A 55,389-nucleotide genomic window follows, 5' to 3' on the forward strand; every position below is an offset into this window, starting at 1 on the left:
GTTGGTCCTTCGGAGGACCGCTCCGATGGAGGTCATCCGGCTGTCGCCCTTGACGGTCTGCTGAATGCCGCTCGGATCACAATCTTCGGCGCGCATCGAGCGGAACTTGAAGACCACGATCTTTCGGCCGTTCAGGCCCCAGCGGATCTGCCGAAAAAATACCGGACCGCCATCGTCGAGTTTGATGAAGAGCGCGATCGCCAGAAAAAATGGCGCCAGCACGGTGAGGGCGCTGACTGAGGCGACGATGTCGAACAGCCGCTTGACGCCCAGTCGCGTAGCCATCTTTCTGTCGACAGGCGAAAAGCTGTCCGGCTGGCGAATGTTGGAATTCGCGACAACCAGGGACCTGATTTTGTCCTGACGCTGAGACGGATCGAAGCGTGAATTCGTCTTCGAAGTATAAGCATTCATTACGCAAGGCCCACAAGTTTAGATGCGATACTGAACTGTAGGGAGACAGATACATCGTCATGTATCGTTTGTCATCGGTATAAATAAGAATCCCGTAATCATAAAGTAGCCAAAAATGGGAGTATTACGCCATTAACCTTAGCGCCTTAGTTGAAATGGTGGGAAATTTATACTTTGAAAGGAGTAGCCCGATTGGATGGGTTGGATGTCAGGCGGTTGCCGAGGTCGATCGCCGGTCTCTCCAGCAGGTGGTAGCTGAGGCTGGCGACGAGAAGGACCAGTGTGGCCGCCAGTCCGCAGGACTGCAGCCAGCCGGTGACGACATTTTCCGTGGACACGCCGAACGAGCCGGGGTCGAGCCTCTGGATCGATATCAGGATGATCTCCTGCCAGATATAGATGCCGAAGGAGATCTTGGCGATGTAGCGGACGGGCGCATTGTCGAGCAGCCTGCCCAGGTGCTGTGAATGACAGAGCGAAACCAGCGCCGTTGCGATCGCCAGGGGAAAGACCGGAAAGCCATAGGGCATGCCGAGCCAGCCGTAAGCTTCAGGGGTGCCGCCGGGCGATATGGCGAGGCGGTAGCCGGCAACGGCAAGGGCCAGCAGTGCTGCAGCATCGAACCAGAAGGTGGACCGTCTTCTCAGCATGCCCTCGACGCCGGCGGCGAACGCGCCGAGGGCGAAGATGGAAAAGAAGCCGATCGGATTAAATCTCGGCATCCACTCCTTCGCCCCGCCCTGGAGGCCGTAATCCCAGCCGCGTCCGATGTCGTCCAGCGGAAAGACGGTGAGGATCAGCAGATGGACGAGGAGTACGCCTGCGATGACGCAAAGCCAGGCGACGCGGGCAAGCAGTGGATGCCGCCTGAGAAGAGGCAAACGAAACAGCAGGAGAAAACAGATCGGCAGGAGCACATAGCTGGTGACCTCGAAGGGAATGGACCACAGCGGCCCGTCGGCTTCGACGGGAAACAATGTGCGCCAATGCCACTGGCTCATGAACATCAGCCCGGAGACGTAGCGAAGTGTCAACTCCGGCGTCAGCGGTAGGGCAAGCAGCGTCAGGCTGAGGGCGAAGCTGACGGTTGCGGCCACCCAGAAGCCCGGTGCGATGCGCGCCGCTCTGCGGATCGTGTAATGGCCAAGGCTCGGCATGTTGCCGCCCGCGTCGAGCGCGCGCCAGAAGGGATGGGCAAGAAGAAAGCCGCTGAGCACGAAGAAGATGGCGACGCCAAAATTGCCGAAGCGGAGGATGTTTGCGGCCGGCCCCAATTCGTCGGGAATTCTGCGCATATCCAGCCGGAGCGTCAGATGATGGGCAAGCACCAGAAGACAGGCCGTTGCGCGCAGAAAGTCGGCTCCGGCCAGTCGCTCCTGTTGTCGCATCTTGTCCTCGCCTTACAGCGCCGCGCGGTCCTAGAGCGGTTCAAGTTCTCACGGAAGCGCCGAACCGCTCTACCCTTTGTTTTTACGCAATCCCGGACGGAAAACCACGTCGCGCTTTTCCTGGGATTGCTCTAGCGATGCGCAAAGGCGCTGTAACACTTTGAATGCTGCATCATTTTTCTTATACCGATTCCGATTTAAGAAATCATGCAGTGCCCGAGGACTTTGCCGTGGAACGCCGCGGCGGGCAAGGTCGGGGCTGAGCTCAGTCCAGCAGTTCGTTGGTATAAAAGGTCGAAAAGTCCGGCTTGTCCTTGAGTGCGGCGCCATTCGCATCGACCAGAATGCCGTTCTCGACCAGGAAGCCGCCGATCGCATCGGCCTTTGTCGGATCGAGGGCGCCGATCACACCGGCCTCGGACTTCAAAAAGTGTCCTTCGATCAGTGCCGTCTGCGAAGCTTTCACCAATTCGGTATTCATCAGCGCGCCGTTGCTCTCTGATATCAGCAGCGCGCAGGCTTCGTCGGGATGATCGATGGAATAGGCATAACCTTTTCGCGTCGCCTGAATGAAGGCGCGGGCATTGTCCCGATTGGCCGAGAGATAGGTATCGCTGGAAACGATGACCGTGGTCTGCTCGTCTGGAATGCCATAGTCGGAATAGTGGAACCGGGCAATCTTCCGGTTTTCCAATTCGGCAGCAACGCCTTCCCAGGTATAGATCTCCAGGGTGAAGTCGATCGAGCCGTTGTCCAGCGCCTCGTAAGCGGAGGTGCCGAGGGTGACAGTCTTGACCTCGCCTTTGCCGCCATCATTGCGGATCATCGCAGAGACCAACGCGCTTTCCCACGTGCCGCCGAAGCCGCCATAGGTCTTGCCGTCGAGGTCCCTGGGGCTCTTGATGTCGTCGCGTCCGCCCTTGAAGATCAGCCGCGCTGTTTCGGTCTGGACGACGCCGTAGACCATTTTCACGTCGCCGCCGGCGGCGCGCTGCGTGATCGCCTCGATCTCGCTGCTGATACCGAAATCAGCGACACCGTTCGATACCAGCGTTCCGGCGCTGGTATCGGCAAAGGGAAGAATTTCGACATCGAGGCCAGCCGCGGCATAAAAGCCCTTCGCCTTGGCGACATAGATGCCGATATGGTTGGTGTTGGGCGTCCAGTCGAGTGCGATGCGAGCCTTTGCGGGCGCCGACTGGGCGAAGGCAGGCCGGCCGACAAGGCTTGCCGCGATGGCGGCGAAGATCGTCTGGCGACGGGTGAGAAGCAGCATTGTGACCTCCTCAGGTCTCTCGAGCATGGTGCCGAAATGCGTGAGCTGTTTTCGGCATCATGCTCTAACTCTTTAAATTCGAACAGGATTCCGATTTTAGGCCGATCGGCCTAAAATCATCCTGTTCCAGCGGATGAAGCAGGGTTTGCAGGATTTCGGTTTCGATCGCCTGGGCCGCCGGCGAGCCGAGATCGGCAAGGCTTCTCGGGCGGGGCAGGGGAACGCGGAATTCACGGATGATACGCGCCGGGCGGGCCGAAAGCATGTAGATGCGGTCCGAGAGGAACACGGCCTCGCGAACATCATGGGTGATCAGCAGCGCCGTCCAGCGGTGTTCCGTCCACATGCCCTGCAGCCATTCCTGGATCTGCGTGCGCGTCAGCGCGTCGAGCGCGCCGAACGGTTCGTCGAGCAGCAGCATGTCCTGGGTCTGGACGACGGTGCGCAGCAGGGCGGCGCGCTGGCGCATGCCGCCTGACAGTTCGGAGGGATAATGGTGTTCGAAGCCGGCAAGACCGAAGCTTTCGAACAGGGGCGCCACAGCATTGCGGGCAGCCCGTCGGCCCATGCCCCGCACCTCGAGGCCAAGTGCCGCATTGTCGATGATCCGGCGCCAGGGCATCAGCGCATCGCGCTGTGGCATGAAGGCGAAGGCATGGGGTGCCTGTTCCAGTGGCGTGCCGTTGAAAAGCAGTGCGCCGGAATCGGGACGAAGTGCCTGCGTCAGCAGTCGCAGCACCGTCGATTTTCCGGAGCCGGACGGGCCGACGATCGAGACGAATTCGCCGTCTGCGACGTTGAGCGAAATATCGCCCAGCACCTGCATGCCGTCGAAGGATTTCGAGATATTGCGCAGTTCAACCATTCTGTCGCTCATCGGCGCCGCTCCCCGGATGGTTGCCAGGGCATCAGCAGGCGCTGGATCAATAGCGTCAGCCCGAACAGGCAGAGGGTGAGCACCGCGCTGACGAGGACGGCGGCGAGCACGAGATCGGGACGGAAATTGTTCTTGGCGTTGAGAATGTAGATGCCGAGGCCGCGGGCGGCGCCGGCATATTCGGCAAATATCGCGCCGACGACGGCATAGGTGATCGAGATCCTCAGGCCGGCGAAGAAATAGGGCAGCGCGGAGGGAAGCCGTGCCAGGCGGAAAATGCGCCAGCGGCTCGCCTTCATCGAATGCAGCAATTCGGCGATGTCGCGGTCGGTCGATTCATAGCCCTGCAGCAGGGCGACGAGCAGCGGGAAGAAGGTAACGAGCGCCACCAGCAGAATCTTCGGTAGGAGGCCGAAACCGAACCAGAGGACGACGAGCGGTGCGATCGCCACTAGCGGCAGGGTCTGGCTGGCGATGAAGATCGGCAGCAATGCCCGGCGCATGAAGGGCATGAAATCCATCAGGATCGATGCGACGAAGGCGAAGGCCAGCGACAGCGCGAAGCCGCCGAGTGTGGCGCCGAGCGTCGGCCAGGTATTTGCGATCAACGCCTCGCGGTTCAGCCAGCCCTGGGTGACGATGCGCGAAGGCGCCGGCAGGATGGACGGTTTGATCCCGGAAAGATCGACATAGAGTTCCCATGCCGCCAAAAAGGCGCAGCCTGCGAGCAAGGCGGGTATGCCCCGGGTGAGAGCGGCGCCGAGCGCGGCGAGGCGGGAAGGTTGCGACGGTGTCATCAGCGCTCGATTTCAGGATATATGGTCGGTCTCGATGCGCAGCCGGTCGCGATAGGGATCGGGCGCCGTGACGGCATCGCGGATGATGCCGACGAAATTGCCGGACATCGGATAGAGTGACACTTGTGCGCCTGAGACCATCTGAACCTCGCTCCGCTGGCATTACCCAGATCAGCTTTGAAGGGTCCAGAGGTTTGCGCCTCACATCTCAGCCCCGGCGATACGGAGCTCCCCTGTTATTTCGGCGGAAACTATCACCCGGCTTTTCTTCCGGCAACCGCAAAATTGCCAACCGGTCCGCGTGGTCGGAAGGGACCCAATGTCAGGGAAACACCCGAGCGGGATCCCGCTCGGGTGGTCCTCGGCGGTCCCGTACCTGCCGGGAACGGGACGACAGCTTGCTGCCTCAGGCGGCAATATCGGCATAAGGTGCGAGCGCCCGATTGGGCTTTACGATTGCTGGAGCAAGAGATATAAAACCTCAACCAATATTGAGGTCAAGAGGCAATGGATAGGATTCCTGCAACTCCGCTCGGCAAGCTGCTGACGGTCGGCGAGGTGGCGGAACGCAGCGGCATTGCGGTCTCGGCGCTGCATTTTTACGAGACCAGGGGGTTGGTCTCGAGCATTCGCACCCGCGGCAACCAGCGCCGTTATGGGCGTGATGTGCTTCGCCGGCTCGGGATCATCAAGGTGGCGCAGCGGGTTGGCATTCCGCTTGCCGAAATCCAGGCGGCGTTCGAATCTCTGCCGCAGGGGCGCACGCCGACGGCCGCCGATTGGCAGACGCTGTCGGCGCGCTGGAAGGACGATCTCGACGCGCGAATCAGCCGGCTCAGCCTGCTGCGCGACCGCCTGACCGGCTGCATCGGCTGCGGTTGCCTGTCGGTCGATAGCTGTCCGCTGCGCAATCCCGGCGACCGGCTCGGCAAGGAAGGGCCGGGGGCGCGGCTGCTGGAGACCGAAAGCTAAGCAAGGGGTTTAGACGAGCTCCCGCGGAAAGATCGATACGCTCCTTTCTTTCGGCCGGCGCGCTCATATGTTAAGGGCGAGTGCTGCAACCGGCGGCACTGGCCGCTAGAACAGGATGATTTTAGGCCGTGTCGGCCTCAAATCTGAATCCTGTTCCAAATTCTAGAGCCAGAGCATGACGTCGTCCGAAAACCGCTCACACTTTTCGGCGTCATGCTCTAAGAGGACGGCTTCGTGTTTCATCCCAGACTGTTCGAAAATCGCAATGTCGTCGTCACCGGCGCCGGCCGCGGCATCGGCCTCGAAGTCGCTCGGCAGTTCCTGGATTGCGGCGCCAAGGTGATCGTCCATACCGGGCGCAAGCCGGGGCGGGACCTGCCGGATTTCCTGCTGACGGCTGAATCGGAAAGACGGGCGCTGCTGCTGCATGCCGATTTCTCCGCCGCCGGCGGGGCGGCGCAATTTGCCGAAGATGTTCTCGGTTTCTTCGACAGGGTCGATGTGCTCGTCAACAATGCCGGCACCATGCTTGGCCGTTTTCCCGCTGCCACGCTGACCGACGCGGAGTACGAGGCGGTCATACGGTTGAACCAGACGTCGGTGGTGGCGCTGACGCGCGCATTGCTGCCGGCATTGAAGGCGGCCGAGGGTGCTGCCGTCGTCAACACCGTATCGATCTCGGCGCTGACCGGCGGCAGCCCCGGCTCCTCGATCTATTCGGCCTCGAAAGCCTTCGTTGCGACCTATTCCAAGGCGCTTGCCCGCGAGCTTGCCCCGGATGGCATCCGCGTCAACTGCGTCTCGCCGGGAACGATCGAGACGGATTTCCACGAGCGCTATTCCTCCCGAGAAAAGCTGGAGCAAACCCGGAAATCCATCCCCCTGCAGCGGCTCGGCACGGCGGAGGATTGCGCTCCCGCCTATCTGTTCCTGGCGGCTCCCTTACTATCGGGATACATTACCGGCCAGGTGATCGAGATCAATGGCGGACAGCTTATCTGCTGATTTGTTTGGACCTTTTTTGGCATTTCATCACTATTGACCAATTCGCTTGTGCGAATATGCTATTGTGCTGATTGACTACACTTTCTCCCTTCCGAGATATCGAATGCCGTTGCCTAAACCGGAGCCGGGGATGACCGGCCAGGACTTGCACATACTCGCTGGAAAAGCCCATGAAGCGAGCGATCTGCTGAAGGCTTTGGCGCATCACACCCGCCTTCTGATCCTCTGCATACTGGCGAAACAGGAGCGGACGGTCGGTGAAATCGAAAATATTCTCGGCATACAGCAGGCGATGGTTTCGCAGCAGCTTGCGCGTTTGAGGCTCGAAGGCCTGGTCAATACGCGCCGCCAGGGCAGGCTGGTTTATTACAGTATCGGCAATGTCAGCGTGCTTGCCTTCCTCGAATCACTGTTCGAGCTTTTTCCGATTGTCGAAAGCTATTGAAACCCGCCGCGCAAAAGTGAGCGGCGGTTTTGAGATAACGACACGCGAAAAAACATTTAAAAGTGCGACAAGCGAATCTGAAAGATCGCGACGCGCTTCAGCGACCGCCCTTGCGGAGCACGGCTGCTACGTCGAAGATGAGGCCGGACGCGAAATGTCGCGGGAGACCGGATGATCGACAAGCTGGAATTCTTCATCACCCTCGCCAATGAAAAGCATTTCGGCCGCGCCGCCGAGGAGTGCGGGATCTCGCAACCAACGCTGTCGGCCGCCATCCGGCAGCTCGAAGATCAATTGGGGGTCATGCTGGTGCAGCGCGGCTCGCGGTTCCAGGGGCTGACGCCGGAGGGGCAGCGCGTGCTGGAATGGGCCCGGCGCATCGTCGGCGATGCCCGAACCATGCGCGAGGAGATGCGCGCCGCCCGCCGCGGCCTTTCCGGCCACATTCGCCTTGCCGCCATTCCGACGGCGCTCGCCATGCTTTCGCGCATCACCACGCCCTTTCAGGAACGGCATCCCGGCGTCACCTTTTCGATCGTCTCGCGCAATTCGCTGCAGGTGCTGAGCATGCTGGAAAACCTCGAAATCGATGCCGGCATCACCTATCTCGAAAACGAGCCGCTCGGCCGTGTCACCAGCGTTCCGCTCTATGCCGAGCGCTATCATCTGATCACCGCTGCAGGCAGCCCGCTGTCCGATCGCGACAATGTGACCTGGAAGGAAGTCGGTGATCTTCGGCTTTGTCTATTGACCGCCGACATGCAGAACCGCCGCATCATCAACCGGCATCTGACGGAAGCGGGCGCCACGGTCCATCCGACGCTCGAGTCCAATTCGATGATCGTGCTGTTTTCGCATGTCAGGACCGGACGCTGGGCGAGCATCATGCCGCGCAACGTCGCGAAATCCTTTGGTTTTCCGGTGGAAATCCGGATGATCCCGATCGTCGAGCCGGAGGCGCATCATCTGGTCGGCCTTGTCGCGCCTTATCGCGAGCCCTTCACTCCGCTCGTCTCGGCCTTGCTGCATGAAGCCAGAGTGCTCGTTCGAGATGAAGAACTTTGATAGGAAAAACCTATCAACCGACGTGATAGCGTTATTGATCGCTAGCGGCTTCCCTGAGATGCTGCCCACGGAATAGCACTTGGGCTGGGGAGGCCGCCATTCCGCAACGAGCAAGCCGTCGGGAGGGCTGCCTTATGACCATTCATATCGCCGAAGGCGATATCACAGCGCGCACTCGTGCCATCATCGCCGATCTTCGCTTCCGCGAAGGGCCGCTGCTTCCCATTCTGCACGAAGTTCAGGAAGAATTCGGCTATGTGCCGCCGGAAGCTCTCCCTGTGATTGCCGAAGAATTGAACCTCTCCCGCGCCGAGGTCCATGGCGTGGTGACTTTCTATCACGATTACCGCGACCACCCGCCCGGCCGGCATGTGCTGAAGCTCTGTCGTGCCGAGGCCTGCCAGTCGATGGGCGGCGATGCGGTGGCCGAGCGCGTCAAGGCGCTGCTCGGCATCGACTTTCACCAGACGACGCTCGACGGCAGCGTGACGCTGGAGCCGGTCTACTGTCTCGGGCTCTGCGCCTGCGCTCCGTCGGCGATGCTCGACGGCGAGGTCTATGGCCGGATCGACGAGCAGCTGGCGGCCGAACTCGTTACGGAGGCCCGCCGATGACAGTCAGGATTTATGTTCCGCGCGATGCCGCTGCGCTGGCGCTCGGGGCCGAAAAGGTGGCAAAGGCGATTACCCAGGAGATCGCCGCCCGCGGCCTCGATGCCGAGATCGTGCGCAACGGCTCGCGCGGAATGTTCTGGCTGGAACCGCTGGTCGAAATCGAGGTGGCCAGCAAGCGCATCGGCTACGGACCGGTGAAAGCCAAGGATGTAGCTGCGCTGTTCGAGGCAGGATTGATGAGCGGCGGGGAACACCCACTCTGTCTCGGGGAGGTTGAAGACCTCCCGTTCCTGAAAGAACAGACCCGCCTGACTTTCGCCCGCTGCGGCGTCATCGATCCGCTCTCGCTGGCCGATTACGAAGCGCATGGCGGCCTTGCCGGCCTTCGCCGCGCCGTTTCGATGACATCTGCCGAAGTGGTCAAGGAAGTCACCGATTCCGGCTTGCGCGGCCGCGGCGGTGCGGGCTTCCCCACAGGCATCAAGTGGAAGACCGTTCTCGATGCCGGCGGCGACCGCAAATATATCGTTTGCAATGCCGATGAGGGCGACAGCGGCACCTTTGCCGACCGGATGATCATGGAGGGCGATCCCTTCGTGCTGATCGAGGGCATGGCGATCGCGGGCCTCGCCACCGGCGCCACGAAGGGTTTCGTCTATACGCGCTCGGAATATCCGCATGCGATCGCTGTAATGACCGAAGCCGTCGGCATCGCTCGGCAGGCCGGCATCCTCGGCCTGTCGGTGCTCGGCTCCGGCCGCGCCTTCGATATCGAGGTGCGCACCGGCGCCGGCGCCTATGTCTGCGGCGAGGAAACGGCTCTGCTGAACAGCCTAGAAGGCAAGCGCGGCGTCGTGCGCGCCAAGCCGCCGCTGCCGGCGCATAAGGGACTGTTCGACTGTCCGACCGTCATCAACAACGTGATCTCGCTTGCCTCCGTCCCGGTGATCATGGAGAAAGGCGCCGCCTTCTACCGCGATTTCGGCATGGGCCGCTCGCGCGGCACCATTCCGCTGCAGATCGCCGGCAATGTCCGATATGGGGGGCTTTACGAAACAGCCTTCGGTCTTTCGCTCGGCGATATCGTCGACAGGATCGGCGGCGGCACGGCGACGGGACGGCCTGTCAAGGCCGTGCAAGTCGGCGGGCCGCTCGGCGCCTATTTCCCGAGAGCGCTGTTCGATACGCCGTTCGATTATGAAGCTTTCGCGGCGAAGGATGGACTCATCGGTCACGCCGGCATCGTCGTCTTCGACGACACCGCCGATATGCTGAAGCAGGCGCGTTTCGCCATGGAATTCTGCGCCGTCGAAAGCTGCGGCAAGTGCACGCCCTGCCGCATCGGCTCGACACGCGGCGTCGAGACAGCTGACAAGATCGCCCATGGCATCGAGCCGGAGAAAAACCGGGCGCTGCTCACCGATCTCTGCAACACGATGAAGTTCGGATCGCTCTGCGCGCTCGGCGGCTTCACGCCCTATCCGGTCATGAGCGCCATGACGCATTTCCCGGAAGATTTTTCGCCGGCACCGATCGCGGAGGCGGCGGAATGATGACTTTCTACGTGCCAGCCCCCCTCTGGCCTGCCGGCCATCTCCCCCACAGGTGGGGAGATTGGCTGGGCGCGCTGGTTTCCCCAAACAATTCCCGTAGCGCGGTGAAACGCCAAAACTGGAGGTGTGAGCCGCTTGTGATCTCCCCACTTGTGGGGGACCTCGAACGCCGCCCTGACTTGTTCAATTCTATTTCCATACAGGAGGCCGACCATGTCTCTCATCCATGAAATCGACTACGGCACTCCCGCTTCGACATCCGAAACCATGGTGACGCTCACCATCGATGGGCAACAGATCAGCGTGCCGGAAGGCACGTCGATCATGCGCGCCTCGATGGAGGCCGGCATCACGGTGCCGAAGCTCTGCGCCAGCGACATGATCGACGCCTTCGGCTCCTGCCGACTCTGCCTTGTCGAGATCGAGGGCCGCAATGGTACGCCGGCCTCCTGCACGACGCCGGTGGCGGCCAATATGGTGGTGCACACGCAGACGGGACGGCTGAAAGATATCCGCCGCGGCGTGATGGAACTCTATATTTCCGACCATCCGCTCGACTGTCTGACCTGTGCCGCCAATGGCGATTGCGAATTGCAGGATATGGCGGGCGCCGTCGGTCTGCGCGATGTGCGCTACGGCTATGATGGCGATAACCACGTCAGGGCGCGCAACAACGGCGACATCAATTTGCAATGGATGCCGAAGGACGAGTCCAATCCCTATTTCACCTTTGATTCTTCCAAGTGCATCGTCTGTTCGCGCTGTGTGCGGGCCTGCGAGGAAGTCCAGGGCACTTTCGCGCTGACGATCGAGGGGCGTGGTTTCGGCTCTCGCGTTTCAGCGGGTGCGCACGAAAGTTTCATCGATTCCGAATGTGTCTCCTGCGGCGCCTGCGTCCAGGCTTGCCCGACGGCGACGCTGACGGAGAAGTCGGTGATAGAGATCGGCCAGCCCGAGCACTCGGCCGTTACCACCTGCGCCTATTGCGGCGTCGGCTGTTCCTTCAAGGCGGAAATGCGTGGCGAGGAGCTGGTGCGTATGGTGCCTTGGAAGGACGGCCAGGCCAATCGCGGCCATTCCTGCGTCAAGGGCCGCTTTGCTTACGGTTACTCCACCCACAAGGACCGCATTCTCAACCCGATGATCCGTGAAAAGGTCAGCGATCCCTGGCGCGAGGTGAGCTGGGACGAGGCCTTCGCACATGTTGCATCGGAGTTTCGTCGCATCCAGTATCAATATGGCCGCGAGGCGGTCGGCGGCATCACCTCGTCGCGCTGCACCAACGAAGAAACCTACCTGGTGCAGAAGCTGGTCCGTGCCGGCTTCGGCAACAACAATGTCGATACCTGCGCCCGCGTCTGTCATTCGCCGACCGGCTATGGCCTCGGCCAGACGTTCGGCACCTCGGCCGGCACGCAGAATTTCGACAGCGTCGAACAATCCGATGTCGTCGTCATCATCGGCGCCAATCCGACCGACGGGCATCCGGTGTTCGCCTCGCGGCTGAAGAAGCGGCTGCGTCAGGGCGCCAAACTCATCGTCATCGATCCGCGCCGCACCGATATCGTCCGGTCGCCGCATATCGAGGCCTCCTACCACCTGCCGCTGAAGCCCGGCACCAACGTCGCCGTCATGACGGCGCTGGCGCATGTGCTTGTCACCGAAGGGCTCTATGACGAGCGCTTCATCCGTGAGCGCTGCGACTGGTCGGAATTCGAGGATTGGGCCGCCTTCGTCGCCGAACCGGCGCACAGTCCGGAGCAGACCGAGGTATTCACCGGCGTGCCGGCGGCGGATCTGCGCGGCGCGGCACGGCTTTATGCCAAGGGCGGCAACGGCGCGATTTACTACGGCCTCGGCGTCACCGAACACAGCCAGGGCTCGACCACGGTCATCGCGATCGCTAATCTGGCGATGGCGACCGGCAATATAGGTCGTCCGGGCGTCGGCGTGAACCCGTTGCGCGGCCAGAACAATGTGCAGGGCTCCTGCGACATGGGATCCTTCCCGCACGAGCTGCCAGGCTACCGGCACATTTCCGACGATGCGACTCGTGACATCTTCGAAAGGCTCTGGGGCGTGAAGCTCGACAACGAGCCGGGCCTGCGCATTCCGAACATGCTGGATGCGGCGGTCGACGGCTCCTTCAAGGGTCTCTACGTCCAGGGTGAGGACATTCTCCAGTCCGACCCCGATACCAAACATGTCGCGGCCGGGCTGGCGGCGATGGAATGCGTCGTCGTGCAGGACCTGTTCCTCAACGAGACCGCCAATTACGCCCATGTCTTCCTGCCGGGCTCGACCTTCCTCGAGAAGGACGGCACCTTCACCAATGCCGAACGCCGTATCAACCGCGTGCGCAAGGTCATGTCGCCGCGCAACGGCTATGGTGACTGGGAGGTGACGCAGAAGCTTGCCCAGGCGATGGGGCTTAATTGGAATTATGCCCATCCGTCGGAGATCATGGACGAGATCGCCATGACGACGCCAAGTTTCGCGCTTGTTTCCTACGACTATCTCGACCAGATTGGCTCGGTGCAGTGGCCCTGCAACGAAAAGAACCCGCTCGGCTCGCCGATCATGCATGTCAACGGTTTCGTGCGCGGCAAGGGCAAGTTCATCCGGACCGAATATGTGGCGACCGACGAGCGCACCGGCCCGCGCTTTCCTCTGCTGCTCACCACCGGCCGAATCCTCAGCCAGTACAATGTCGGGGCGCAGACGCGCCGGACCGAGAATGTCGCCTGGCATGCGGAGGACCGGCTGGAAATCCATGCGCACGACGCCGAACAGCGCGGCATTCGCGACGGCGACTGGGTGAAGCTCGTCAGCCGCTCCGGCGACACGACGCTGAGGGCGCTGATCACCGATCGCGTGGCGCCGGGCGTCGTTTACACGACCTTCCATCATCCGAATACGCAGGCGAACGTCATCACCACCGACTTTTCCGACTGGGCGACGAACTGCCCGGAATACAAGGTGACGGCGGTGCAGGTCTCGCCTTCCAACGGGCCGAGCGACTGGCAGATGGAATATGACGAGCAGGCACGACAATCGCGCCGCATCGCCGGCAAACTCGAAGCAGCGGAGTGAGGATGGGGAAACGGTCCGGCTTTGTCGACGAGGCCTCCCCTTCTCCCCTTCGGCCCCCCGCTGGGGAGAGGGGGGAGCGCGCATTCATCACCACCGCCCGTGCCCCCGAAACCGCCCGCCGCAACGGCCTCATGCACAGCGGCTCTCGTATCGTGCCGGAGGAAGTGCCGATCGCCTTTTCTTATGGCGGCAGTTCGCATGCGGTGATGATGGCGACGCCCGCCGATCTCGAGGATTTTGCCGTCGGCTTCAGTCTGACCGAAGGCATCATCACCGGGCGGGCGGAGATATCAGGCATTGAGATCCTCGAGGGTGAGCAGGGCATCGACGTGCAGGTCAGTCTCGTCGATGACGTCGCCGACCGGCTGCGGGCGCGCCGCCGCAGCATGGCGGGGCCGGTCGGTTGCGGGCTTTGCGGCATCGAATCGATCGAACAGGCGGTCCGGCCCGTGCCGGATGTCTCGGCATCGCCGCTGGGGCTATCGCACGCGGATATCGTTCGGGCCGTTTCGCTTCTGAACGAGGCGCAGCCGCTGCATCGCGAGACGCGGGCGGTGCATGGCGCCGCCTTTTATCTTCCCGGCAGGGAACTGTTTGCCGTGCGCGAAGATGTCGGCCGGCACAATGCGCTGGACAAGCTCTGCGGCGCCGTCATTGGCGCCGGCGAAAGCGGCGGACATGGCGCCGTCGTCGTTACCAGTCGGTTGTCTGTCGAGATGGTGCAGAAGACGGCGATCCTTGGCAGCCCGGTGCTGATCGCCATTTCAGCGCCGACGGCTCTGGCCATCCGCACGGCCGAAGCGGCCGGCATGACGCTCGTCGCGCTGGTGCGCGGCGAGGATTTCGAGATTTTCACCCACCCGCACCGCATCTTGCCTGGAAGCATCGCCGATGTCGCATGATACCAAGTCCAAGCTCGTCTATATGGCAAACCAGATCGCCACTTTCTTCAAAAGCCAGCCGGCAAGCGAGGCCGTGGAGGGGGTTGCCAATCATATCAATAAATTCTGGGAGCCGCGCATGCGGCGGCAATTGTTCGAAATCCTCGAGACGGAGGAAAACGGCCTGGATGCGCTCGTGCTCCAGGCCGCTCCCATGATCCGCAAACCTGCGGCGGAGGCTAACCAAGTCCGGTAATTACGATCGACGCATGCGGGAGGAGGCGGCAGTTCGCTGCCTGCGCTAGTTCGTCGGCGCCGTCCACGGCCGGCTGCTGACGGCTTGGGCAACGGCCGGCATCGTCGGACCTGTCGTCGTCAACTATACCCGCGAAGCACAGATTGCCGCCGGCGTTGTGCCCGGACCGAGCCTCTACACCGGCACGATGTATATCCTCGCTGGAATGTTGGCCCTCGGGCTGGTTGCCAACGCGCTGATCAGGCCGTTATCGGACAAGTGGTTCATGTCCGATGACGAGGTCGCCGCGCTGCAGGCAAAGTCGGCGGCCGCCAATGCCGGACCGACGGGTTCCTTCGGCATCGGCACCGGCGGGCTGGACGCCAAGGCGGTGCTTGCCTGGGCCGTCGTCGGCATTCCGTACGTTGAAGGCGACCTTCGCGCTGTTCGGCTGACATATAGAAAGCGCGCCGCATGAACCTCATGCGGCGCGCCTATCCCTGTTTTGTGCCTGTTGTTATTTTAAAACGCTGTCGGCTTTATGCCGGGAACGGAGGACAGGGTCAGAACTCCTCCCAGCTTTTGGCGCCAGCTGCGGTCGCGCCATGCGCCCTTGCCACCCGCGAAACGAGATGCAGCGCCGGCGAGCCCTGTTTTACGTCGTGCCTGCCAGGGCTCTGGACTTCGCCCGGAAGGCGGAACCGCGACAGGAGGACACGCAACGTTTCGGCTTCCGTCGCAAGCTTGTGACTGGCGGCGGTACTTTCCTCGACCATTGCGGCATTCTGCTGGGTTGCCTGATCCAGCGAATTGACCGCCTGGTTGATCTCCTTGAGGCCGGTTGCCTGTTCCCTCGATGCTTCGACGATCGCGACGACATTGCCGTTGATATCGCCAACCTGAGCGACAATCTCCTCGAGTGCCTTGCCGGTCTGGCCGACGAGGCCGACGCCGTTCTTGACGAGCTCACTCGAGGTGTTGATCAGCGCCTTGATCTCCTTGGCGGCCTTGGCGGAGCGCTGAGCGAGTTCGCGAACCTCCTGGGCGACGACCGCGAAGCCCTTGCCGGCTTCACCGGCGCGCGCCGCCTCGACGCCGGCATTCAGCGCCAGCAGGTTGGTCTGGAAGGCAATGTCGTCGATGACGCCGATGATGTTGGTGATTTCGCGTGAAGATTGTTCGATCTGATCCATGGCCGCGACGGCATTGCGGACGACCGTGCCGGATTGTTCGGCACCTTGTTTGGTCTTGGCGACAAGGCGGCCTGCTTCGTCGGCGCGACGGCTGGAATCGTTGACCGTGGTGGTGATCTCTTCCAGCGCTGCTGCCGTCTCCTCCACGGATGCAGCCTGTTGTTCCGTTCGCTTGGAGAAGGAGTCGGCCGATGCACCGATCTCGCGCGAGCCGGCGGCGATCGCGCCGCCATTCTCGCCGATCGTCTTCATCGTCTCAGCAAGGCCTTGAATGGTAGTGTTGAAATCGTGGCGCAACTGCTCCATCGAGGGGACGAAGGGGGTATCTACCGTCTTCGTCAGATCGCCCTCCGAGAGAAGGCGCAGCGCACCGCCGAGTTGGGAAATTGCGCTCATCCGCTGGGTGACGTCGGTCGCAAACTTGACGACCTTGTAGACCTTGCCGTCGGCATCGACGATCGGATTATAAGCTGCCTGGATCCAGATTTCGCGCCCGCCCTTGCCGAAACGGACAAATTCGTTGGCGATGAATTCACCATCGGCAAGACGGCGCCAGAAGTTGCCGTATTCCTCGGTGCGGATATGGGCCGGGTCGCAGAAGATGCTGTGATGTTTGCCGGCGATTTCGGCCAGCGAATATCCCATGGCCTGGCAGAAATTCTCGTTCGCTGTCAGGATTTCACCCTTCGGAGTGAATTCGATCACCGCCTGCGAGCGCGAGATCGCCTCCAGCTTGCCCGCATCTTCGACCGCCTGCTTCTTCGCCGCCGTGATATCGGCGGCGAATTTCACCACCTTGAATGGCTTTCCACCTTTTGTAACGGGGTTGTAGGACGCCTGGATCCATATTTCCCTGCTGCCCTTGGCAAGACGCTTATAGGCGCCGGCATCATATTCGCCGCGTCCGAGCCGCGCCCAGAAGGCGCGATATTCAGGCGTTGCCGTATAGGCCGGCTCGCAGAACATACTGTGGTGCTTGCCGATGATCTCGTTCAAGCGATAACCAAGCGCGTTGCAGAAATTCTCGTTCGCCGTGAGAATATTGCCGCTGAGATCGAATTCGATGATCGCCTGCGATTTGGAGATGGCGTCGAGAATATATTTCGAATCGGAGGTGAGACCAAGCATTTCTGTCCCTTTGAGATGCACAGCGTCTGCTGTTTGGCTGGAGAAGCGAGAGGGCGGACGAGGTATGCCGGTGCCGGGAAGAAACAATATTCGCTTATCGTTCCGTCTGCGCCGGATTTGCCATCCGTATGCTTCCTGACGATGCTGAGGGAGCGTGGTTAATATTACGTATAAAAGCTAATGCTAATAATATGGTAGTGATACAGCAAGTTTGGCGAAGACGGCAATAAAAAACCGCCCCGGTAGGGCGGCTTTCAAGTTACGAATGATAACGGCCTTTCAGGCCGCCAGTTCATCCGTCTCGTTTTCCTTGAACATCTTGGCGAGGTTCAGGAAGCAGATCATGCCATTTTCCGATGCGATGATGCCTTCGCAATAGGCGCGATCGAAGGAGGCGGTCACTTCGGGCACCGGCTGGACCTGGCTGGACGAAATGGTGAGAATATCCGAAACGCGGTCGACGAGCATGCCGATGACCATGCTGTGCACTTCGGCGACGACAATGGCGCTGCGTTCATTGGCGACCGTGCTCTTCATGCCGAGCTTATAGGCAAGGTCGATAATCGGGATGACCGAGCCGCGCAGGTTCATGACGCCGATAACATCGGCCGGCGCATGCGGGATCGGCGTCGACGGCGCCCAGCCGCGGATTTCGCGGATGGTCGTCGTCTTGACGCAGAATTCCTGATCATGCAGGCGGAAGGCAATGATCTCGAGCGTATCGCCGCTGAAGCTAGTGGAATTGATCGTGGTCATAGAATTCTTCCCAACTGTCGTAAGCCAGGGCAGAAGCGGGCGCGCCACCATTGGCGCGGACGAGCTTTGCCTTCACACCACGCGATGGCTTTGCGCTCGGCCAAGCATCGTTACGGTTATCGACGACATTAACGGAAGAGTGTTGCCCAAATCTAAATCGGCAACCGGATTTGCGAAGGTTTGGTCCTCGATTGACCTCAGCTTATGGTCTTTTCGATCTGAGAGACCGCCCAATCGACCTGCTCCCTCGTGATCACCAGCGGCGGAGCGAGGCGAATCGTATGGTCGTGCGTATCCTTGGCGAGCAGGCCGCGTTCCTTCAGCGCATGACAATATTGCCGCGCGCCGCCGGCTTCGGGTTCCAGTTCGACAGCCATCATCAGGCCGCGGCCGCGCACGTCCTTGACGATGTTCGAGCGGATCGACCTGAGGCCTTCGAGAAAATAGTCGCCCATGACAGCGGCATTCTCGATCATGCCCTCTTCCGTCAGCACCTTGAGTGCTGCGCGCGCCACCGCGCAGGCGAGCGGATTGCCGCCAAAGGTCGAGCCGTGCTGGCCGGGCTTCAGCACCCCCAGTACCGCGGAATTGGAAAGCACTGCCGAGACGGGATAGAAGCCGCCGGACAACGCTTTGCCGATCAGTGTCACATCGGCCTCGATGCCTTCGTGCTCCTCGGCCAGCAGCTTGCCGGTGCGGCCGAGGCCGGTCTGGATTTCGTCGAGGATGAGGGTGACGTTGCTATCGGTGCAGAGCTCGCGGATGCGGGTGAAATATCCTGCCGGCGGGATGATGACGCCGGCTTCCCCCTGGATCGGCTCGATCAGCGCGGCGACCGTATTGCCATTGATGGCGGACTCGAAGGCCTCGGCATCGCCGAAGGGAATGGTGCGGAAGCCCGAAGTGTAGGGGCCGAAGCCGGTGCGGGCGTCGGGATCGGTGGAGAAACTGATGATGCTCAGCGTCCGGCCGTGGAAATTGTCAGCGCAGACGATGATCTCGGCCTGGCCTTCCGGCACGCCCTTGACCTCGTATCCCCATTTGCGCACCGCCTTGATGGCGGTCTCCACCGCTTCGGCGCCGGAATTCATCGGCAGGATCTTGTGCGAGCCGGTGAGCGCCGCAAGTTCTTCGTAGAGATAAGCGAGCTGGTCGTTGCGGAAGGCGCGGGAGGTGAGCGTTAGCCTGCCCGCCTGCTCGACCATGGCAGCGAGGATTTTCGGGTGACAATGGCCCTGGTTGACGGCGGAATAGGCCGAGAGGCAATCAAGATAACGATTGCCGTCGGTATCCCAGACATGAACACCTTCGCCGCGCGTCAGAACAACGTCGAGCGGCTTGTAGTTGTTGGCGCCGAGACGCTGTTCGGTGGCGATCAGTTTTTCCGAAGTGTTCATGTTTCTTCCCCTCTAGATCATGGCCGAAAAATGTGAGTTCCAGGCGGCGCGTGCCTTTTAAGCCGCACGTGTCGGGCGATCGAAGATGCGGCGGCCGAACAGGCTTGCCGTCAGTTCCACCAGGACGCGGGCGCTCTTGCCGCGATCGTCGAGAAACGGATTGAGTTCGACGAGATCGAGCGACGAAACGAGGCCGCTGTCGGACAGCATTTCCATCACCAGATGCGCCTCGCGGAAGGTCGCGCCGCCGGGCACCGTCGTGCCGACGCCGGGGGCAATTTCGGGATCGAGAAAATCGAGATCGAGGCTGACATGCAGCAGGCCGTTCGCCCTGGCGACGGCATCGAGGATCTCCCGCATGATGGCGCCGATGCCCTGCTCGTCGATCGCGCGCATATCAAAGACGTTGACGCCGTGTTCGTGAATTTCCTCGCGCTCACGCGCATCGACCGAACGGATGCCGACCTGGAAGACATTCTTCGGGTCGACGAAGGGACGATCCTTCGGCAGGATCTCAGCGAACTCCGCCTCGCCGCAGAAGAAGGCGACGGGCATGCCGTGAATATTGCCGGAGGGCGAGGTGGCGGGAGAGTTGAAATCGGCATGGGCATCGAGCCAGAGCACGAAAAGCGGTCGGCCTTTGCCGGCGGCATAACGGGCCATGCCGGAGACGCTGCCCATGGAAAGACTGTGGTCGCCGCCGAGAATCAGCGGGAAGCGGCCGGAGGCGGCGACGTCGTGGACGCTGCTTTCGAGCGCACGGGTGAAGGCGCCGACGATTCTCAGATTGTGAGCTTTCGGATGGTTTGGCAGGTCCATCGCCGGCACGATCCTGAGATCGCCGATATCGGCGACGTCATGGCCGAGCTCGATCAGCGTCTGGTCGACGCCGGCGATGCGCAGGGCCGCAGGCCCCATGGCAGCGCCCCTGCGGCCGGAGCCTTCTTCCAGCGGCGCGCCGATGAGGGTGACAGATCGCGATTGGGCATTCATTCGAAGGGCTCCGTGTTGAGGCCTGTTTGGGCCGATAGTGGGATAAAGCGCTGACGGCAAAAAGATGGAAAAGTGTCAGAAATGGATTATGATTGCGCAAATTGATAAATCTATTTTGACAAAGTGATCAGCGTGGACGATCTCGATACCGAACTTCTGAGTGCACTTCGCCACAATGCCCGGATTTCCGTTTCCTCGCTTGCGGCAATGACCGGCGCCTCGCGGGCAACGGTTGCCGCCCGTATCGACCGGCTGGTCGCCGGCGGTACCATCGTCGGCTTCACCATCCGCACCGGTCATGAGACGCGGTCGGCCGGCGTGCGCGCCATCGTGATGATCGAGGTGCTCGGCAAACTCGCCGACCGGGTGGCCGATCAGCTCCGTGGCCTGCCGCAGGTCCGTGCCCTGCACAGCACCAACGGCAAATGGGATTTCGTCGCCGAACTCGAGGATCGCGACCTCGTTTCGTTCGACGAGACGCTGCGCCGCATCCGGCTGATCAACGGCATCAACTCGACGGAGAGCAATATTCTGCTCAAGACCAGCAAGACGGGTTTTTAGCGTATGATCTGCGGAACTAGCCCCTCATCCGGCTGCCGCCACCTTCTCCCCGCACGCGACCTCTCCGTCCCTCTCCAACCTTTCGCGTGGCACGTCCCCACTCCCGTCAAAACGGGAGAGGGTTAGGGTGTGGGGCAGTTTTGGGATTCGAACTGGACCACCATCCGCTACGTGCTTCTCCTGAATTAAGCCGGCTCAATATTCCCGTTCATAGACGATGCCCGCTTCGCCGGCGCCGTTGCCGCCGGCCGCGCCGCGGAGCTTGACGCCGCGGCCGACGTCGAGGTTGATGATCGCCTTAGCTCCGGCCGCACCGCCCTGCTGCAATTCGAAATAGGTGCGGTCGTTGAGATAACGGCCGACGCTGACGCTCGTCTGGCCCTTTGAATCGGTGCTGATATCGAGATCGTCGACGCCGAGCTGATTGCGCAGGCCTTCGAAAAGCGAGGTTGAGCGGTTGCCGGCCAGCTGGCTGACGGCGTCGGCGAGCTGGGCGATCTGCACCGGCGAAAGTTTTGACATCGACTGGCCGAAGATCAGCTGCGCCAGCACCTCATCCTGCGGCAGCTGCGGCGAGGAGGAGAAGGTAATCGCCGGATCGGTGGCGAGGCCCGCGACGTCGACGGTCAGCGTCGTCGAGCCGGAGGTTGAGCTCGCTTCCATATCAAGGGCCGGCGTCAGGTCACCGGCAAATGTGATCCTGCTTTTGTCGGTAAAATCCAGACGGCGGTTGAGAATGGTCAGGCGGCCGCGGCGCATGGTAAATCCGCCGGTCACGATGGGTGCAGCCGCCGTTCCGCGGATCGTCACCTGGCCGCCGAGCTCGGCATCGATGCCGCGGCCGCGTGCAAAAATATGCGAAGGCGCGTCGATTACGAGATCGAGGGTCATCGTCGAGGATTTCTCGCCGGGTTTCCGCTCGCCATCGTCGCGCAACTGCGCAAGCACCGCTCGCGGCGCATTCTTGTGGCGGATATCGATTTCCCTGAGCGAGGTCGGCAATTTTTCAGGCACGGTGATCGAAGTCTTGTCCAGGCGAAGCTTGCCGCTCAATGTCGAATTCATGATCGGCCCGCGCAGACCGAGCGTGCCGTCGACCGTCGAGACGACAAGCGTCCCATCGACATAGACCGCCTTGTCGAGCTTGATCGAAATATCGACGGGAAAGCCGCCGGCCGGTTGGATGCCGATGGTGCCGCTCGCCGAAATCGTGCCGCCGCCACCGAGATTGCCGTTGAGGCGCGATATCACGGCCTGGCTGCCGTTGAAGGTGACGGCCGCCGTCAGATTGTTGACGGCGAGATTGCGCCGGACATCGACCAGCTTCGCGCCTGTTGTCGAGACGGTGCCGTTGATGACGGGTGCTGCGGCCGTTCCGCCAACCTGCAGGTTGACGGTGGCGACGCCGTCGGCGACGAGTCCCTGCTCCGCCAGCGGCGCGCCGAGCACGGCGAAGGGGAGATTGCCGTTGAAGCGCATGTCGAGGGCGCGATTGCCTGATATCACCACGCTGCCGCCGCCCTTCAGCGACATGCCGGCATCGCCGGCAAGGCTGGTGTCGACCGTCAACCTGTTTCCGGCAAGCTTGCCTGATGCACCGATGGTGAACGGCGAAAGGCCGGCGCCCTTTGTCTGGCTGGTTGCGGCGTTTTTCCAGTCGACCTTGAAATCGACTGAGGGCGCCGATAGCGCGCCGGTTGCCTTTGCGGTCGCCGAAACCGCGCCCTCGGCCGCAAGGCCCGGAACAAAGCCGTTGGCAATCGCAGCCGGAACATTGGCGGCATTGGCCGTGATATCGACGGCGCGGATCGACGTGCCGGCGATCGAAAGATTGCCGGCGGCTTTCACCGCAATGCCGCCGCCGCCGCTGAGATTGGCATCGAAATCGAGCCGGTCACCTGCGTATTTACCCGTCGCCGCCAGCGCCAGGCGGGAGAGGCCGGCAGCCTTGGTGTGGCTGGTTGCGGCATCTTTCCAATCGAGCTTGAAATCGACGATCGGATTGGTCGAGGTTCCCGAAGTGACGGCGCTTGCCGAAAGCGTGCCTTCGGCACCGAGACCGGGAACGAAGGCATTGGCGATATTGGCCGGCAGTGCGGGAATATCGGCATTGACCGAAAGGTCGCGGATGGCGGTACCCGCGATGGTGACGCCGCCGGTCGCCTTGGCCAGCACCCCGTCCTTGCCGGCAAGGTTGGCGTCGAAGTCGACCCGGTCATTGGCGTATTTTCCGGATGCCGCGGCATTCAGGCCCGAAAGGCCGCTGCTTTTGGTCTGGGCCGTGGCGGCGTTCTTCCAGTCGAGCTTGAAATCGACGGCCGGTTTGAGCAGCGCGCCGGAGGCGGATGCCGTTCCCGACACCGTGCCTTCGGCGGCAAGACCGGGGACGAAGCCGTTGGCAAGGGCCGCGGGCAAGTTGTTGAGATCGGCCTTGACGTCAAGGTTGCGGAGCGACGTGCCTGACATGGCGACATTGCCCGCGGCTTTCAGCGAGAGGCCGTTCTGGCCGCCGAGATTGGCATCGAAATCGAGCCGGTTGTCGGCCAAACGACCCGATGCGGCAAGCGCGAGGCCCGAGAGATGAGCAGTTCTCGTGTGGCTGGTCGCGGCATCCGTCCAGGCGAGTTTGAACTCGGCCGTCGGTGCGGCGATTTTGCCGGCGGCGGAAAGGCCGCCCGATATTGTGCCCTCTGCCGCTAGGTCAGGGACAAAGGCATTGGCGAGACTGGCCGGAACCTTCCCGATCTCGGCATCGACCTTGACGCTGTCGATCGTCGTGCCGGCCAGCGCGACGTTACCATCGGCTTTCAACGACAGGCCCTTGTCGCCGCCCGCTGCCGCATTGAAATCAAGCTTGTTGTCGGCGAATTTTCCAGATGCGGTCATGTCGAGGCCCGCAAGGCCGGCACGTTTCGTGTGGCTCGTCGCCGCGTCTTTCCAATCAAGATCGAAATTCGCGGTTGGAGTCGAAAGCGAACCGCTCGCCGAGACCTTCCCGGAAATCATGCCTTCGGCTGCAAGATCGGCAACGAATCCGTTTGCCAGCCTTGCTGGAATATTTGCCAGCGTTGCATCGACCTTGATGTTCTCGACCGTCGTGCCTGATATGGCGACATTGCCCGCGCTTTTCAGCGAGACACCTTCGTCACCGCTGGCCGCCGCGTTGAAATCAAGCTTGTTGTCGGCAAACTTTCCCGATGCGATCAGATCGACGGCGGCAAGGCCGGCCCGTTTCGTTTGGCTCGTCGCTGCCTTTTTCCAATCGAGATCGAAATTCGCAGTGGGAGCGGCTAAGGAACCTGCGGCCGAAAGCTTTCCGGAGATCGTGCCTTCGGCGGCGAGATCGGCGACGAAACTATTTGCGATACCAGCCGGAACATTCGCCAGCACTGCATCGACATTGGCGTTGCCGATTGTCGTATCTGTGATGTCGACATTGCCGTTTGCTTTCAGCGACAGCTTGTCGGCGCCCGATATCGCCGTGTCGAAATCGAGTTTGCTGTCGGCGAATTTTCCCGAAGCCTTCACGGCGAGATTCGCAAGGCCAGCCCGTTTCGTGTGGCTCGTTGCAGCACCTTTCCAATCGAGATCGAAATTGGCGATCGGAGCGGAAACGGGCCCGGTCGCCGAGACCTTTCCGGAAACCGTGCCTTCGGCGGCCAGATCGGCAACGAAACCATTGGCGATGCGGGCGGGCAGGTTGATTATATCGGCGTTAACATCCAGGACCAGTGCCTTTGGGTCGGCGAGCCCGACATTGCCGGCGGCCTTCAGCGACAGGCCGTCATCACTGCCCATCGTCGTATCGAAATCGAGCCTGTTGTCGGCGAACCTGCCGCCCGCAGTGATGCCGAGCGGCGCCAGCCCGGCGCCCTTGGTCTGGCCGGTCGTCGCATCCTTCCAGTCGAGCTTGAAATCGGCGACGGGGGCGGCCGGCGTTCCTGTCACCGCAATCGTTCCGGAGATCGTGCCGCCAGCGGAAAGGTTCGGCACGAAACCATTGGCCAGCGCCGCCGGCAGTTCGTGGATGTCGGCATTGAGCTTCAGCGTCTCGCCGGCGGAACCGGTGACGCTCACAGAACCGGTGCCGGTCTTCAGCGTCAGCCCGTTCAGACTGGCGGCACCGCCGCCGATGGCGACCTTTGTCGGTGCGGCAAGCTCGACCGGGATATTGCGGGGGCTTGCCGAGAAGCGATCGAGGTTGAGGTCGATCACGCCGCCTGCGGCCTCGATATTGCCTGCCGCGACAACCGGATTGCCGTCATAGGCGGCATTCAGATCGAAATCGGTGTGGTTCTGCTGCTTGGTGAAACCGAGCGAAAGGTCGGCGAGCCTGTTTTCTCCGGCCGCCACCGCGTCGGCCTTGACCGTGCCGTTTGCCGCAAGGGCGCGGAGATCGCTGATGTTGACATCGATATCCGGCTTGACGATCGCAAGCGTGTCGCGGCGGATCGAGCCGCCCGATGCCAGTAGCTTCAGGGCGATCTTGCTGCCGTCGCTCTCGACGCCGAGCGACCCCTTCAGATCGCCCTCAGCCTTTTGTCCGCCGAGGGCGGCGAGCAGGCCGATATTGGGGAAGTCGAAGCTCAGGGCGCCTGTCGGTTCCAGGGCCGGCGAAAAATCCAGATTGCCGGTCAGCCGGTTGCCGCCGATATCGGCGGTCAGCGCCGGAATGCTGATCTTGCCGTCTTCGGAGCGGATGTCGCCGTTGATGCCAATCGGCTGGCCATCGATCGTGCCGGTGGCGGCGATCTTGCCCTGCGGCGCCTTGGGATCGGCAAGACCCGACAGGTCGATATTAAGATTGCCGAGCACGCGGTCGGCCATCTCAACGCGGGGGGCCTTGAGATTGGCCGTCACCGAGATTGCCGGCAGCTCGCCGCCAACTCTCAACGCGTAACCAGCCCCGCCGCTACCGCCAGTCATGAGTTTGCCGATGTCGGGCAGCCGGCCGGAGAGATCGGCATTCAACTTCGAGCCGTCGATCGCGACATTGCCGGAGGCCTCAAGCGTGCCGGAGTTCAAGACCAGGTTGGACAGCGCGAATTTCGATGGGATGGTGCCGGCCAGCTGGCTTTCGAGCGAGATCGGTCCGTCAAACCTGCCTGAGACCGCAACTGGCAGGGCTGCCGGCGCGATGGTCAGCTTGACGTTGCCGGTCAGCGCCTGGTCTGTCAGCCGGTAGGAACCGTTGAGGCCGCCGTTGATATTGGCGCTTTCGACGGTGGTGCCGTTAAAGCCGATGCTGCCGGGCGTTATCTGCAGAGGCGAGGCGATCGTGACCGGGCCCTGGACGGCGCGATTGAGGTTCGGCTCCGTAAAGGTCATGTCGCCGGCAACGAGACGCAGCTGGACGCTGCCGGACCGGGCGGCGAGATTGAAGGCATCACTCTTTGCCGTCAGCTTGATATTGCCGATATTGCCCTGCGGCAGGGTTGCGGTGTCGAGCGAGCCGCTGACATTCAGCCGCGCCGCGCGAGCATCGCCCGTCAGTGCCAGGTTGAGACCGGAAATCAAAAAGCGAGCTTCGCCTTCGGCGAGCGGCCAGCGGAAATCGACAGGCCCCGATGTACCGAGCAGATTGGCGTTTAGGCTGTTGTTGCCGGCCGGATCGAGCGTGCCTGAGGCGGCGATGACGACGCTGCCGGTGGCGATATTGCCGGTCTGGATATCGATCCTGCCGTGATCGTCGAAGGTGGTGGCGAGATCGATATTGGTCTGGCCGGCAAAAAGCGGCCGGAATGCCGATGGAAGCAGCGAGCTCAGGTCGCCGCCGCCCTTGAGGTCGAGGTGGTGCAATCCGTCTGCACCGATCTGATGCCGGGCCTCGATTGCGGCGCGCTGCTGGCCGTCGAGAGCGGCCTGCACTTTGCCCCGCCAGTCGGATATCGGTCCCTGACCGTCGAGATCGACGTTGACGGCGGGATTGTCGGGCAGGCCGAGAAAGCCCGCCAGCAGCCCGCCCTTCGGTTCGGAAAGCTGCGCCTTCAGCCGCAGCCGGTTTTCGGCCGGCGCATAGGCGATATCGGCGGCGAGCCGTGCATCCGGGACGGCATGCCGGCGAACATTGACGATTGCCTCGCCGCCCTCGCGGTTTGCCGACAGGCTACCCTCGGCGGCGAGCGCGAAGGCGCGGCCGGCAAAGGGTTCGGCCAGTTTGATATCGGGCAGCGCCACACGGTCGATATCGACTTTGATCGGAAGAGCGAAGCCACCGGCATCTTCTGCTTTGGGCCGCGAGGGCAGGGTGCGCACCGGCTTGCGCAGCACGTTGATCGCTTCGATCTCGAAGCGTTTGGCGTGGAAGGTCCCGGTCAGCAGCGCCAGCGGGTTCCAGTCGATCGCCAGCCCATGAATTTCCGCAAACACGCCCCTGGTGTCGGAGACCGTGATGTCGGCGGCGCGAAGCCCGCCGGTCAAAAGACCTTGCGGTTCACGCACCGTAATTGTCATGTCGCGGTTGGAAAGCGTCGAGGCGATCTTTTCGGTGACGATGCGGGCGCCAAAGGCGGTAAAGCCGAAGATCGCCAGTGCCATGACGGCAAGAATCAAGGTGGCGCCCACACCATAGGCGGTGAGCCGCAGGAACCAGTTGACGATTTTTGCCAGCGTTTGCATCGGCGCGGACACTACCCCGTTTTCATAATGGCTCACAAATCGGCATTGGTCATTCTAGAAGGACTGGCCGATGCCGGCGTAGATTCCATAATCTGTGCCATCTTCGTACTTGTTCAGTGGCACGGCAAAATCAAGCCGCAGCGGGCCGAAAGGTGTGGCATATCGTATTCCCGCACCGGCGCCGGCGCGGATATCGGAAAAGCCGGGAAAAGTGCTGTCCGATACGGTGCCGACGTCGACGAAGGGCACTATGCCGATCGTATCGGTGATCTTGATGCGGGCCTCCAGCGAACCGGTGACATAGGACCGGCCGCCGGTGGGGTCGCCATTGTCGTTATAGGGCGAGATTTCCTGATAGCTGTAGCCCCGCACGGAGCCGCCTCCGCCAGCGAAGAAGCGCTGCGTGGCGGGAATATTCTCGATGCCATCACCGCCGATCAGCACACCGGCGGCGACCTTGCCGGCGAGCACCAGGCGATCTTCGGCGCCGAAGGGCAGATAACCGGAGACCGAGCCCTGAAAGGCGGCATAGGGCGTGGCGTTGAAGATCTCGTAACCCGGCTTGGCCGAAAATGTCGCGCGATAGCCTTCGGTCGGGTTGAACTTGTCGTCGCGGGCGTCGCGGTCATATTGAAGCGGCAGGGTGAAGGTCAGATAGTCGTTGATGCCGAAAGCGTCGTCGTCGCGCTCCCAGCTGACCTCGCCGCTTGCCGAGACGGTGTCGCGGTCGGTCAATTCGTAGGAGAGGCCGAGCGAGGCGGTGACGAGCGTCGCATTATAGGCATCCGGGTTTTCGGTCTTGGCGACGATGCCGGCCTTCAGTGTGGCGGCCGGGAAGAAGGCGCCGGGCTTGGTGAAGAGGATACCGGCGGAATAGTCGAGGCTGCCGAGATCGGTGGTTTCGCCCAGTCGCGAGACCGATCCCTCGATCCGCAGCGTTTCGGCTTCGCCGAACAGGTTGCGATGGCCCCAATAGCCCTGAAGACCGAAGCCGTCGGTGGTGGAATATTGCGCGCCGACACCGAAATAGCGCCGCTTGCCTTCGGACACCTCGATCGTCATCGGCAGCGTGCCATCCGGGGCCAGCGCATCGCCTTCGTGGATGGTGACGCTCGAAAAGACGCCGAGGGCGCGAAGCCGCTCGCCGGCTTTTTTCAGCGCTTCCGGGGAATAGGCTTCGCCCTTGTCGAGCCGGGAATAACGCTGGATGAAAGCCGGCTTGACGGTCTTTTCGCCGGTGACGCCGACATCGCCGATCGGGGCGACCGGGCCGCCTTCGGCAGCAAGGACGATATCGACGGTATCGCTCCTGTGGTCGGCGACCACCTTGCGTTCGGTCAGCTTGGCGAAGGGCTGGCCCTCGCTCTTCAACTGTTCGACGATCTTGTCACCGGCCTTGATGATGGCAAGCGATCCGGCCTCAGCACCCGGGGCCAGATCGTAATCGGCGGGATTATGGTTTGCGGCATCGCCGCCGAACTGGACCTCCCTGACCTTGAAAACCGGGCCGGGGGTTATGTCGACGGTGACCGGGACCGGCCCCGCCCGGTCGAAGGTCGGATTGGGCGGCAGGTCGTCGATATCCTTGCCGTCGATGGTGACCGTCACCACGCCGCCATACCGGGCCTTTTCATACAGGGTGGCGATCAGCCGCTCGCGGTCGTCGCGCGCCTTGACAACGACGCCGAGATCGCCGGAGACCGGCAGCTTCTGGTCGCTGAGGAGGCGGGAGCTGTTTTGCAGCGCTTCTTTCAGGTCGGGATCGGCGGTATCGGTTTTGAGGTCGACCTTATAGCGCACCGGGTCGGGAACCTGCTGAGCTTCGTCCTCGTCCTTGCCGAAGATGGTGATGCCGAAAAGCTTGAAGGCGTAAGCGTCGCCGATCAGGACCGGTGAGAACGCAGTTGCCGCTGCGACCACCATCATGGTGCCTGTTCGCCGATACGCAATACCTGTTTTCGGGCCTGTCCCTCTAATCCGCATACGCCGCTTTTGGTTACGTCTAAAATGAAGCTTCGTTGCCCAGCCGTGAACAGCTTAGCGGCAAAATTGCGCCGGGTGTACCATTTTAAATTGCCAGCGCGTTATTTCAGCACAAAAAATCCCGGAGGTGTGTCCGGGATTTCCTGTTTTTGCCGATTTGCCAAGCGGTCTCAGCGCGGGCAGGCATCGATGTAGCGGCGGCCGTAACGGTCGCGATAGTAGCACTGGCCGGGCTGTTCGGCGACGCTGCCGATCAGGGCGCCGGAGACGCCGCCGATAGCGGCACCGACCGCTGCGCCACGAACATCGCCGGTGACGACGCCGCCGATGACCGCACCGGATGCAGCGCCGATGCCGGCGCCCTGCTGAGTCGGGGTGCAGCTTGCGATCGACAGGCCGATCAATGCAAGTATGACAGCTTTTTTCATCGTTTTCTCCTGGGTTGTCGCCCAATGGGCATAGGCCGTCCCTATTGTTTTTTTGGCACGCTAGCTCGAAAACTATGTCGGAAGAAAGGGTTGTCCACTACTGCACTGTTTTTTTTGCGATAGGGGCTGTCGACGTCCTCCCCCAGGGATCGCAAACCCGACTGCGTCTACGGCATCAATTTCATTGCTCGCGGCGTGCAGATTTTTTATCTGGAATCATTCAAAAAACTGGGCCTTTTGCCGCAGTTGATGTTAAAGCAAAGGGTAAGCATTGACGCGCGGACGTCCGGTCGGCAAGAACGGCCGCGCGATACTGGAGCATATGATGGATTTCGAAGCGTTTTTCAAAAACGAACTGGACGGGCTTCATGCCGAGGGCCGTTACCGCGTTTTTGCCGATCTCGAACGTCACCGCGGCAATTTTCCGCGCGCGACGCGCCATACGGCCGATGGCGTAAAGGAAGTCACGGTCTGGTGCTCCAACGACTATCTCGGCATGGGCCAGAACCCGAAGGTGATCGAGGCGATGAAAAACGCCATCGACCACTGTGGCGCGGGTGCGGGAGGCACCCGGAATATTTCTGGCACCAACCACTATCACGTCATGCTCGAGCGTGAGCTTGCCGATCTGCACGGCAAGGAAGCAGCACTGATCTTCACCTCCGGCTATGTCTCCAACTGGGCAGCACTCGGCACGCTCGGCGCCAAGATTCCTGGCCTCATCATCTTCTCCGACGCGCTGAACCACGCCTCGATGATCGAGGGCATCCGTCATGCCAAATGCGGCAAGGTGATCTGGAAGCATAACGACGTCGCCGATCTCGAAGCCAAGCTTGCTGCCGCCGATCCGACGGCGCCGAAGCTGATTGCCTTCGAGAGCGTCTATTCGATGGACGGCGATATCGCCCCGATCAAGGAGATCTGCGATCTCGCCGACAAATACGGCGCGATGACCTATCTCGACGAAGTGCATGCGGTCGGCATGTACGGCCTGCGCGGCGGCGGCATTGCCGAACGCGAGGGGCTGATGGACCGGCTGACTGTCATCGAAGGCACGCTCGGCAAGGCTTTCGGGGTGATGGGCGGCTATATCGCCGCGTCGGCGGCCCTTTGCGATTTCATTCGTTCGTTCGCCTCCGGCTTCATCTTCACCACGGCGCTGCCGCCAGCGCTTGCCGCCGGTGCGGTCGCTTCGATCCAGCACCTGAAGGTCAGCCAGTTCGAGCGCGCCCGCCATCAGGACCGGGTGCGCAAGCTGCGGGCGCTGCTCGACCAGCGCGGCATTCCGCACGTGCCCAATCCGAGCCATATCGTGCCGGTGCTGGTCGGCGATGCCGCCAAATGCAAGTGGATCTCCGACCTGCTGCTCGATAATTGCGGCGTCTATGTCCAGCCGATCAACTATCCGACAGTGCCGAAGAAGACCGAGCGCCTGCGCATCACGCCGACGCCGCTGCATTCCGACGCCGATATCGCCCATCTGGTCGAGGCGCTGCATTCGCTCTGGTCGCGCTGTGCGCTGGCAAGGCACGTCGCCTGATCATTCGATGATCGCCCGGGTTCAAACCGCGAATCAGGACCTCCCTCGGAGGTTCTGACCGCGCTCGCTTCTGCGCGCCCGAGCTCCCCCACAAATCCCCGATCGCCCCGCAAGAGCATCCGTTGCCGCCGCTGTGCTGCTGCGCTCAGCGGCCGCGTATGTCGCAAGCCGGCTTGGTCGATGGGGATCTGTCTTCCCCTGCATTCCTTCCCCGCTGCGCCTGCCGCCTCCATCCTTCTTTCGAATTGCATGAGAAAACCTTTTCTCACTTGACACTGAGGTTGGTAAAAGCTTTTCTCAAGCCAATTCAGCAGGAGGACGGTCTGAACATATCGGGAGGAAAAAGAGGCAGGATCACCATCCATGAGGTGGCGGCGGCTGCCGCGGTGAGTATCTCGACCGCGTCGAAGGCGCTCAACGACACCGGTCGGATGGGAGCGGAAACGCGCGAACGGGTGAAGCGGATCGCTGGCGAAATCGGATATCGGCCGAACGCGCTGGCGCGAGGTCTTCTCAGCAAACGCAGCTTCACCATCGGGCTGCTGACCAACGACACCTACGGTCGTTTCACGCTGCCTGTGATGGCGGGTATTTCGGACGCGCTCGTCGATCACGGTGTTTCGGTTTTCCTGTGCGCCATCGAAGACGATCCGGCGCTCGCCCAGATCCATGTCGATGCGATGCTGGACAAGCAGGTCGACGGCATCATCGCCACGGGAAAGCGCCTGGACAGGCGTCTGCCTGTCGATCTGTCGAATTTGCATGTGCCTGTCGTCTACGCCTTCACCGAGGGGACGCCGAACAGCGTTACCTTTCGTTCGGACGACGAACAGGGCGCGCGACTGGCGGTGGAATGGCTCGTCAAGGCCGGTCGGCGGCGGATTGCGCATATCACCGGGCCGGAGGAGTTCTTCTCGGTGCGCGAACGGGCCGGCGCCTATCATGAGGTGGCAGGCCATCGCGAGCCGGTGCTTTACGGCGTCTGGGCGGAAAGCTGGGGCCATGAGGCGGTCGAACAGCTCTGGAAGAGGCCGGGAGAAAAACCGGACGCGCTCTTCTGCGGCAACGATCAGATCGCCCGCGGCGCCTCGGATGCGCTGCGCGAGCGCGGCGTCAAGGTGCCGCGGGACGTTTCGGTGATCGGCTTCGACAATTGGGAGATTGTCGCGGCGCAGACGCGGCCGCCGCTGACGACGGTGGATATGGAGTTGAAGGAGCTCGGGCGGCAGGCCGGATTGACGGTGCTGGCGCTTGCGGAAGGACGGTCCGTCGAGCCGGGTGTCCGGAAATTGCCGTGCCGGCTGATCGTCCGGCAATCGTGCGGGGGCAATGCCCCCAAGGAATGAGAAGCAGGAAATGAGCAAGGGCGCAGGGAGATGCGCCATATCGGGAGGAAAGTCATGATCAAGCGTCTATTGGCGGCGACCAGCATCGCTACCCTATGTCTGTTTTCGGCTGCGTCGGCGGCTGAAAATGTCGAAATGTGGGTTCGCTCCGGCATCGGCGATGCCTTCAAGAAGGTGGTCGAAGCCTATAATTCCAGCCATGAGAACAAGGTCGTGATGACCGAGGTGCCGTTCTCCGAGCTGGTGCAGAAATATGCAACGGCGATCGCCGGCGGACAGGCGCCGGACGCGCTGTCGATGGACCTCATCTACAATCCCGCCTTTGCCGCGGCCGGCCAGCTGGAAGACCTGACGGACTGGGCAAAATCGCTGCCCTATTTCAATTCGCTGTCGCCGTCGCATGTCCGCCTCGGCACCTATCAGGACAAGATTTACGGCCTGCCGCTCTCCGTCGAGACATCGGTCTTCGCCTGGAACAAGGATCTCTACAAGAAGGCCGGTCTCGACCCGGAAAAGGCGCCTGATAACTGGGATGAAATCACCGCCAATGCCGAGAAGATCCGGGCTCTTGGTGACGATACCTACGGCTTCTATTTCTCCGGCGGCGGCTGCGGCGGCTGCATGATCTTCACTTTCACGCCGCTCACCTGGGGTGCCGGCGCCGATATCCTGTCGGCCGACAGCAAGAAAGCGACGCTCGATACGCCTCAGATGCGCAAGGCCGTCGATATCTACCGCAACATGGTCAAGAAGGACCTGGTGCCGGCGGGTGCGGCCAGCGATAACGGCGCCAACTTCCTGTCCTTCACCAACGGCAAGATCGGCCAGCAGAGCCTCGGCGCCTTTGCGATCGGCACGCTGGTGACCGAGCATCCGGATATCAACTTCGGCGTCACCCTCATTCCCGGCGTCGACGGCAAGCCGTCGTCCTTTGCCGGCGGCGACAATTTCGTCATCACCAAGGGCACCAAGAAGATCGACGCGGTGAAGGGCTTCCTCGAATATGTCTATTCGGAGGACGGCCAGAAGATCATGGCGAAATACGGAAGCCTGCCGACCCGCGGCGATATTGCCGACAAGGTGCTGGAAGGTCTCGATCCGCGCATGCAGGTCGGCCTCAAGGCGATCAGTGTGGCCAAGACGCCCTATACGCTGCAGTTCAACGATCTGATCAACAGCGCCAACGGCCCGTGGGCAAGCTTCACCAACGCCGCGATCTTCGGCGACGACGTCGACGGTGCGTTCTCCAGCGCCCAGTCCGAAATGCAATCGATCATCGATAGCGGCCAATAACTCTCCCTCGACCGCGGCCGGGGAGCGGTGGCAGCTTCCCGGCCAACTTCAATTGACAGATGCGGAGCGTTTGATGACCGGTTCCGGTTCAGAGACCCTATTGCCTCGGCGCAGGCGACGGCGCCAATCGAACTGGCGCGGCCTTGCCTATATCGCGCCGGCCATGGCGCTGGTCATCGTCTTTTTCATCATGCCGGTTGTCTTCACCGGCTGGATGAGCTTGCACAACTGGCCGCTGATGGGGGCGTCGCGCTGGATCGGCCTCAACAATTATTACCGCATGGTCAACGACACCCGCTTCATGACGGCGCTGAATTTCACCGCCTATTATACCGTGATCGTCACCATCGCGATTTTCGCCATCGCCTTTCCACTCGCCATCTTCGTCGAGAAGGAACGGCAGTTCGTCAGTGCCTATCGCACCATCATCTTCCTGCCCGTCGTCGTCGGTCTTGCCACCGCCTCGCTGCTCTGGGTCTGGCTTGCCAATGTCGATAGCGGCTTTATCGGCCCGGCCCTGAAAGCGCTCGGTCTTGTCGAAAAAAGCCCCAATCTGCTGGCGACCTTCGACACCGCCTTTCTGACAATCGTGGTGATGGTCGTCTGGAAGATCGCCGGTTTCACCATGATCATTCTATTGACCGGGCTGCAGGCCATTCCGTCCGAACTGACGGAGGCCGCCCGCATCGATGGCGCCGGCCGCTGGCAGCGTTTCCGTCACCTGACGCTGCCGCTGATGCGCAAGACGATCGCGCTGGCGCTGATCGTCTCGGTCACCGGCTCTATCCTCGCCTTCGACCAGTTCTACATCATGACGGCGGGTGGACCGCAGAACAAGATGATCTCGGTGGTCTACTACATCTTCAACCAGTCCTTCGTGTCGTTCAATCTCGGTTATGGCGCGGCACTGTCGATCGTGCTGCTCGCCATCCTGATGGCGATCAGCGTCGTGCAGCTCTGGCTGCTGCGCGTCGGGGAGGAACGCCCATGAGCACCTCACGGCAACGCCGCGCCCGCAAAGCGATCCGCGTGAAATCCGCTTATCATCTCACCGGCATCGCCATCTCGATCTTCTTCCTGGCGCCGTTTGCGATCACGCTGCTGTCCTCCTTCCGGCATGGCACCGAGGCCAGCCTGCCGCCCTTGCCGCCATGGCCGACCTCGGGCGTCAGCATCGATTCCTATGCGCTGCTCGACACGTTCGGCGCCGGCATCTGGCGGCATATGATCAATTCGCTGTTCGTCTCGGTCGCCACCGTTGTGCTGACCGTCGCCGTCAGCCTGCTCGCCGGCTACGGCTTCTCGCGCTATCGCTTCCCGATGAAGAATGCGCTTTTCGTGCTGATCATCGCCACGCTGATGATCCCGTTCCAGTCGATCCTGACGCCGCTGTTCATCATTCTGGCAAAGCTCGGCCTCAACAATTCGCTGCTTGGGCTGACGCTGGTCTATGTGACGCTGCAGCTGCCCTTCTCGGTCTTCATGATGCGCAATGCCTTCGATGCCGTGCCGAAGGAGATCGAAGAGGCGGCGCGCATCGACGGCGCCCGCGACCTCAGGCTGCTTGCGCGCGTTCTGCTGCCGCTAGTGCTTCCGGGGGTGGCGACAGTGGCGATCTTTGCCTTCCTCAATGCCTGGAACGAGTTTCTGGCCGCCCTCGTACTGCTCTCCAGCAACGAGAAATACACTTTGCCGGTGCTGATGACGGCGGTTCGCGCCGGACGGCTCGGCGCCATTAACTGGGGAGCGGTGCAGGCCGGTGTCGTCGTCATGACGATCCCCTGCCTGATCGTCTTCCTGCTGCTGCAACGCTACTACATGCGCGGGCTGATGGCCGGCGCGGTGAAATGATCATAGGGAAAGTCGAGCCATGACCAAATCAAGCAACGACCGCCAGTTTCGTCCCGTCGCCGTTCCCGATGTCGAGCTCGGCGGCTTCTGGGGCAGATGGCAGGACGCCGTCTGTAACTCCACCGCCGAAACCCTGCTCGACCGCTGCGTCGAGGCCGGCATGCTGAAGGCGATCGACGTCAATCAGCCGAGCCCCGGCGTCGTCATTCCCATTCAGCCCTGGGGCGGCACGACGCAGATGTTCTGGGATTCCGATCTCGGCAAGTCGATCGAGACCATCGCCTATTCGCTCTATCGCCGGCCGAACCCGAAGCTGGAGGCGCGCGCCGACGAAATCATCGACATGTATGAGAGACTGCAGGATAAGGACGGTTATCTGAACGCCTGGTTCCAGCGCGTCGAGCCCGCCCGCCGCTGGACCAACCTGCGCGACCATCACGAGCTCTATTGCGCCGGCCATCTGATGGAGGCGGCGGTCGCCTATTACCAGGCGACCGGCAAGCGCAAGCTGCTCGATATCATGTGCCGCTTTGCCGATTACATGATCAGGATCTTCGGCCATGGCGAAGGCCAGCTCCCCGGCTATTGCGGCCATGAGGAAATCGAGCTGGCGCTGGTCAAGCTCGCCCGCGTCACGGCTGAGAAGAAATATCTCGACCTTTCGAAATTCTTCATCGACGAGCGCGGCACCGAGCCGCACTTCTTCACGGCGGAAGCCGCTCGCGACGGCCGAAGCGCTGCCGACTTCCATCAGAAGACCTATGAATACGGCCAGGCACACCAGCCGGTACGCGAGCAGACCAAGGTCGTCGGCCATGCGGTGCGCGCCATGTACCTCTATTCCGGCATGGCCGATATCGCCACTGAATATAAGGACGACAGCTTGACGGCGGCGTTGGAAACGCTCTGGGACGATCTGACCACCAAGCAGATGTACATCACCGGTGGCATCGGCCCGGCCGCATCGAATGAAGGTTTCACCGATTATTACGACCTGCCCAACGATACGGCCTATGCGGAAACCTGCGCCTCCGTCGGCCTGGTCTTCTGGGCAAGCCGCATGCTCGGGCGCGGGCCGGACCGGCGTTACGCCGATATCATGGAGCAGGCGCTCTATAACGGCGCGCTGCCCGGCCTTTCCACCGACGGCAAGACCTTCTTCTACGACAATCCGCTCGAAAGTGCCGGCAAGCACCATCGCTGGAAATGGCATCATTGCCCCTGCTGCCCGCCGAATATCGCCCGGCTGGTGACCTCGATCGGCTCCTATATGTATGCCGTTGCCGACGACGAAATCGCCGTGCATCTCTATGGCGAGAGCACCACCCGGCTGAAGCTTGCCAACGGCGCCGAAGTCGAACTCCAGCAGGTGACCAACTATCCGTGGGACGGTGCGGTCGCCTTTGCCACCAAGCTCAAGACGCCGGCGAGATTCGCGCTGTCGCTGCGCATTCCCGATTGGGCGGAGGGGGCTACCCTCAGCGTCAATGGGGAAAGGCTCGATCTCGGCGCCACCATGCGTGACGGCTATGCCAGGCTCGATCGGCAATGGGCCGATGGCGATCGTGTCGATCTTTTCCTGCCGCTATCGCTTCGCCCGCAATATGCCAATCCGAAGGTGCGCCAGGATGCTGGCCGCGTCGCCTTGATGCGCGGCCCGCTGGTCTATTGCGTCGAGACAACGGACAACGGCCAGGATCTCAATGCCATCGTCCTGCCACGCGAGCTGCCGGCGGCCGAAGCCGTCGTGCTGAAGGACCTCAACGATGCCGTCGCCCTCGATCTCAAGGTCGAGCGCGAGGAGACGTCGAATTGGGGCGCGCCGCTCTACCGCAAGGCGCCGGCCGAAAGGCAGGTCGCCACGGCGCGTTTCGTGCCCTATCATCTCTGGGATAACCGTGCGCCCGGCGAGATGCTCGTCTGGGTCCAGTCGGACAAGTAGGTCGTTTGGGGATGACGAACGGTATGGCTAACAAGAGCGTCGTGCTCCAGGACGTGCGAAAAAGCTATGGCAATCTGAAGGTGGTCCACGGGATCGACCTGACGATCGAAGAAGGGGAGTTCGTCGTCTTCGTCGGCCCGTCCGGCTGCGGAAAATCGACGCTGCTTCGCATGATCGCCGGCCTGGAGGACGTCACCGACGGCGAGGTCGAGATCAAGGGACGCATGGTCACCGATCTCGACCCGTCCGAACGCGGCATCGCCATGGTTTTCCAGTCCTATGCGCTCTATCCGCATATGAGCGTGCGCGACAACCTGGCTTTCGGGCTGAGGATGGCGCGCACCGATGCCACGGAGATCGAGACGCGGGTGAAGGCTGCGTCCGCCATCCTGAAGATCGACCACCTTCTCGACCGGCGGCCGGGCCAGCTTTCCGGCGGCCAGCGTCAGCGGGTGGCGATCGGCCGGGCGATCGTGCGCAAGCCGGACGTTTTCCTGTTCGACGAACCGCTGTCCAATCTCGATGCGGAACTGCGCGTTTCGATGCGCATCGAGATTGCCCGCCTGCACCGCGAGCTCGGCAACACGATGATCTATGTCACGCACGACCAGACCGAGGCGATGACGCTCGCCGACAAGATCGTCGTGCTGCGTGACGGCCGGGTCGAGCAGGCCGGAACGCCACGGCAGATCTACGAAGATCCTGCCAATACCTTCGTGGCGGGCTTCATCGGCTCGCCGAGGATGAACCTGCTGAATGCCCGCTGGGGAGAGGGGGGCGTCGAGGTCGCCGGCGCTCGCATCGAAACCGCCTCGATCGGGACGGACCGGCCAGCCGGAGGCGCGGTGACGCTCGGTCTGCGGCCGGAGCATCTGAAGGTGGCGGCCGATCAGTCGGGCAAGCTGACCGCCAGGGTTGATTTCTCGGAATATCTCGGCGGAACGCAATATCTCTACTGCCAGCTTGCCGATGGCCAGTCGCTGACGGTCGAGCACCGCTCACCGATCGGCATCGCGGCGGGCGAAGAGGTCGGCCTGCTGTTCGAACCGGCGGATGGCCGATTGTTCGACGAGGCTGGCAACCGGCTGAAGTAAGAGCTAGCCAGCGACCTCCAGGTTCATCAGATCAGCTGCCCTTTGCCGCGCCTGCCTGTCGGCGGCAAAGACCTCGTCCATGGTGGTGGCCGGCGACAGGCCGGCCAGATCGTCCATCACCCGTTCGGTGATCTCGGCCATGGCGAGGAAGGGCAGCCGCCCTTCGATGAAGGCTTCGAGTGCCACTTCCTTGGCGCCGTTCAGCACCGCGCCCTGAACGCCACCGCGCGTCATCGCCAGCCGCGCCAGCCGCAATGCCGGAAACCGAACTTCGTCCGGCGCCTCGAAATCGAGCCTGGCGAGCCTGGCGAAATCCAGCCGCTCGATCGGCAGGTTCGGCCGGCGCGGAAAGGACAGGGCATAGCCGATCGCCGTGCGCATATCCGGCGCGCCGAGCTGGGCCAGCACCGATCCGTCGGTATAGCCGACCATCGAATGGATGATCGATTGCGGATGGATGATGACCTCGATCTGTTCGGGCGTCAGGCCGAACAGGTGCCGGGCTTCGATCATCTCCAGCGCCTTGTTGAACATCGAGGCGCTGTCGATCGAGATCTTCAAGCCCATCGACCAGTTCGGGTGGGCGCGCGCGGTTTCCGCCGTCACACCGGCCATTTCCTTCAGCGAGGCGGTGCGGAACGGGCCGCCCGAGGCCGTCAGCACGACCCGCTCGATGGCATGGCGCTGGTTTTCCTCCAGTACCTGAAAAATTGCATTGTGCTCGCTATCGACCGGGAGCAGCCGGCCGCCGCCCTTGCGGATCGCTGCAATGAACAGATCGCCGGCCGAGACCAGGCATTCCTTGTTGGCAAGGGCGATATCGGCGCCGCGCTTGGCTGCTGCCAGCGTCGGCGCCAGGCCGGCCGTGCCGACGATCGCCGCCATCACCCAGTCGGCGTCGCGGTCGGCCGCTTCCATCAGGCCGGATTTTCCCGATGCGACCGCAATGCCGCTGCCGGAAAGTTCGTTTTTCAGTGATTCGTAAAACCGGTCATTTGCCGTCACCGCCATCCCAGCGCCGAAGGCTTTTGCCTGCTTGGCCAGCAATTCGACATTGCCGTTGCCGGTCAGCACGGAGATTTCGAAGTTTTCCCGCCCGCCCAGGTGATCGACGACCTTGAGGGTGTTCCGGCCGATCGAGCCGGTCGAGCCGAAGATGCTGAGGCGCCGCGGCGCGGTTTTGCCGGTCATTATCTGCAATTTCGCGAAAATTTCCCTTGTAGGCTCAGGCTCTACTAGGCTTTGCGGGGGGCGGCAAGTGTGCGGTGCAGCAGATTTCATCCCTCAAGGGGTTTACAGAGCGGCGGCTGGATGTGATCCTTGTGACGTTGCTGGCGGATTCGAAATTCGTCGCGCCGTTCACCGTCGCAGAGGCAATTCGGGACGCTGCGGCATCCATCGAAACCGGTACTGAGGTGCCGGCGGCCTTCGGCCAAACATGAAAATCGAGGATGAAACCGGGATAGACGGCTTGGCCGTGATCTCTATCGCGGGCTTGGCCGTGATCCCATCGCGTGCGCTGCAAGCGCATTCATACCTGCTGTTGCGGTTTCGGCGCCGCAGCCCTGTGCCTGGTCAAAATGTTGGATTTCATGACGATCTTCAAAACAGCCTGCATTCTTCTGGCGGCCCTGCCGTCGCTCACTTCGGCTGCAAAGGCCGACGACCTGCTGATCTGGTCGCCGGCAAAACTCTCCGACCGCTCCTACAAGGCGACGATGGGTTTTCGCCTGCCGGCCGAATGGGAAACCAGCGCCGGCGCCGATATTGCGCTCGCCTCGACCAAAGGCGGAGCGCCGCTGCCCGATTCCGAACAGGCCATGCTCTGGGGACGGATCGTCAGGACAAACGTCACGCCGGCAGGCCAATCCCAGCGGGGCGCAAGGATCAGCGTCGATACGCTGCGCGGCAGCGGCGCGCTGACGCTCAGCCGCTCACGCAGTTGGATCCTATCGGACTCGCTCGATATGCAATCGAGCCGGTCGATCAGTGTCCAATATGACGCGGTCGATATCAAACAGGCTTCGGTGACGGCGTCGCAGGCGCTGAAGCTGATCAATCCCTGGACGGGAACCTCGCTTTCGGCGGGTGCCGGCATCAGCAATGCCAGCGGCGATTTTTCGAGTTCGGTTGCCGTCAACCAGGCGATCCTGCCGAACCTCAATCTCGATGCCTCGGTGAGCAACCCGTTTTCACCATCTGAGGCCGGCAGCGTCAATCTGCGCTATCGCCTCAATTGGTAGCGGGCCTGAAACCAAATCCAGTCGACGGGCGTTTCCTCCGCAGGTTTGACGCCCAGCTTCTACGGAGAAACGGATCATGGTTTTCAAGGAACAGACATTTCACGGGCTCGAGCCCGAGATCGAAGCGGAAATTGCCAATCGCGCATCGGTCGAAGCGGCCGTCGCCAACGCCCTGGCAATTGCCGGCGGCATCGACGCGGCCGATGTCGAAGTGACGATGGAAAATGATCAGATCGTGCTGACCGGTACGGTCGGCACAGTCGGCGAAATCGAACGGGCGACCGCGGTAGCCATGGCCGTGGAAGGCGTGCATTCGGTGCAGAACCGGATACTGCTCGGCGGTCCGGCGATCAATGAGCGGCATTGAGGGGGCGCCTTCGCGTCTCCCAATCCAGCGCTCAGCCGATCAACCAGCGAAACGTTCGACCAGGAAGGACGAACCGGCCAGGCGATCCGTCTTCTGCATGGCACCCGATCCCTGTGGGTGATAGGCGATTGCCAGCAGGACGGCGCTGACGGCGACATAGGCGATGGCCAAAAGACTGAGCTTGATACGCATGACGCTTCTCCCTTTCGCCCATAACGCGGCTGATATGGCCGAAGTTCCGCATCGAAAGATCAAATGAAAAGCCCGGCTGATCGGCCGGGCTTCGTGGTTGGATCGCCTATCGGCAGACCCTGGTTTCCTTGATGACCGTATGGCCATGACGACGGATCTTTTCCGTCTTGGTGAAGCAATCGCGGGACACGTGGCGCGCCCGCATATGCTCGCGGTAATAGGGCCGCTCCGCATGACGATAATAAGGGTGTTCCGCATCACGATAGTAGGGGCGGGCGTCATCCGTGGTGATGGTGACGCTGGCCGCTTGCGACGGCATGGCGGAAAAAATGGATGCAGCAGCGAGCGTGCAGGCAAGGATAATCTGTTTCATGACAAGCCTCTCTTTTTGAGTTGGTCATCGGATCAACTCGGCGGAAGCGCTGTCGGTTCAATCACATAGCGTTACCGATTGTGTCGAAGAGAAACCTTTGCGGCCGCGGATCGTTAAAGCATGTCGCGCAAAAGTGTCCGCGGTTTGCGATAACGACGTGCGTAAAACAAAGAACTAAAGCGCGACCAGCGTATCGAAACTCGCTTTAGTGCTGGGGAGAGCCGGAGAGATCGAGAATGGGACCGATTGCAAGGATTATCGCCATCGTCGCCGGGCTTGCCGGCGGCACGGTCTTTTCCCAGGCGCCGGAATTTGCGCAGCAATACCGCCAGCGGATCGGCGGCGCGATCGACGAATTGCGCGTCATCGTCGAGGATTTCAACAAACAGGCAGCCGACCACCATCTCGATCGCCAGCAGGCGCTGAACACCTATGCGCAATCCTCCGACGATTTCCTGCGCGACCGCGGCGTCTCGATGCAGAGCACGATCACGCGCTACGAAACACTGCTGTCGCAGCAACTGAAACTCGGCACCGCCGCCCCCGTCGCCAAGCCCTTCGTGTTGCTGGGAGAACCGGACGACGTCGTTTTCGCCAATACCTGGCGGGATTTTGTGCCGGGCGTGCCGGTCAGCTTTGCAGGGTTTGTCTGGGGCGCGATCGGTTTTATCGGTGGCTGGGTTGTGGCGGCGCTGTTGGGATTGGGGGCTCGGCGGGTTGTGCCGAGACCGAAGGGCGTTCGTCGGGTGAGTTGACCGTGCGGCGAGCGCAGACTGCTGATCCACATAGGTTGATCCCGTCCGTCCGTTTGAGCCCTACTCTCGCAATTGCAAGCTAGTTTGGTGTCGGCTCAGGGTAAACGCCCGTGGATGCTGCGAATGGTGGCTATTTGCGGCTCAAGCGGCCGATTAACTTGGCTTCACCTGCTCAAATCAGCGTAGGCTGCGGCGGCAGCAAGACAATCTTATTGTTCGCCAGCGGCCGCTGCAGCTTGCCTGCATCCTCCCAAGGTGCCGTAAGCCACGTTTCGATTTCCTCTTCGGTCGAGAGGATCACTGGCATTGCCCGATGGATCGGCGCGACCACGGCGTTCGGCTCGGTGGTCAGGAACCCGAACAGATCGTTCGTCGTCATTCCCTCTTTGATCTTCCGCACGCACGTCCACTGTGGCGTCCACAAACCCGCGAAGAACATCAGAGATTCGTCGGGTGCTCCGAACCAAGCATTTGGTGTCTTGCCGCCTTCTGGCTTGTTTGCGGGGTCTGGCTCGGCAAAGCGGGTGAAAGGGACCAGGCATCGGTTCTCGACCGCAAGCCAGCGTCTCCAGTGCTTGCTGCTGACATTGCGGACATTTGTCGTGCCGCCGTCCGGCTCCATCTTGAGGAGTTCGTCGAAATCGACTGCTTTCCCCTTCTTGCGCAGCCCGTCCGCGCGTTTGGACGCCGCGTCAAAGAGTGCTTTTGAGGAGCTCGGCAATCCCCATCGGACGTTTGCCAGTTCTCGACCTGCCGGGGTGTTGCGGACAATCGGCGCCATTCGGTCGGGCCAGATCTCTTGAAGCGGTTCCAGATTGCCGGTGCTGTCCACCATCGCGCCGGTGATCGCGCGGATAGCCTCCTGATTGCTCATCATCTGGTATAGATTGCACACATCTCCCTCCCTGGGCGTCCACGCGCCGTTCCGGTTTACTTCATCCGTATCGATGAACTGGCCGTTCCAGCGGTCCCTAAAATGCTCAGCAGCTTCGCGGCTCCCAAAACAGAAAACAAGGTATTGGTCCGGCTCTATGGCAGCGGAATATGATTTCGATGCGCCATCGAGAGCCAGCGCAGAATTGATGATCTCGCGTCTCTGGCGAAAGTCATGGGGATGTTCCCCGGAATTATAGTTGCCCCACCAGATGATGACGTGTTGGGGAAGCTCGGCGTTTAGCCGCCAGCGGGCGAGCGGATTATCTCGGCGGGACGCCATCCTATAAAACTCCGTCTTCCCATATCGGCTTCTTGACGCTGGTGACCCTGACCAGCCGCCGCACCGTGAGCTTGCCAGGTTCGGACCCCCAAATTTGGACGACTTTCAAGCTCATGTAGTCCCTGCGGTTGCAGCGCTCGCAGCGGAAGCGGTTAGCCAAGCGGTCCAGGCTGACATTCGTCGTCAGTTGCAGCAAGTCCCGCGGAAAGAAGCGGTATGTCCTTCGGCAGAATTGACATCTGACTTCCAGCAGTTGACCGGCCTCGGCCGCGTCGCGCAGGCTCCACCCGCGCAACTTCTTGGCTTCGTTCATTTCCGGCATTGTCAGTCTCGATCGTAACTCGGCCGCCAGCCGCGCGTCATGCCGCGGCTCAGGGCGACTTCCGCCAACGCAAGCTGCTGGCGCAAATGGCGGACATCACCAAGCGGCGTGTTTATCGCGGCTTGCATATCGCCTTCGTGATAGGCGATCACCTCAGCGAGCTCGCTATCCGCTGGTTTCGGGGACCCTTCAGGTTTCATTGCTGCACTCAAGGGATCACGCCTGCCAGTGTCATCTTTTCGCAAAGGCTGGATATAGCTTCCTCAACACCACCAGTGCACGGGAACTTGAATGGCCGCGTGGCCTCCTCTACCAGAACGGGCTCTCCGGTTTCTGCATCCAGGTCAGCTATGTGAGTGGTCAGATAGATGCCACATGCCTCGCCTGCTGTTTCATCGATAGCCATCTGTAAATTTCCCAAATGGCAGTCGCTGGGAACGTCAATCAGGCGAGTAGCAAAAAACCTCACGCCGCGACTGCCTGCGATGGCCTTGGCCAGGCTCGCGTGGACCTCGGAGACCTCGATCTCCGTCCCCGGCGGCCACATCACCCCGGTTAGATCCAATTCATCATCTTCCACGGCTTCGCCGATCGGCTGCTCTCGCATATCCGTTCTCCACATCTTCGTTTGTCAGATTGGCGGCCGCACGCCGATGTTCTTATTATGTTCGCGGAGAAAGATGAGTCAATAATCAATCTGGGCAAATTGCTTTTTTAAGTGTTGCTGATGAACTGCCTGCATGACAACGACGCCCAAGCCATCCATGCCGCTGCTCGGTGAAGCCGACGCGCCGCTCCGCAGCCGGCCGCGCCGGCGCCGAGATCCCACCCAGCCTAATCTTCCTCTGGACCCTATGCCGGCGCGCGTTGAGCCCTGTCTGGCGCAGCCGAAGCCGCGGCCGCCGAAGGGCAGCCAATGGATCTATGAAATCAAGTGGGATGGTTATCGCCTGGCCCTCCACGTCGAGCCGTCGCGAGTTCGCATCCTGACGCGCGGCGGCCTTGACTGGACCGACCGCTTTCCGGCAATCGCGGCCGAAGCAAAACGCCTTCCCGTTTCGACAGCGATCCTCGACGGTGAAGCCGTCGTGTTCGATGAGCAGGGCCGTTCTAATTTCGGTCGGCTTCAGCAGTCGTTAGGCGGACGCGGCGGAAAGCGGACGTCCCGGGAAGCGGTCTTGTTGGTGTTCGATCTTCTCTATTTTGATGGCCATGACCTCACCGGAATCGAGCTCACCGCGCGGCGCCATCTCCTCGAGGGTCTGGTGCCAGCCGGCGGGGAAGAGGCCATTCGGCTCTCCGAGGAGATCGAGGCAGATGGAGAAACGCTTCTGCGCATCGCCTGCGAGCATGGGCTCGAGGGCATCATCGCCAAAGACAGGAACAGCACCTATCGCAGCGGCCGGCTCGGTGACTGGCTGAAGATCAAATGCATCCAGAGCGACGGCTTCGCAATCATCGGCTATGAGAAGTCGACAGCATCCTTCGGGGGCATCGGTCGGCTCCTGCTCGCCGCGCGCAAGGGAGGGGAGCTCGTCTATGTCGGGGGAGTGGGGACCGGCTTGAACGAGCGTTCCGCAGTCGAGCTCCGGCAGCAGATGGACAAGCTGATGATCAACAAGCCTGCGGTCGATACCGGGCGGAAACGAGATGCGGTCTTCGTTGATCCGAAGCTTGTTGCTGAGATCGAATATCGAGACTGGACGCGTGACGGGAAGCTGCGGCATCCATCATATAAGGGGTTGAGGGAGGAGCAGGATAGCGCGGCGGTCATGGAACTCGGACCACAGCGTCACGACAAGAAAGTCTCAGCGCCAAACGACCGCAAAATTAGACCGTCAGGCTAGGGATGAACGACCACTCCTCGGCCATGAATTCAAGCGTTTCGTCGCGAAAATAATAGAGGAAATGTCGTGAGTTAGCGGTGTCTTCCTGGATTGTTTCCCACGGCACGGCATCGCGGATCGGGTCGTGGCCAACTAACTCATAGAACTCGCCCCATCGGGGAGCTATGCCACTGTAGCGACCATGGCCATCTACCTTATACCATTCATGATCGTTGGTGTCGTCCCAGCGCCACCGGCAGCAGCAAATGAAACTTAGAGTGCCCCATGTCTCATCAAACTTCGGGCCGGCCTTCGAAAATAGGTTCAAAGCCCTAAGAATACCCGACGGTTTTTCGTCTCGCACGGGCCTATGCGAGCGGAAACAGACGTTGACCTTGGAGCCCGCAACTGAAACTTCAGGCTGGGGGGCATTTGGCTCGGCAACCCAACCCTGGCCGAGTTGTAGTTCTACAAACTTAAGCATGGACGACGACTAGCCGAATCGCATCATGGTCTCCACCCGCTCCGTTAGTTTTGTTGAACAGAAAGGTGTGCGCGGCGCGGCGGAGGATGATCTGCAGATCAGCCCGGGAGACATCGGCAATCCGATCGGCGGCGTCTTCAATGAGGGTGATGGTGTTGGGCATGGTCATGGGGCTCGGCCGGCCGTAGCCGCTAGTCCGACGGGTCGGAGATGCCGCGGTAGAAACGTGTCGGCTTCAGCAGCGAACTGACGATGTTGGCTACGATGGGCCCATCCGCCTCGCTCCTCGCCTTCGCTTCCAGCCACTCCGGATCGGCGATGAACTCGGCCCATTTCTGCTCGCGCTCCGCCAGCGACCGCCATTCGATCAGGTAGGTCAGATCGTTGCTGGAAGAACCGATCATCGTCGTCCAGAAGCCGAGTGAGCGGATGCCGAGGCGTTCCCAGATCGTCAGCGTCGCGGTCTCGAAACGCTGTTGCAGTGCCAGCAGCCTCTCCGGCAGACATGTATAGATGCGCAATTCGTGGATCATCGGATGCTCCTCATGCTGGATGCCCTGTGGAGCGTCCTCAAACGGCTCTCGGAATGAGGGCAGCTTATAAATTTCCATAAGGTAATCAATAGTTCGGCGCCGCCCTCCAGCATGATAAGGGGGCACGCACCGCGAGGACGTTGCCGCCGCCTACAGCATGGGTTGAAATGTCGGTGGCTTCCCTTCACACGAACGTCATGCTTCTCTTCGAGATGCCCGCAGCCGCTTAACAAATGCGCGGCACACATACCAAGCTAGATAGGTCACTAGAATTGCTAGCTGCTGCAACAAGACGGCGACGATGGCTAGAAACTGTTTTACTTCGTCTGGCTCATAAGAGTCATCCACAGTGGTCATAGCTGGTGTGAAGGTCACTCTGTCGCATACGTAGACTGACAGAACGATCCAGACTAGCGCCAAAAAATGCAATGTCTTCCGGCAACTTGGCCATTTCCGCCCAGCGATAAAAGCCAAGAGCGGAGCTGCGAAGTTGCTCGTAAAGATGATGACGAATGCGAGTTCAGGCTTGATCATCGAAAGTTGATCCTTCCAGCGGCAGATGCATCTCGGGTCACTCGTCATCTTCCATGTCAGCGATGTCCTCGGCCAAACCGTAGCGTGCTCTAATAAAACGGCAGCCACATTGTCGAGAAGCATCGCCGGGTCGGGGTCGCTGTCGAAAAGCTGTTCCAGCTTAGCTTTCAACTTTCCGATATAGAAATTGTATATGCAGTGACCCCGGTCATCTGCGCGAGGCTTGTCATGCTGGGCTCCATTTCGTGTCCGCCGCATATCCTGCACACAAGCGAATAGCTTGATCGCCGAGAGCGCGGTGAAAGAGGCGCAATACATCGGCCGCGTGCATCTGCCGTTCGATGATCGGATCGCGGGCCTTGGCCGTCGGAATGTTGCCGGCGCTATAGTCGATAGCTCCGGAACCTTTGCATCCATCGCCTCCCGAAGCGCTCGAAACTTGTTGGCGGGGCCGAATCGTCGCGACGAGAATTCAATTTCGCAAGCCCGACGTTAGCCCGAGCCGCGTTTCATTGTTTTAGTGCCTTCATGGAGCACCTTAGCTATTTGAAAATAAAATGGTGATCCCGGCGCGATTCGAACGCGCGACCCCCAGATTAGGAAACCGCTCCAAACCCCTATGCTGCAAGGTGTTTTGTCACTCATGTCGCATCCATGTTGCATTCACGCGAGGAACGCACGCTCGGCGGCCGCCAGCTCATCGCCATCATCGTCTTTCGGAAACAGGTGCGAGTAGCGGTCCATCGTGAGCGCGATCGTCGAATGTCCCATGCGTTCCTGAACCATTTTCGGGGTTAGGCCGAGGCCGCCGTCTTCCTTACGGTTGATGCACCATGAGGCGAAAAAATGCCGCAGGGCGTGCATGCCGGTGTATTTCGGCGCCATGATCGGATTGCCCTTGTCGTCGAACTCGCCGCTATCCACGGTGATGCCGGCGGCTACCCAGGCCGGATGCAGGCCGCGCCGAAGGATATTGTTCAACTGTTCAACCTTGCCGACGCCGTTCGGGAAGACAAGATCGAGAACCATGATCGGTTCGCCGGCTTCGTCCTTCTTGCCGGTGTCCCGCTTCGGGCAGGCCAGTTTCCATTCCTTCAGGGCGTTGATGACCATCGGCGGGGCCGGAACTGTGCGCTCGCTCGACTCTGACTTCGGGCGGCCGATATCGTTGAACCGGTCGGCGCGCTGGCGAACGTTGATCTCACGTCGATCGAGGTCGACATCCGGCCACCTTAACCCGCGCAGCTCGGAAGCCCGCAGACCGCAGAAGATCGCCATGAGAATGATCGGGCGCCAGCGGCCGGCCAGGATGCCGAGGAGCGCTTTGATGTCCTCGCGGGTTGGAATATCCACCCCGATCTTCAGCTTGCCCTTCTGGCGCTTCTCCTGTGTTTTCTCGCTGGATCCGCGGCGCTTCTTCCGCTCCCGCACGACGTTCCTTGCGACCAGGCTCAGTTCCTGCGCATCGGCAAGCATCGTTCCGAGGCTAACCAGCACCTTCTTGATCATCGCCGACGATCTGCCGCCCTCGCGCAGGTCATCCTCGAACTTGCGTATCCTGGCAATCGTCAGGGTTGGCAGCTTGAGCGCACCGATGAAAGGATTGATGTGCAGGCGAAGATGGCGCTCGTAGTCTTCGATGGTCGCACGCTCGAGCCCAGCAGCTTTGGCGCTGGCGATCCACAGGTTACCCGCCGCCTCGATCGTGACGCTTGCACTGTTCGCGACGTGGATGCCTTCCCTGACCTCGACAGACGACGTGGCGGCAAAGGCATCAGCATCCTTCTTCTTGGCAAACGTCTTCAGGCGCCTCTTGCCGGCCGCGTCGGCATAGTCGACCACCCAGGCGGATTTCTCGACGCCCTTCGGAGTTGTCCATTCGCGCTTGCGGACTGACATGCAATTAGCCCTCTTCATCCGGCGGGAATGGATTCAGTCCAAAGTGATGCATAGGCGCCTCCTCGCCCCGCCGCCTGTACTGTTCCTCGATCGGCAATTGCAGGAACCTGATCCTATTCAGGATCTTCTCTTTCGGCATATTGAGCACGACCTTTGCCGCCGCTTCGAGATCGCCATCGCCTAACTTCTCAGTCAGTTCGGCCAGCGCCCTCGGCGGAAGAACTTGCATCAGATGTATTTCGTCATCGACCGGGTTAGGCTGCTTGGGCGGCGGCACGGCGTATTTCTCGAATCGGCCGGTGATCCGGTGCGTCTCGAGCTCTTCTTCGGTGTAATCCATCTGCGCATCTTGCTCTTCCTCGAGAGCAACTTCGCTTTCCCGTGTTTTGTAGCCGCTCCACATGTCGCTCACGGCGTCGCGAGCATATGGGTCGACTCCCGTTACTCTACCGCTCACGATGCCTTCGACGGTCTCCTCGACCTTCTGGATAAACTCGTCCAGCCGCGGGTCTTCCGTTCCAGCCTTGAGGATTGAAAGCATATTACCAAGCTCTTCCAATCTGTCGTCGACGGTCCATTGCTCGGGAAATTCCCGCTCCAGTACTCGCACAATTTCGCTGTTGATGCTGGTTCCCATCCGCTCGGCATAGGCCTTAATCCGGTCACGCAGCCCATCAGGTAGCCTCAGCATATATTGGTCGGCGCCACGGCCTGCCTTCGCCATTCCCGAAAACTCCCATTGAATACCATAGCACTGTCTTATGTGAGGCTTGACGTCAAGCCCCGCCACCCCTATTACTGTATTACCTCCTATTACTGTCTTACCCGCAGAAAGGTGACGGCGCATGTTGAAAACTGAAGAGAATCCAAGCAGCTCCATGGATCTAGTCTGGGGCGCTGCGGAAATTGCAAAGCTTATAGGGCGCTCACCTCGCGCGACGTTCCACATGCTGGACGGTGGCGAACTGCCAGCCAAGAAGGTCGGCGGCCGCTGGGTTGCCGAACGAGGCAAGCTGATCGCGTTCTTCCTGGAGACCGCCGCATGACCGGCGCCGACCACGAGCACAGCGAAATCGTCGTCTTGGCCGCGCAATGGTACAGCGAGCAGAAACAGCCGCCTCAGCCGGTCGTCCCCGAACTCCGCAAGCGGTTTCCGTTGAGCGCCCGGGAAGCGTGCGAAGCGCTGGCGCTCGCGAACCGTTATCGGATACTGAGGCGCGCCCACGGATGAGAAAGTTCGCCTCCATTCCTCCGAAAGTCTGGCAAGCAGACCTCAAAGCAGTGCGCGGCGACATCGAAGCGATCGCCGTTCACTATCACCTTACGACCAGCGGCCATGCGAACATGCTCGGTCTCTATTACGTGCCGGTCCCCTACATCGCGCACGAAATGGGATGCCCCATAGAAGGGGCTTCGAAGGGGCTTAATAGCCTCATCCGAGCAGGAATTTGTGCGTATGACTTCGCGCTCGACCTTGTTTGGGTGTGCGAGATGGCTTCTGACCAGGTGGCGCCCCAGCTCTCGCCGAAAGATAAGCGCGTGAAGGGCATTGCGGAGCAACTCGCAATGATCCCTATCTGCCCGACATCGTTGGGTTTTTACGGGAGATACCGCATTCCATTCCATCTTCACGAGGAGCTTTGCTTGGAGGAATTCGAACTGGCCTACTCCGATCTGCAGGAAGCCCCTTCGAAGCCCCTTCGAAGCAAGGAGAAGGAGAAGGAGAAGGAAAAGGACCTAGAAGAAGGAAAAGGACCATCTGGCTTAGGAGGGCAGGAAACCTCAAACGTCGAGTCTACGCGTGGACCGTTTCTGACGCCTTATCCGAAACCAGCGAGTCCTGCGGATGGCAAGCGCTTTCTCGTCGGCCTTGGTGTCCCTGAGCGTGAAGCTGGCAAGTATCTCGACACGCTAATGGCCGGCCACCTCACGCCGATCGACATTGAGGAATGGATCGCACAGCCGGAACGGGGAGCAGCATGAAGAAGAACCCCGATCAATACGATCTCTTCGTTTGGGCAGAAAGCCGGCCGACGGCAGTGGTGATCGATCTTACACCGGCGATCATCAAGCGGATATGCGCCCAGCCGTACCCGTTCCCGATCAAGAACGGCGAGTTGGTCAACCTCCTACTGAAAAGGAGCGTGGCATGACCGAGCTTTACCGTGCACGCACGATAAAACGCGAGCGCAGGACTCGGGCTTCCATCGACCAGCTGGATAAGCAGATCCTCGAGGTCTTGTTAGAAGACCATCCGCAGTCTGTTCGCCATGTCTTCTATCGGATGACAAACCCGCGCCTACCGGAATCAGTCGAGAAATCCGATCGAGGCTATCGGCATGTCCAGGACCGCATGGTGAAGCTTCGCCGATCCGGTCGGCTCCCGTTCAACTGGGTGACGGACGCCACCCGGCGCGGCTACCACACACAGACATTCCGCGGCAGCGAGGATTTCCTTCGGCGCATGAAGGGCCTCTATCGAGCCGACCTCTGGCGCTTGTCTGACTACTATTGCGAGGTGTGGGTGGAATCCCGCTCGATCGCTGGCGTCATAGAGGGTGATTGTCGGGAACTTGCGGTATCGCTTTATCCGGCAGGTGGCTTTTCCAGTATCACCCTTGCTTACGAGGCTGCAGACGCTATCAATGCATGGTGCGAGGGAAAGCCAGTTGTAATCTACTACATTGGCGATTTCGATCCTGCCGGTGTGTTGATCGATCAGGCACTGGAGCGCGAGCTTCGGCAGCACCTCAATCCCAGCATCCAGCTCTATTTCATCCGCCTTGGCATCACCCTTGAGCAGATCGCGCAATACGACTTGCCAACCAAGCCGAGGAAGGAAGGCGACCGGAGAGCCCTGCATGTGGCCTCCACGGTCGAAGCAGAAGCAATGCCGGCCTACTTGATGCGCGAGCTGCTCCGATCCAACATCGAGTCCCTGCTTCCCGCCAATGCTTTGCGGATAGCGCATGTGGAAGAGGAATCGGCCCGGAAGTATTTCGAGACCTTGGCTGAAATCACCGGAGGCGCCGCATGACCACCTCGCGCCAAAATGACACGCTTATCGCCTGGGCAATCCAGCACGCTCCCACCAGGGAAGCTTATCGGCGGTCGACAGGCGAGGACATAAGCCCCGCCCTCGATCGATACCGGCAATGGCTCGAGGAGAACGTCATTGGCCGGCCTGGTGACGTCACAGACGACGCGGAGGCAGCTTGACCGAGCCGGAAGTCCTCACAGGCCATAAGGCTATCGCCCGCTTCCTTGGTCTGACCCCAAGGCAAGTGTCATGGCACGACGAGCAAGGGAACATGCCCACGTTTCGTATCGGCCGTACGGTATGCGCCAGGAAGACCAAACTCCTGCAATGGCTCGATGAGTTGGAAGAGCAGGCGAAGGCGAAGAAGAAGGAGGGATGAACGCGCGGAGGCTTTCCTACTCACATCGAAGCATCGCCCTTCACAAGGTCGACGCCGCAGCCTACCTTAGAACATAACAGGGGAGGTGCAGGGCGATGGGCAAAAAAGGCTCGTACTTGGGAGCCGCACGAAAAGGCTTAACTGCCTGTATTTTCTCGCTCTCTGCCGCACAGATCTCAGAAATAGACCTTGTGAAAGCCTGTAACATTGCTTAAAATGTAACATAGCTAAAGCAAAGTTACAGAAGGGCTCTTGCGATGAAGGTCTTCGGTTACGTTAGAGTGTCGACAAGCGAGCAGGCAACCAATGGCGACAGCCTGGAAACGCAGAAGGCGAAGATCCTCGGCTATGCCATGATGCAGGGCATGGAAGTGTCTGAGGTCTTCGTCGAGGCCGGCGTCTCGGGATCTGTCCCGCTTGCCGATCGACCGCAGGGCAAGCGGCTCCTCGGCCTGGTGGGCAAGGGCGATATGATCATCACTCCCAAGCTGGACCGCATGTTCCGCTCTGCCTCTGATGCCCTTGGAACGCTTGAGGAATTGAAGGCGCAAGGCACTGGCCTGGTCATGATCGATCTGGGTGGAGATGTGACCACCAACGGTATCAGCAAGCTCGTCTTCACCATCCTGTCTGCCGTGGCCGAGAACGAGCGAGAGCGCATCCGGGAGCGTATCCGGGAGGTCAAGCGTCACCTCGCGTCACAGGGCATCTATGGCGGCGGCAAGACCCCCTACGGCTTTGACGTGGTTGACGGGCGCCTCGTCGAGAACCCGAAGCAGCAGAGGATCCTCAAGGCCATGAAGGATGCCAGGGCCAAGGGCGACAGCTTCCGGAAGATCGGCGAGACCCACGGCTTGCAGGCCATGACCGTCAAGCGTATCCTTGATCGTCACGTTGATTAGGGGTGGAAACCGGCCTCGTGAAACGCACCGCTACGTGTTGATACGGGCCAATCCGTAAGCCCTATTCCCGCCATTGAAGTGCCTACGAAACCCAGTCATTTCTGGGCGTATGAGCACAAATCGAAACCAGATCGACAGCAATTCCACCCGCAATCGCTCTGCCATTTCAAATGGTTCGTGGCTGCTGGAGGGCGTGGACAATCGCAGTGCCCTTGGGCGTCGCTACCGGGATCTCTGCATGTCCTTCGCCGATGACCTGGGCGGGGCTGCTTCCCTCAACGAACCCCAACGCGCGCTGGTCCGACAGGTGGCCGCGGTTACGGTGGAAAGCGAGAAGCTGCAGGCCGCCATCATCAGAGGCGAGGCCGTCGACGCGGAGAACCTCGTCCGCTTGAACAACCTTCAGGCCAGGCTCGTGAAACAGCTCGACATCAAGCCCAAAGGCCAGAAACCGAAGCGGAGCCTTCAGGATCTCCTCGCTGAGGGCGCCGCCGCATGAACATCCTCGAGGCTTGCGCACATCCCGAGATCTTTGCACCGTGGTTTCGCAAGCCTGAGACCTATCGGGGGTGGTTTGCCTTCCTGGCTGCGTTGTTCGGCCTGCAAATGGATGACGAGCAGCTTGGGCTTTACCAGAGGCATACCGGCCGCAAGGAAGCCCCTACAGAGGCGCAGCGCGAGGGCTGGCTTGTCATCGGTCGCCGTGGGGGCAAATCCTTCACCATGGCGCTGATCGCGGTCTTCCTGGCCTGCTTCTTCGACTACCGGCAGTATCTGGCGCCGGGCGAGCGCGCCACGGTCCTGGTCATCGCCACCGATCGCCGGCAGGCGCGTGTGATCCTTCGCTATGTCCGGGCGATGCTCGACAACATTCCACTCCTCCAGGCCATGGTGGAACGTGATACGGCTGATAGCTTCGATCTCGACAACAGCACGACCATTGAAGTCGGCACGGCTTCATTCCGGTCGACGCGCGGCTACACCTATGCGGCCGTTCTCTGCGACGAGCTCGCCTTCTGGCGAACCGATGACGCGGCAGAGCCCGATTATGCCATCCTGGACGCGATCAGGCCCGGTATGGCCTCCATCCCGAATTCCATGCTGCTTTGCGCCTCTTCGCCTCATGCGCGCCGCGGAGCGCTCTGGGATGCCTTCAAGCGGTTCTGGGGCAAGGATGAGGCGCCGCTCGTCTGGCGAGCCGCTACGCGGGATATGAACCCTACCATTTCTCAATCGGTCGTCGATCGTGCCCTCGAGCGCGATCATGCGTCGGCGATGGCAGAATATGGGGCGGAATTCCGCTCCGATATCGAGCAGTTCGTCAATATCGAGGTCGTCGAAGACTGCGTTTCGCGCGGGGTCTACGAACGGGCGCCGCTTTCGAACATCCGCTATCGTGCATTCGTCGACCCGAGCGGCGGCAGCAACGACTCGATGACCCTGGCGATCGGCCACAAGGAGGGCGAGCGCAACATTCTCGATTGCGTCCGCGAACGCAAACCGCCTTTCAGCCCGGAATCCGTCGTTGCCGAATTTGCCGACACGCTGGCCAAATACCGCGTCCGGGAGGTGGAAGGCGACCGCTA

At 61.1% G+C, this 55,389-nt stretch carries 55 protein-coding genes, 3 pseudogenes and 1 riboswitch (2 of these 59 cut by a window edge); of the genes and pseudogenes, 32 read left to right on the top strand and 26 right to left on the bottom strand.

The window, feature by feature from the left end; all coding sequences use genetic code 11:
• The 6 genes and pseudogenes from ATY29_RS26315 to ATY29_RS26340 form a co-directional block, all read right to left on the bottom strand.
• Window positions 1-414, bottom strand: partial view of a sugar transferase gene (locus ATY29_RS26315; protein ID WP_003567193.1) — the 5' portion only. It extends 324 nt beyond the left edge of the window; 414 of the gene's 738 nt are visible here — the first part of the coding sequence; the start codon lies at window positions 412-414; its stop codon lies off the left edge, out of view.
• Window positions 415-581: 167 nt separating this feature from the next.
• The gene (locus ATY29_RS26320) at window positions 582-1,802 is read right to left on the bottom strand and encodes an acyltransferase family protein (RefSeq protein ID WP_097533305.1); all 1,221 of its coding nucleotides are present in this window, start codon (window positions 1,800-1,802) and stop codon (window positions 582-584) included.
• 265 nt (window positions 1,803-2,067) lie between these two features.
• A complete protein-coding gene (locus ATY29_RS26325) occupies window positions 2,068-3,078 on the bottom strand; it encodes an ABC transporter substrate-binding protein (RefSeq protein ID WP_097533307.1) in 1,011 nt (336 codons plus the stop codon).
• Window positions 3,079-3,142: 64 nt separating this feature from the next.
• Window positions 3,143-3,955, bottom strand: a complete 813-nt coding sequence (locus tag ATY29_RS26330) for an ABC transporter ATP-binding protein (RefSeq protein ID WP_097533309.1) — start codon at window positions 3,953-3,955, stop codon at window positions 3,143-3,145.
• On the bottom strand, window positions 3,952-4,752 hold the full coding sequence (locus tag ATY29_RS26335; RefSeq protein WP_025417224.1) for an ABC transporter permease: 801 nt from the start codon (window positions 4,750-4,752) through the stop codon (window positions 3,952-3,954). Before ATY29_RS26335 ends, ATY29_RS26330 begins: the two co-directional genes overlap by 4 nt.
• A gap of 15 nt (window positions 4,753-4,767) precedes the next feature.
• Window positions 4,768-4,893: pseudogene (locus tag ATY29_RS26340) on the bottom strand (YkoF family thiamine/hydroxymethylpyrimidine-binding protein); the annotation flags it as partial.
• Window positions 4,884-4,997, bottom strand: a riboswitch (TPP riboswitch). It overlaps the preceding pseudogene by 10 nt.
• Before the next feature lie 262 nt (window positions 4,998-5,259).
• On the opposite strand from ATY29_RS26340, the gene soxR reads away from it, so the two are divergent.
• From soxR to ATY29_RS26395, 10 genes and pseudogenes are all read left to right on the top strand, one after another.
• The gene (gene soxR, locus ATY29_RS26345; RefSeq protein ID WP_003567182.1) at window positions 5,260-5,724 is read left to right on the top strand and encodes a redox-sensitive transcriptional activator SoxR; all 465 of its coding nucleotides are present in this window, start codon (window positions 5,260-5,262) and stop codon (window positions 5,722-5,724) included.
• 234 nt (window positions 5,725-5,958) lie between these two features.
• Window positions 5,959-6,729 carry an SDR family NAD(P)-dependent oxidoreductase gene (locus ATY29_RS26350; RefSeq protein WP_003567180.1) on the top strand — a complete coding sequence of 257 codons (771 nt, stop codon included), beginning with the start codon at window positions 5,959-5,961 and terminating at the stop codon, window positions 6,727-6,729.
• A 103-nt stretch (window positions 6,730-6,832) separates the two neighbouring features.
• A complete protein-coding gene (locus ATY29_RS26355) occupies window positions 6,833-7,174 on the top strand; it encodes an ArsR/SmtB family transcription factor (protein WP_003567178.1) in 342 nt (113 codons plus the stop codon).
• A gap of 171 nt (window positions 7,175-7,345) precedes the next feature.
• Window positions 7,346-8,239, top strand: coding sequence for a LysR family transcriptional regulator (locus ATY29_RS26360; RefSeq protein WP_003567175.1), 894 nt, complete (start codon window positions 7,346-7,348; stop codon window positions 8,237-8,239).
• A 134-nt stretch (window positions 8,240-8,373) separates the two neighbouring features.
• Window positions 8,374-8,853 (top strand): formate dehydrogenase subunit gamma, encoded by a 480-nt coding sequence (locus tag ATY29_RS26365; RefSeq protein ID WP_025417223.1) that lies wholly within the window; start codon window positions 8,374-8,376, stop codon window positions 8,851-8,853.
• Window positions 8,850-10,406, top strand: coding sequence for a formate dehydrogenase beta subunit (locus ATY29_RS26370; protein ID WP_097533311.1), 1,557 nt, complete (start codon window positions 8,850-8,852; stop codon window positions 10,404-10,406). Before ATY29_RS26365 ends, ATY29_RS26370 begins: the two co-directional genes overlap by 4 nt.
• Window positions 10,407-10,619: 213 nt before the next feature.
• On the top strand, window positions 10,620-13,499 hold the full coding sequence (fdhF, locus tag ATY29_RS26380) for a formate dehydrogenase subunit alpha (RefSeq protein ID WP_097533313.1): 2,880 nt from the start codon (window positions 10,620-10,622) through the stop codon (window positions 13,497-13,499).
• A 131-nt stretch (window positions 13,500-13,630) separates the two neighbouring features.
• Window positions 13,631-14,401, top strand: coding sequence for a formate dehydrogenase accessory sulfurtransferase FdhD (gene fdhD / locus ATY29_RS26385; RefSeq protein WP_244597454.1), 771 nt, complete (start codon window positions 13,631-13,633; stop codon window positions 14,399-14,401).
• Window positions 14,391-14,636 carry a formate dehydrogenase subunit delta gene (locus ATY29_RS26390; protein ID WP_003567166.1) on the top strand — a complete coding sequence of 82 codons (246 nt, stop codon included), beginning with the start codon at window positions 14,391-14,393 and terminating at the stop codon, window positions 14,634-14,636. The genes fdhD and ATY29_RS26390 overlap by 11 nt, the downstream gene beginning before the upstream one ends.
• A 49-nt stretch (window positions 14,637-14,685) precedes the next feature.
• Window positions 14,686-15,093, top strand: a pseudogene (locus ATY29_RS26395) (MFS transporter); the annotation flags it as partial.
• Between the two features lie 85 nt (window positions 15,094-15,178).
• Here ATY29_RS26395 and ATY29_RS26400 read toward each other — a convergent pair.
• The 4 genes from ATY29_RS26400 to rocF form a co-directional block, all read right to left on the bottom strand.
• On the bottom strand, window positions 15,179-16,936 hold the full coding sequence (locus ATY29_RS26400; RefSeq protein ID WP_003567164.1) for a methyl-accepting chemotaxis protein: 1,758 nt from the start codon (window positions 16,934-16,936) through the stop codon (window positions 15,179-15,181).
• 279 nt (window positions 16,937-17,215) lie between these two features.
• The gene (locus tag ATY29_RS26405) at window positions 17,216-17,692 is read right to left on the bottom strand and encodes a chemotaxis protein CheW (RefSeq protein ID WP_003567163.1); all 477 of its coding nucleotides are present in this window, start codon (window positions 17,690-17,692) and stop codon (window positions 17,216-17,218) included.
• Between the two features lie 197 nt (window positions 17,693-17,889).
• A complete protein-coding gene (rocD, locus tag ATY29_RS26415) occupies window positions 17,890-19,089 on the bottom strand; it encodes an ornithine--oxo-acid transaminase (RefSeq protein WP_097533317.1) in 1,200 nt (399 codons plus the stop codon).
• Between the two features lie 57 nt (window positions 19,090-19,146).
• A complete protein-coding gene (rocF, locus tag ATY29_RS26420) occupies window positions 19,147-20,082 on the bottom strand; it encodes an arginase (protein ID WP_025417219.1) in 936 nt (311 codons plus the stop codon).
• Window positions 20,083-20,205: 123 nt separating this feature from the next.
• Between rocF and ATY29_RS26425 the strand changes: the two genes are divergently transcribed.
• The gene (locus tag ATY29_RS26425; protein ID WP_003567156.1) at window positions 20,206-20,643 is read left to right on the top strand and encodes an Lrp/AsnC family transcriptional regulator; all 438 of its coding nucleotides are present in this window, start codon (window positions 20,206-20,208) and stop codon (window positions 20,641-20,643) included.
• A 195-nt stretch (window positions 20,644-20,838) separates the two neighbouring features.
• Here the strand turns inward: ATY29_RS26425 and ATY29_RS26430 are convergent, their stop codons facing one another.
• From ATY29_RS26430 to ATY29_RS26440, 3 genes are all read right to left on the bottom strand, one after another.
• On the bottom strand, window positions 20,839-27,261 hold the full coding sequence (locus ATY29_RS26430; protein ID WP_097533402.1) for a translocation/assembly module TamB domain-containing protein: 6,423 nt from the start codon (window positions 27,259-27,261) through the stop codon (window positions 20,839-20,841).
• Between the two features lie 54 nt (window positions 27,262-27,315).
• The gene (locus ATY29_RS26435; RefSeq protein ID WP_193550375.1) at window positions 27,316-29,244 is read right to left on the bottom strand and encodes an autotransporter assembly complex protein TamA; all 1,929 of its coding nucleotides are present in this window, start codon (window positions 29,242-29,244) and stop codon (window positions 27,316-27,318) included.
• 170 nt (window positions 29,245-29,414) lie between these two features.
• Window positions 29,415-29,672 carry a YMGG-like glycine zipper-containing protein gene (locus ATY29_RS26440; RefSeq protein ID WP_003567150.1) on the bottom strand — a complete coding sequence of 86 codons (258 nt, stop codon included), beginning with the start codon at window positions 29,670-29,672 and terminating at the stop codon, window positions 29,415-29,417.
• A 325-nt stretch (window positions 29,673-29,997) separates the two neighbouring features.
• Between ATY29_RS26440 and hemA the strand changes: the two genes are divergently transcribed.
• The 7 genes from hemA to ATY29_RS26475 all read left to right on the top strand — a co-directional run bounded on the left by hemA (window position 29,998) and on the right by ATY29_RS26475 (window position 38,738).
• Complete coding sequence (gene hemA / locus ATY29_RS26445; protein WP_097533406.1) at window positions 29,998-31,212, top strand: 5-aminolevulinate synthase; 1,215 nt, start codon at window positions 29,998-30,000, stop codon at window positions 31,210-31,212.
• 368 nt (window positions 31,213-31,580) lie between these two features.
• Complete coding sequence (locus tag ATY29_RS26450; RefSeq protein ID WP_025417216.1) at window positions 31,581-32,558, top strand: LacI family DNA-binding transcriptional regulator; 978 nt, start codon at window positions 31,581-31,583, stop codon at window positions 32,556-32,558.
• Between the two features lie 54 nt (window positions 32,559-32,612).
• The gene (locus ATY29_RS26455; RefSeq protein WP_097533319.1) at window positions 32,613-33,851 is read left to right on the top strand and encodes an ABC transporter substrate-binding protein; all 1,239 of its coding nucleotides are present in this window, start codon (window positions 32,613-32,615) and stop codon (window positions 33,849-33,851) included.
• 73 nt (window positions 33,852-33,924) lie between these two features.
• On the top strand, window positions 33,925-34,842 hold the full coding sequence (locus ATY29_RS26460; RefSeq protein WP_097533321.1) for a carbohydrate ABC transporter permease: 918 nt from the start codon (window positions 33,925-33,927) through the stop codon (window positions 34,840-34,842).
• The gene (locus ATY29_RS26465; protein ID WP_003567139.1) at window positions 34,839-35,702 is read left to right on the top strand and encodes a carbohydrate ABC transporter permease; all 864 of its coding nucleotides are present in this window, start codon (window positions 34,839-34,841) and stop codon (window positions 35,700-35,702) included. The genes ATY29_RS26460 and ATY29_RS26465 overlap by 4 nt, the downstream gene beginning before the upstream one ends.
• Window positions 35,703-35,721: 19 nt before the next feature.
• The gene (locus ATY29_RS26470) at window positions 35,722-37,644 is read left to right on the top strand and encodes a glycoside hydrolase family 127 protein (protein WP_097533323.1); all 1,923 of its coding nucleotides are present in this window, start codon (window positions 35,722-35,724) and stop codon (window positions 37,642-37,644) included.
• 11 nt (window positions 37,645-37,655) lie between these two features.
• Entirely contained in the window at window positions 37,656-38,738 is a 1,083-nt protein-coding gene (locus tag ATY29_RS26475) for an ABC transporter ATP-binding protein (RefSeq protein WP_097533325.1), read from the top strand.
• 3 nt (window positions 38,739-38,741) lie between these two features.
• On the opposite strand, the gene dxr is transcribed toward ATY29_RS26475, so the two are convergent.
• Window positions 38,742-39,932: a 1-deoxy-D-xylulose-5-phosphate reductoisomerase gene (dxr, locus tag ATY29_RS26480; RefSeq protein WP_097533409.1), complete on the bottom strand. Its 1,191-nt coding sequence runs from the start codon at window positions 39,930-39,932 to the stop codon at window positions 38,742-38,744.
• 71 nt (window positions 39,933-40,003) lie between these two features.
• Between dxr and ATY29_RS37005 the strand changes: the two genes are divergently transcribed.
• From ATY29_RS37005 to ATY29_RS26490, 3 genes are all read left to right on the top strand, one after another.
• The gene (locus ATY29_RS37005) at window positions 40,004-40,180 is read left to right on the top strand and encodes a hypothetical protein (RefSeq protein WP_157214770.1); all 177 of its coding nucleotides are present in this window, start codon (window positions 40,004-40,006) and stop codon (window positions 40,178-40,180) included.
• A gap of 150 nt (window positions 40,181-40,330) precedes the next feature.
• Window positions 40,331-40,981, top strand: coding sequence for a hypothetical protein (locus tag ATY29_RS26485; RefSeq protein ID WP_097533411.1), 651 nt, complete (start codon window positions 40,331-40,333; stop codon window positions 40,979-40,981).
• A gap of 76 nt (window positions 40,982-41,057) precedes the next feature.
• A complete protein-coding gene (locus ATY29_RS26490) occupies window positions 41,058-41,348 on the top strand; it encodes a BON domain-containing protein (protein WP_003567133.1) in 291 nt (96 codons plus the stop codon).
• Window positions 41,349-41,387: 39 nt separating this feature from the next.
• Here the strand turns inward: ATY29_RS26490 and ATY29_RS37010 are convergent, their stop codons facing one another.
• On the bottom strand, window positions 41,388-41,540 hold the full coding sequence (locus ATY29_RS37010; protein ID WP_003567132.1) for a hypothetical protein: 153 nt from the start codon (window positions 41,538-41,540) through the stop codon (window positions 41,388-41,390).
• A gap of 106 nt (window positions 41,541-41,646) precedes the next feature.
• The gene (locus ATY29_RS26495; protein WP_097533327.1) at window positions 41,647-41,913 is read right to left on the bottom strand and encodes a hypothetical protein; all 267 of its coding nucleotides are present in this window, start codon (window positions 41,911-41,913) and stop codon (window positions 41,647-41,649) included.
• 236 nt (window positions 41,914-42,149) lie between these two features.
• On the opposite strand from ATY29_RS26495, the gene ATY29_RS26500 reads away from it, so the two are divergent.
• The gene (locus ATY29_RS26500; RefSeq protein WP_097533329.1) at window positions 42,150-42,668 is read left to right on the top strand and encodes a DUF2937 family protein; all 519 of its coding nucleotides are present in this window, start codon (window positions 42,150-42,152) and stop codon (window positions 42,666-42,668) included.
• Window positions 42,669-42,840: 172 nt separating this feature from the next.
• Here the strand turns inward: ATY29_RS26500 and ATY29_RS26505 are convergent, their stop codons facing one another.
• From ATY29_RS26505 to ATY29_RS26520, 4 genes are all read right to left on the bottom strand, one after another.
• Window positions 42,841-43,563 (bottom strand): SOS response-associated peptidase, encoded by a 723-nt coding sequence (locus tag ATY29_RS26505; protein ID WP_025417208.1) that lies wholly within the window; start codon window positions 43,561-43,563, stop codon window positions 42,841-42,843.
• Window positions 43,564-43,885: 322 nt separating this feature from the next.
• On the bottom strand, window positions 43,886-44,206 hold the full coding sequence (locus tag ATY29_RS26510; RefSeq protein WP_025417207.1) for a hypothetical protein: 321 nt from the start codon (window positions 44,204-44,206) through the stop codon (window positions 43,886-43,888).
• Between the two features lie 2 nt (window positions 44,207-44,208).
• Window positions 44,209-44,406 (bottom strand): hypothetical protein, encoded by a 198-nt coding sequence (locus ATY29_RS26515; protein WP_025417206.1) that lies wholly within the window; start codon window positions 44,404-44,406, stop codon window positions 44,209-44,211.
• An 8-nt stretch (window positions 44,407-44,414) separates the two neighbouring features.
• Window positions 44,415-44,813 carry a hypothetical protein gene (locus tag ATY29_RS26520; protein WP_025417205.1) on the bottom strand — a complete coding sequence of 133 codons (399 nt, stop codon included), beginning with the start codon at window positions 44,811-44,813 and terminating at the stop codon, window positions 44,415-44,417.
• Between the two features lie 133 nt (window positions 44,814-44,946).
• On the opposite strand from ATY29_RS26520, the gene ligD reads away from it, so the two are divergent.
• Window positions 44,947-46,053: a non-homologous end-joining DNA ligase gene (gene ligD / locus ATY29_RS26525; RefSeq protein ID WP_097533331.1), complete on the top strand. Its 1,107-nt coding sequence runs from the start codon at window positions 44,947-44,949 to the stop codon at window positions 46,051-46,053.
• On the opposite strand, the gene ATY29_RS26530 is transcribed toward ligD, so the two are convergent.
• From ATY29_RS26530 to ATY29_RS26560, 6 genes and pseudogenes are all read right to left on the bottom strand, one after another.
• Complete coding sequence (locus ATY29_RS26530; protein WP_003567124.1) at window positions 46,037-46,516, bottom strand: hypothetical protein; 480 nt, start codon at window positions 46,514-46,516, stop codon at window positions 46,037-46,039. The genes ligD and ATY29_RS26530 overlap by 17 nt on opposite strands.
• Before the next feature lie 70 nt (window positions 46,517-46,586).
• A pseudogene (locus ATY29_RS26535) lies at window positions 46,587-46,685 on the bottom strand (CopG family transcriptional regulator); the annotation flags it as partial.
• Window positions 46,686-46,707: 22 nt separating this feature from the next.
• Entirely contained in the window at window positions 46,708-47,049 is a 342-nt protein-coding gene (locus ATY29_RS26540; protein ID WP_097533413.1) for an NIPSNAP family protein, read from the bottom strand.
• A 195-nt stretch (window positions 47,050-47,244) separates the two neighbouring features.
• Entirely contained in the window at window positions 47,245-47,754 is a 510-nt protein-coding gene (locus tag ATY29_RS26545) for a hypothetical protein (protein WP_244597449.1), read from the bottom strand.
• 492 nt (window positions 47,755-48,246) lie between these two features.
• The gene (locus ATY29_RS26555) at window positions 48,247-49,482 is read right to left on the bottom strand and encodes a tyrosine-type recombinase/integrase (protein WP_097533335.1); all 1,236 of its coding nucleotides are present in this window, start codon (window positions 49,480-49,482) and stop codon (window positions 48,247-48,249) included.
• 4 nt (window positions 49,483-49,486) lie between these two features.
• Window positions 49,487-50,206: an Arc family DNA-binding protein gene (locus ATY29_RS26560; protein ID WP_165779362.1), complete on the bottom strand. Its 720-nt coding sequence runs from the start codon at window positions 50,204-50,206 to the stop codon at window positions 49,487-49,489.
• A 121-nt stretch (window positions 50,207-50,327) separates the two neighbouring features.
• On the opposite strand from ATY29_RS26560, the gene ATY29_RS36510 reads away from it, so the two are divergent.
• From ATY29_RS36510 to ATY29_RS26600, 9 genes are all read left to right on the top strand, one after another.
• Window positions 50,328-50,528 carry a helix-turn-helix domain-containing protein gene (locus tag ATY29_RS36510; RefSeq protein WP_165779363.1) on the top strand — a complete coding sequence of 67 codons (201 nt, stop codon included), beginning with the start codon at window positions 50,328-50,330 and terminating at the stop codon, window positions 50,526-50,528.
• Window positions 50,525-50,713 (top strand): hypothetical protein, encoded by a 189-nt coding sequence (locus ATY29_RS26565; protein ID WP_097533339.1) that lies wholly within the window; start codon window positions 50,525-50,527, stop codon window positions 50,711-50,713. Before ATY29_RS36510 ends, ATY29_RS26565 begins: the two co-directional genes overlap by 4 nt.
• Window positions 50,710-51,465: a hypothetical protein gene (locus ATY29_RS26570; protein ID WP_097533341.1), complete on the top strand. Its 756-nt coding sequence runs from the start codon at window positions 50,710-50,712 to the stop codon at window positions 51,463-51,465. Before ATY29_RS26565 ends, ATY29_RS26570 begins: the two co-directional genes overlap by 4 nt.
• A complete protein-coding gene (locus ATY29_RS37015) occupies window positions 51,462-51,635 on the top strand; it encodes a hypothetical protein (RefSeq protein WP_165779364.1) in 174 nt (57 codons plus the stop codon). Before ATY29_RS26570 ends, ATY29_RS37015 begins: the two co-directional genes overlap by 4 nt.
• Window positions 51,632-52,519, top strand: a complete 888-nt coding sequence (locus ATY29_RS26575) for a hypothetical protein (RefSeq protein WP_097533343.1) — start codon at window positions 51,632-51,634, stop codon at window positions 52,517-52,519. Before ATY29_RS37015 ends, ATY29_RS26575 begins: the two co-directional genes overlap by 4 nt.
• A 178-nt stretch (window positions 52,520-52,697) precedes the next feature.
• Complete coding sequence (locus tag ATY29_RS26585) at window positions 52,698-52,901, top strand: DNA-binding protein (protein WP_097533348.1); 204 nt, start codon at window positions 52,698-52,700, stop codon at window positions 52,899-52,901.
• A gap of 257 nt (window positions 52,902-53,158) precedes the next feature.
• Window positions 53,159-53,803, top strand: coding sequence for a recombinase family protein (locus ATY29_RS26590; RefSeq protein WP_097533350.1), 645 nt, complete (start codon window positions 53,159-53,161; stop codon window positions 53,801-53,803).
• Between the two features lie 238 nt (window positions 53,804-54,041).
• Entirely contained in the window at window positions 54,042-54,302 is a 261-nt protein-coding gene (locus ATY29_RS26595) for a hypothetical protein (protein WP_244597450.1), read from the top strand.
• On the top strand, window positions 54,299-55,389 hold the 5' portion of the coding sequence (locus ATY29_RS26600; RefSeq protein WP_097533354.1) for a terminase large subunit domain-containing protein. Its footprint extends 307 nt past the window's final position; the window shows 1,091 of its 1,398 coding nt (coding positions 1-1,091); it begins with the start codon at window positions 54,299-54,301; the stop codon falls past the right edge of the window. The genes ATY29_RS26595 and ATY29_RS26600 overlap by 4 nt, the downstream gene beginning before the upstream one ends.

Source organism: Rhizobium hidalgonense (genome assembly GCF_002914525.1).
GTDB lineage: Bacteria > Pseudomonadota > Alphaproteobacteria > Rhizobiales > Rhizobiaceae > Rhizobium > Rhizobium hidalgonense.

Coding starts and splice junctions, on each gene's coding strand:
- hemA (WP_097533406.1), top strand. CDS start 29,998: ATGGATTTCGAAGCGTTTTTCAAAAACGAACTGGACGGGCTTCATGCC.
- rocF (WP_025417219.1), bottom strand. CDS start 20,082: ATGAATGCCCAATCGCGATCTGTCACCCTCATCGGCGCGCCGCTGGAA.
- ATY29_RS26475 (WP_097533325.1), top strand. CDS start 37,656: ATGACGAACGGTATGGCTAACAAGAGCGTCGTGCTCCAGGACGTGCGA.
- ATY29_RS26465 (WP_003567139.1), top strand. CDS start 34,839: ATGAGCACCTCACGGCAACGCCGCGCCCGCAAAGCGATCCGCGTGAAA.
- ATY29_RS26510 (WP_025417207.1), bottom strand. CDS start 44,206: ATGCCGGAAATGAACGAAGCCAAGAAGTTGCGCGGGTGGAGCCTGCGC.
- ATY29_RS26325 (WP_097533307.1), bottom strand. CDS start 3,078: ATGCTGCTTCTCACCCGTCGCCAGACGATCTTCGCCGCCATCGCGGCA.
- ATY29_RS26435 (WP_193550375.1), bottom strand. CDS start 29,244: ATGCGGATTAGAGGGACAGGCCCGAAAACAGGTATTGCGTATCGGCGA.
- soxR (WP_003567182.1), top strand. CDS start 5,260: ATGGATAGGATTCCTGCAACTCCGCTCGGCAAGCTGCTGACGGTCGGC.
- ATY29_RS37015 (WP_165779364.1), top strand. CDS start 51,462: ATGAAGAAGAACCCCGATCAATACGATCTCTTCGTTTGGGCAGAAAGC.
- ATY29_RS26470 (WP_097533323.1), top strand. CDS start 35,722: ATGACCAAATCAAGCAACGACCGCCAGTTTCGTCCCGTCGCCGTTCCC.
- ATY29_RS26330 (WP_097533309.1), bottom strand. CDS start 3,955: ATGAGCGACAGAATGGTTGAACTGCGCAATATCTCGAAATCCTTCGAC.
- fdhD (WP_244597454.1), top strand. CDS start 13,631: ATGCACAGCGGCTCTCGTATCGTGCCGGAGGAAGTGCCGATCGCCTTT.
- ATY29_RS26555 (WP_097533335.1), bottom strand. CDS start 49,482: ATGTCAGTCCGCAAGCGCGAATGGACAACTCCGAAGGGCGTCGAGAAA.
- fdhF (WP_097533313.1), top strand. CDS start 10,620: ATGTCTCTCATCCATGAAATCGACTACGGCACTCCCGCTTCGACATCC.
- ATY29_RS26440 (WP_003567150.1), bottom strand. CDS start 29,672: ATGAAAAAAGCTGTCATACTTGCATTGATCGGCCTGTCGATCGCAAGC.
- ATY29_RS26595 (WP_244597450.1), top strand. CDS start 54,042: ATGTCCTTCGCCGATGACCTGGGCGGGGCTGCTTCCCTCAACGAACCC.
- ATY29_RS26490 (WP_003567133.1), top strand. CDS start 41,058: ATGGTTTTCAAGGAACAGACATTTCACGGGCTCGAGCCCGAGATCGAA.
- ATY29_RS26355 (WP_003567178.1), top strand. CDS start 6,833: ATGCCGTTGCCTAAACCGGAGCCGGGGATGACCGGCCAGGACTTGCAC.
- ATY29_RS26590 (WP_097533350.1), top strand. CDS start 53,159: ATGAAGGTCTTCGGTTACGTTAGAGTGTCGACAAGCGAGCAGGCAACC.
- ATY29_RS26360 (WP_003567175.1), top strand. CDS start 7,346: ATGATCGACAAGCTGGAATTCTTCATCACCCTCGCCAATGAAAAGCAT.
- ATY29_RS26515 (WP_025417206.1), bottom strand. CDS start 44,406: ATGAAACCTGAAGGGTCCCCGAAACCAGCGGATAGCGAGCTCGCTGAG.
- ATY29_RS26500 (WP_097533329.1), top strand. CDS start 42,150: ATGGGACCGATTGCAAGGATTATCGCCATCGTCGCCGGGCTTGCCGGC.
- ATY29_RS26320 (WP_097533305.1), bottom strand. CDS start 1,802: ATGCGACAACAGGAGCGACTGGCCGGAGCCGACTTTCTGCGCGCAACG.
- ATY29_RS26570 (WP_097533341.1), top strand. CDS start 50,710: ATGAGAAAGTTCGCCTCCATTCCTCCGAAAGTCTGGCAAGCAGACCTC.
- ATY29_RS26520 (WP_025417205.1), bottom strand. CDS start 44,813: ATGCGAGAGCAGCCGATCGGCGAAGCCGTGGAAGATGATGAATTGGAT.
- ATY29_RS26540 (WP_097533413.1), bottom strand. CDS start 47,049: ATGATCCACGAATTGCGCATCTATACATGTCTGCCGGAGAGGCTGCTG.
- ATY29_RS26365 (WP_025417223.1), top strand. CDS start 8,374: ATGACCATTCATATCGCCGAAGGCGATATCACAGCGCGCACTCGTGCC.
- ATY29_RS26485 (WP_097533411.1), top strand. CDS start 40,331: ATGACGATCTTCAAAACAGCCTGCATTCTTCTGGCGGCCCTGCCGTCG.
- ATY29_RS26560 (WP_165779362.1), bottom strand. CDS start 50,206: ATGGCGAAGGCAGGCCGTGGCGCCGACCAATATATGCTGAGGCTACCT.
- ATY29_RS26405 (WP_003567163.1), bottom strand. CDS start 17,692: ATGACCACGATCAATTCCACTAGCTTCAGCGGCGATACGCTCGAGATC.
- ATY29_RS26530 (WP_003567124.1), bottom strand. CDS start 46,516: ATGCTTAAGTTTGTAGAACTACAACTCGGCCAGGGTTGGGTTGCCGAG.
- ATY29_RS26565 (WP_097533339.1), top strand. CDS start 50,525: ATGACCGGCGCCGACCACGAGCACAGCGAAATCGTCGTCTTGGCCGCG.
- ATY29_RS37010 (WP_003567132.1), bottom strand. CDS start 41,540: ATGCGTATCAAGCTCAGTCTTTTGGCCATCGCCTATGTCGCCGTCAGC.
- ATY29_RS26430 (WP_097533402.1), bottom strand. CDS start 27,261: ATGCAAACGCTGGCAAAAATCGTCAACTGGTTCCTGCGGCTCACCGCC.
- ATY29_RS36510 (WP_165779363.1), top strand. CDS start 50,328: ATGTTGAAAACTGAAGAGAATCCAAGCAGCTCCATGGATCTAGTCTGG.
- ligD (WP_097533331.1), top strand. CDS start 44,947: ATGACAACGACGCCCAAGCCATCCATGCCGCTGCTCGGTGAAGCCGAC.
- ATY29_RS26455 (WP_097533319.1), top strand. CDS start 32,613: ATGATCAAGCGTCTATTGGCGGCGACCAGCATCGCTACCCTATGTCTG.
- ATY29_RS26460 (WP_097533321.1), top strand. CDS start 33,925: ATGACCGGTTCCGGTTCAGAGACCCTATTGCCTCGGCGCAGGCGACGG.
- ATY29_RS26335 (WP_025417224.1), bottom strand. CDS start 4,752: ATGACACCGTCGCAACCTTCCCGCCTCGCCGCGCTCGGCGCCGCTCTC.
- ATY29_RS26575 (WP_097533343.1), top strand. CDS start 51,632: ATGACCGAGCTTTACCGTGCACGCACGATAAAACGCGAGCGCAGGACT.
- ATY29_RS26390 (WP_003567166.1), top strand. CDS start 14,391: ATGTCGCATGATACCAAGTCCAAGCTCGTCTATATGGCAAACCAGATC.
- ATY29_RS26400 (WP_003567164.1), bottom strand. CDS start 16,936: ATGCTTGGTCTCACCTCCGATTCGAAATATATTCTCGACGCCATCTCC.
- ATY29_RS26370 (WP_097533311.1), top strand. CDS start 8,850: ATGACAGTCAGGATTTATGTTCCGCGCGATGCCGCTGCGCTGGCGCTC.
- ATY29_RS26495 (WP_097533327.1), bottom strand. CDS start 41,913: ATGAAACAGATTATCCTTGCCTGCACGCTCGCTGCTGCATCCATTTTT.
- rocD (WP_097533317.1), bottom strand. CDS start 19,089: ATGAACACTTCGGAAAAACTGATCGCCACCGAACAGCGTCTCGGCGCC.